This is a genomic window from Arthrobacter sp. 05T444 (assembly GCF_056395905.1).
Map to the genome: position 1 here is coordinate 111,620 of NZ_JBFTKK010000009.1, position 55,805 is coordinate 167,424.

53 protein-coding genes (2 of these 53 running past the window's edge) are annotated in these 55,805 nt (G+C 65.4%); 20 read left to right on the forward strand and 33 right to left on the reverse strand.

The window, feature by feature from the left end:
* Positions 1-473, reverse strand: partial view of an MSCRAMM family adhesin SdrC gene (locus tag AC1DD3_RS10980; protein ID WP_230119560.1) — the 5' portion only. The gene continues 67 nt to the left of window position 1, outside the view; only the first 473 of its 540 coding nucleotides appear in the window; the start codon lies at positions 471-473; the stop codon falls past the left edge of the window.
* Between the two features lie 194 nt (positions 474-667).
* Between AC1DD3_RS10980 and AC1DD3_RS10985 the strand changes: the two genes are divergently transcribed.
* Together AC1DD3_RS10985 and AC1DD3_RS10990 are read left to right on the forward strand one after the other, a co-directional pair.
* The gene (locus AC1DD3_RS10985; protein WP_230119559.1) at positions 668-1,591 is read left to right on the forward strand and encodes a hypothetical protein; all 924 of its coding nucleotides are present in this window, start codon (positions 668-670) and stop codon (positions 1,589-1,591) included.
* Positions 1,592-1,729: 138 nt separating this feature from the next.
* Complete coding sequence (locus AC1DD3_RS10990; protein ID WP_476881643.1) at positions 1,730-2,824, forward strand: YihY/virulence factor BrkB family protein; 1,095 nt, start codon at positions 1,730-1,732, stop codon at positions 2,822-2,824.
* Between the two features lie 70 nt (positions 2,825-2,894).
* Here the strand turns inward: AC1DD3_RS10990 and AC1DD3_RS10995 are convergent, their stop codons facing one another.
* The 4 genes from AC1DD3_RS10995 to AC1DD3_RS11010 are packed head-to-tail and all read right to left on the reverse strand — an operon-like array spanning position 2,895 to position 6,652.
* Positions 2,895-3,659 carry a glycosyltransferase family 2 protein gene (locus AC1DD3_RS10995; protein ID WP_476881644.1) on the reverse strand — a complete coding sequence of 255 codons (765 nt, stop codon included), beginning with the start codon at positions 3,657-3,659 and terminating at the stop codon, positions 2,895-2,897.
* Positions 3,649-5,037, reverse strand: coding sequence for a PIG-L family deacetylase (locus tag AC1DD3_RS11000; RefSeq protein WP_476881645.1), 1,389 nt, complete (start codon positions 5,035-5,037; stop codon positions 3,649-3,651). Before AC1DD3_RS11000 ends, AC1DD3_RS10995 begins: the two co-directional genes overlap by 11 nt.
* Positions 5,031-6,164, reverse strand: coding sequence for an acyl-CoA dehydrogenase family protein (locus AC1DD3_RS11005; RefSeq protein ID WP_230119555.1), 1,134 nt, complete (start codon positions 6,162-6,164; stop codon positions 5,031-5,033). Before AC1DD3_RS11005 ends, AC1DD3_RS11000 begins: the two co-directional genes overlap by 7 nt.
* A gap of 8 nt (positions 6,165-6,172) precedes the next feature.
* Complete coding sequence (locus tag AC1DD3_RS11010; RefSeq protein WP_230119554.1) at positions 6,173-6,652, reverse strand: Dps family protein; 480 nt, start codon at positions 6,650-6,652, stop codon at positions 6,173-6,175.
* 226 nt (positions 6,653-6,878) lie between these two features.
* On the opposite strand from AC1DD3_RS11010, the gene AC1DD3_RS11015 reads away from it, so the two are divergent.
* Positions 6,879-8,921, forward strand: a complete 2,043-nt coding sequence (locus AC1DD3_RS11015; protein ID WP_476881646.1) for a hypothetical protein — start codon at positions 6,879-6,881, stop codon at positions 8,919-8,921.
* A 251-nt stretch (positions 8,922-9,172) separates the two neighbouring features.
* Here the strand turns inward: AC1DD3_RS11015 and lepB are convergent, their stop codons facing one another.
* Positions 9,173-9,718, reverse strand: a complete 546-nt coding sequence (gene lepB, locus AC1DD3_RS11020; RefSeq protein WP_476881647.1) for a signal peptidase I — start codon at positions 9,716-9,718, stop codon at positions 9,173-9,175.
* Positions 9,706-11,310: a multicopper oxidase family protein gene (locus AC1DD3_RS11025; protein WP_476881648.1), complete on the reverse strand. Its 1,605-nt coding sequence runs from the start codon at positions 11,308-11,310 to the stop codon at positions 9,706-9,708. Before AC1DD3_RS11025 ends, lepB begins: the two co-directional genes overlap by 13 nt.
* Before the next feature lie 481 nt (positions 11,311-11,791).
* Between AC1DD3_RS11025 and AC1DD3_RS11030 the strand changes: the two genes are divergently transcribed.
* On the forward strand, positions 11,792-13,996 hold the full coding sequence (locus AC1DD3_RS11030) for an FG-GAP-like repeat-containing protein (protein ID WP_476881649.1): 2,205 nt from the start codon (positions 11,792-11,794) through the stop codon (positions 13,994-13,996).
* Between the two features lie 85 nt (positions 13,997-14,081).
* Here AC1DD3_RS11030 and AC1DD3_RS11035 read toward each other — a convergent pair whose 3' ends face one another.
* Together AC1DD3_RS11035 and AC1DD3_RS11040 are read right to left on the reverse strand one after the other, a co-directional pair.
* Entirely contained in the window at positions 14,082-14,759 is a 678-nt protein-coding gene (locus AC1DD3_RS11035) for an O-methyltransferase (RefSeq protein ID WP_230120046.1), read from the reverse strand.
* A gap of 88 nt (positions 14,760-14,847) precedes the next feature.
* Positions 14,848-15,180, reverse strand: a complete 333-nt coding sequence (locus AC1DD3_RS11040; RefSeq protein WP_230120047.1) for a thiamine-binding protein — start codon at positions 15,178-15,180, stop codon at positions 14,848-14,850.
* A 111-nt stretch (positions 15,181-15,291) separates the two neighbouring features.
* On the opposite strand from AC1DD3_RS11040, the gene AC1DD3_RS11045 reads away from it, so the two are divergent.
* Positions 15,292-15,912 (forward strand): TetR/AcrR family transcriptional regulator, encoded by a 621-nt coding sequence (locus tag AC1DD3_RS11045; protein WP_230120048.1) that lies wholly within the window; start codon positions 15,292-15,294, stop codon positions 15,910-15,912.
* 192 nt (positions 15,913-16,104) lie between these two features.
* Positions 16,105-16,329: a hypothetical protein gene (locus AC1DD3_RS11050; RefSeq protein WP_476876444.1), complete on the forward strand. Its 225-nt coding sequence runs from the start codon at positions 16,105-16,107 to the stop codon at positions 16,327-16,329.
* 93 nt (positions 16,330-16,422) lie between these two features.
* Here the strand turns inward: AC1DD3_RS11050 and AC1DD3_RS11055 are convergent, their stop codons facing one another.
* From AC1DD3_RS11055 to AC1DD3_RS11070, 4 genes are all read right to left on the reverse strand, one after another.
* On the reverse strand, positions 16,423-16,707 hold the full coding sequence (locus AC1DD3_RS11055; protein WP_230120050.1) for a hypothetical protein: 285 nt from the start codon (positions 16,705-16,707) through the stop codon (positions 16,423-16,425).
* Positions 16,708-16,809: 102 nt separating this feature from the next.
* Positions 16,810-17,121: an AzlD domain-containing protein gene (locus AC1DD3_RS11060; RefSeq protein ID WP_230120051.1), complete on the reverse strand. Its 312-nt coding sequence runs from the start codon at positions 17,119-17,121 to the stop codon at positions 16,810-16,812.
* Complete coding sequence (locus AC1DD3_RS11065; protein WP_230120052.1) at positions 17,118-17,894, reverse strand: AzlC family ABC transporter permease; 777 nt, start codon at positions 17,892-17,894, stop codon at positions 17,118-17,120. The genes AC1DD3_RS11060 and AC1DD3_RS11065 overlap by 4 nt, the downstream gene beginning before the upstream one ends.
* Positions 17,895-17,935: 41 nt before the next feature.
* Positions 17,936-18,811, reverse strand: coding sequence for a glycerophosphodiester phosphodiesterase (locus AC1DD3_RS11070; protein WP_230120053.1), 876 nt, complete (start codon positions 18,809-18,811; stop codon positions 17,936-17,938).
* Positions 18,812-18,861: 50 nt separating this feature from the next.
* Here AC1DD3_RS11070 and AC1DD3_RS11075 point away from each other — a divergent pair, with 50 nt between their 5' ends.
* Entirely contained in the window at positions 18,862-20,214 is a 1,353-nt protein-coding gene (locus AC1DD3_RS11075; RefSeq protein WP_230120054.1) for a DUF445 domain-containing protein, read from the forward strand.
* 195 nt (positions 20,215-20,409) lie between these two features.
* Positions 20,410-22,635: a M1 family metallopeptidase gene (locus AC1DD3_RS11080; protein ID WP_476881650.1), complete on the forward strand. Its 2,226-nt coding sequence runs from the start codon at positions 20,410-20,412 to the stop codon at positions 22,633-22,635.
* A gap of 14 nt (positions 22,636-22,649) precedes the next feature.
* On the opposite strand, the gene AC1DD3_RS11085 is transcribed toward AC1DD3_RS11080, so the two are convergent.
* From AC1DD3_RS11085 to AC1DD3_RS11095, 3 genes are all read right to left on the reverse strand, one after another.
* The gene (locus tag AC1DD3_RS11085) at positions 22,650-23,399 is read right to left on the reverse strand and encodes a LamB/YcsF family protein (protein ID WP_230120056.1); all 750 of its coding nucleotides are present in this window, start codon (positions 23,397-23,399) and stop codon (positions 22,650-22,652) included.
* Positions 23,383-24,213 (reverse strand): hypothetical protein, encoded by an 831-nt coding sequence (locus AC1DD3_RS11090; RefSeq protein ID WP_230120057.1) that lies wholly within the window; start codon positions 24,211-24,213, stop codon positions 23,383-23,385. The genes AC1DD3_RS11085 and AC1DD3_RS11090 overlap by 17 nt, the downstream gene beginning before the upstream one ends.
* Positions 24,214-24,362: 149 nt before the next feature.
* Entirely contained in the window at positions 24,363-24,953 is a 591-nt protein-coding gene (locus AC1DD3_RS11095; RefSeq protein WP_230120058.1) for a hypothetical protein, read from the reverse strand.
* Positions 24,954-25,014: 61 nt separating this feature from the next.
* Between AC1DD3_RS11095 and AC1DD3_RS11100 the strand changes: the two genes are divergently transcribed.
* The gene (locus tag AC1DD3_RS11100; protein ID WP_476881651.1) at positions 25,015-26,373 is read left to right on the forward strand and encodes an MFS transporter; all 1,359 of its coding nucleotides are present in this window, start codon (positions 25,015-25,017) and stop codon (positions 26,371-26,373) included.
* 44 nt (positions 26,374-26,417) lie between these two features.
* Here the strand turns inward: AC1DD3_RS11100 and AC1DD3_RS11105 are convergent, their stop codons facing one another.
* The 3 genes from AC1DD3_RS11105 to AC1DD3_RS11115 all read right to left on the reverse strand — a co-directional run bounded on the left by AC1DD3_RS11105 (position 26,418) and on the right by AC1DD3_RS11115 (position 30,701).
* Positions 26,418-28,787, reverse strand: a complete 2,370-nt coding sequence (locus AC1DD3_RS11105) for a glycoside hydrolase family 65 protein (RefSeq protein ID WP_230120060.1) — start codon at positions 28,785-28,787, stop codon at positions 26,418-26,420.
* 112 nt (positions 28,788-28,899) lie between these two features.
* Positions 28,900-29,646 carry an HAD family hydrolase gene (locus AC1DD3_RS11110; RefSeq protein WP_230120061.1) on the reverse strand — a complete coding sequence of 249 codons (747 nt, stop codon included), beginning with the start codon at positions 29,644-29,646 and terminating at the stop codon, positions 28,900-28,902.
* Between the two features lie 437 nt (positions 29,647-30,083).
* Complete coding sequence (locus AC1DD3_RS11115; protein WP_230120062.1) at positions 30,084-30,701, reverse strand: alpha/beta hydrolase; 618 nt, start codon at positions 30,699-30,701, stop codon at positions 30,084-30,086.
* Positions 30,702-30,898: 197 nt separating this feature from the next.
* Here AC1DD3_RS11115 and AC1DD3_RS11120 point away from each other — a divergent pair, with 197 nt between their 5' ends.
* From AC1DD3_RS11120 to AC1DD3_RS11150, 7 genes are all read left to right on the forward strand, one after another.
* On the forward strand, positions 30,899-31,156 hold the full coding sequence (locus AC1DD3_RS11120) for a DUF6458 family protein (RefSeq protein ID WP_230120063.1): 258 nt from the start codon (positions 30,899-30,901) through the stop codon (positions 31,154-31,156).
* Between the two features lie 320 nt (positions 31,157-31,476).
* Positions 31,477-32,286 carry a DeoR/GlpR family DNA-binding transcription regulator gene (locus tag AC1DD3_RS11125; RefSeq protein ID WP_230120064.1) on the forward strand — a complete coding sequence of 270 codons (810 nt, stop codon included), beginning with the start codon at positions 31,477-31,479 and terminating at the stop codon, positions 32,284-32,286.
* On the forward strand, positions 32,283-33,281 hold the full coding sequence (locus AC1DD3_RS11130; protein ID WP_230120065.1) for a 1-phosphofructokinase family hexose kinase: 999 nt from the start codon (positions 32,283-32,285) through the stop codon (positions 33,279-33,281). Before AC1DD3_RS11125 ends, AC1DD3_RS11130 begins: the two co-directional genes overlap by 4 nt.
* A gap of 2 nt (positions 33,282-33,283) precedes the next feature.
* The gene (locus tag AC1DD3_RS11135) at positions 33,284-35,329 is read left to right on the forward strand and encodes a PTS fructose transporter subunit IIABC (RefSeq protein WP_476881652.1); all 2,046 of its coding nucleotides are present in this window, start codon (positions 33,284-33,286) and stop codon (positions 35,327-35,329) included.
* A gap of 46 nt (positions 35,330-35,375) precedes the next feature.
* Positions 35,376-35,654 (forward strand): HPr family phosphocarrier protein, encoded by a 279-nt coding sequence (locus AC1DD3_RS11140; protein WP_230120067.1) that lies wholly within the window; start codon positions 35,376-35,378, stop codon positions 35,652-35,654.
* Positions 35,655-35,884: 230 nt separating this feature from the next.
* Positions 35,885-36,355: an SRPBCC family protein gene (locus AC1DD3_RS11145; protein ID WP_230120068.1), complete on the forward strand. Its 471-nt coding sequence runs from the start codon at positions 35,885-35,887 to the stop codon at positions 36,353-36,355.
* A 40-nt stretch (positions 36,356-36,395) separates the two neighbouring features.
* Entirely contained in the window at positions 36,396-36,662 is a 267-nt protein-coding gene (locus AC1DD3_RS11150) for a DUF7218 family protein (RefSeq protein ID WP_230120069.1), read from the forward strand.
* 41 nt (positions 36,663-36,703) lie between these two features.
* Here the strand turns inward: AC1DD3_RS11150 and ku are convergent, their stop codons facing one another.
* The gene (gene ku / locus AC1DD3_RS11155) at positions 36,704-37,753 is read right to left on the reverse strand and encodes a non-homologous end joining protein Ku (RefSeq protein WP_230120070.1); all 1,050 of its coding nucleotides are present in this window, start codon (positions 37,751-37,753) and stop codon (positions 36,704-36,706) included.
* A gap of 40 nt (positions 37,754-37,793) precedes the next feature.
* Between ku and AC1DD3_RS11160 the strand changes: the two genes are divergently transcribed.
* Positions 37,794-40,487: an ATP-dependent DNA ligase gene (locus AC1DD3_RS11160; RefSeq protein ID WP_230120071.1), complete on the forward strand. Its 2,694-nt coding sequence runs from the start codon at positions 37,794-37,796 to the stop codon at positions 40,485-40,487.
* 113 nt (positions 40,488-40,600) lie between these two features.
* Here the strand turns inward: AC1DD3_RS11160 and AC1DD3_RS11165 are convergent, their stop codons facing one another.
* Complete coding sequence (locus AC1DD3_RS11165) at positions 40,601-40,861, reverse strand: hypothetical protein (protein ID WP_230120072.1); 261 nt, start codon at positions 40,859-40,861, stop codon at positions 40,601-40,603.
* Positions 40,862-41,065: 204 nt separating this feature from the next.
* Entirely contained in the window at positions 41,066-41,572 is a 507-nt protein-coding gene (locus tag AC1DD3_RS11170; RefSeq protein WP_230120073.1) for a DUF2231 domain-containing protein, read from the reverse strand.
* Between the two features lie 497 nt (positions 41,573-42,069).
* Between AC1DD3_RS11170 and AC1DD3_RS11175 the strand changes: the two genes are divergently transcribed.
* Both AC1DD3_RS11175 and AC1DD3_RS11180 read left to right on the forward strand, forming a co-directional pair.
* A complete protein-coding gene (locus AC1DD3_RS11175; RefSeq protein WP_230120074.1) occupies positions 42,070-43,662 on the forward strand; it encodes an MFS transporter in 1,593 nt (530 codons plus the stop codon).
* 200 nt (positions 43,663-43,862) lie between these two features.
* Entirely contained in the window at positions 43,863-44,948 is a 1,086-nt protein-coding gene (locus AC1DD3_RS11180) for an FUSC family protein (RefSeq protein WP_230120075.1), read from the forward strand.
* On the opposite strand, the gene AC1DD3_RS11185 is transcribed toward AC1DD3_RS11180, so the two are convergent.
* Complete coding sequence (locus AC1DD3_RS11185; protein ID WP_230120076.1) at positions 44,887-45,687, reverse strand: SDR family NAD(P)-dependent oxidoreductase; 801 nt, start codon at positions 45,685-45,687, stop codon at positions 44,887-44,889. The genes AC1DD3_RS11180 and AC1DD3_RS11185 overlap by 62 nt on opposite strands.
* 154 nt (positions 45,688-45,841) lie before the next feature.
* Between AC1DD3_RS11185 and AC1DD3_RS11190 the strand changes: the two genes are divergently transcribed.
* Positions 45,842-46,297: a hypothetical protein gene (locus AC1DD3_RS11190; RefSeq protein ID WP_230120077.1), complete on the forward strand. Its 456-nt coding sequence runs from the start codon at positions 45,842-45,844 to the stop codon at positions 46,295-46,297.
* 60 nt (positions 46,298-46,357) lie between these two features.
* Here the strand turns inward: AC1DD3_RS11190 and AC1DD3_RS11195 are convergent, their stop codons facing one another.
* The 10 genes from AC1DD3_RS11195 to AC1DD3_RS11240 all read right to left on the reverse strand — a co-directional run.
* The gene (locus AC1DD3_RS11195) at positions 46,358-46,651 is read right to left on the reverse strand and encodes a hypothetical protein (RefSeq protein ID WP_230120078.1); all 294 of its coding nucleotides are present in this window, start codon (positions 46,649-46,651) and stop codon (positions 46,358-46,360) included.
* A complete protein-coding gene (locus tag AC1DD3_RS11200) occupies positions 46,648-47,127 on the reverse strand; it encodes a hypothetical protein (protein ID WP_230120079.1) in 480 nt (159 codons plus the stop codon). Before AC1DD3_RS11200 ends, AC1DD3_RS11195 begins: the two co-directional genes overlap by 4 nt.
* 196 nt (positions 47,128-47,323) lie before the next feature.
* Entirely contained in the window at positions 47,324-47,677 is a 354-nt protein-coding gene (locus AC1DD3_RS11205; protein ID WP_230120080.1) for a GNAT family N-acetyltransferase, read from the reverse strand.
* Entirely contained in the window at positions 47,674-48,987 is a 1,314-nt protein-coding gene (locus tag AC1DD3_RS11210) for an acyltransferase family protein (protein ID WP_476881653.1), read from the reverse strand. Before AC1DD3_RS11210 ends, AC1DD3_RS11205 begins: the two co-directional genes overlap by 4 nt.
* Positions 48,988-49,068: 81 nt before the next feature.
* A complete protein-coding gene (locus tag AC1DD3_RS11215; protein WP_476881654.1) occupies positions 49,069-50,697 on the reverse strand; it encodes an acyl-CoA synthetase in 1,629 nt (542 codons plus the stop codon).
* 42 nt (positions 50,698-50,739) lie between these two features.
* Positions 50,740-52,089, reverse strand: coding sequence for an MFS transporter (locus AC1DD3_RS11220; protein WP_230120083.1), 1,350 nt, complete (start codon positions 52,087-52,089; stop codon positions 50,740-50,742).
* Between the two features lie 118 nt (positions 52,090-52,207).
* The gene (locus tag AC1DD3_RS11225) at positions 52,208-52,663 is read right to left on the reverse strand and encodes a MaoC family dehydratase (RefSeq protein ID WP_230121291.1); all 456 of its coding nucleotides are present in this window, start codon (positions 52,661-52,663) and stop codon (positions 52,208-52,210) included.
* 108 nt (positions 52,664-52,771) lie between these two features.
* On the reverse strand, positions 52,772-54,007 hold the full coding sequence (locus AC1DD3_RS11230; RefSeq protein ID WP_230121290.1) for an acyl-CoA dehydrogenase family protein: 1,236 nt from the start codon (positions 54,005-54,007) through the stop codon (positions 52,772-52,774).
* A gap of 1 nt (position 54,008) precedes the next feature.
* Complete coding sequence (locus tag AC1DD3_RS11235; RefSeq protein WP_230121292.1) at positions 54,009-54,845, reverse strand: amidohydrolase family protein; 837 nt, start codon at positions 54,843-54,845, stop codon at positions 54,009-54,011.
* Between the two features lie 59 nt (positions 54,846-54,904).
* Positions 54,905-55,805 carry the 3' portion of an SDR family NAD(P)-dependent oxidoreductase gene (locus AC1DD3_RS11240; protein WP_476881655.1) on the reverse strand. 62 nt of this gene lie beyond the right edge of the window, so 901 of the gene's 963 nt are visible here — the last part of the coding sequence; the start codon falls outside the window, past its right edge; the stop codon is at positions 54,905-54,907.

Consider the following 55,805-nt stretch of genomic DNA (forward strand, 5'->3'; position numbering starts at 1 on the left):
CCGGCGTCTGCGTCGGCGCGGGGATCACGGTCACGGTCAGCCCCCATGTCACGGTCAGCCCTCATGTCACGGCCGGCATCAGTCCGCTGATCGGGGTCAACAACGGCCCCGGAACGGCGGCGACCTTCATCGTCCACGTCCGGGTCCAGCGCGTCAGCCTTGGTCAGGTGCTTCTCCGAATCGCTTCGAAGGCCCTGCGCCTCGGACTGCCGCTTCTCGGCCTCCTGGCGGAGCCGGGCAGCCTCGACCTGCGCCTTCTCTGCGTCCGACTTGGCACGGAGCGCGTGGGCCTCATTTTCACGGGCCTCAAGTTCGGCATTCTCCCCCTCCCTGCGGATTTCCGCAGCGTGCTGACGGTTGGTTTCATCGCGCTTTTGCCTAAAGGCCTCCTTGCGCTTGCGGCTCGTCATGAGGAGCAAAACGATCAGGGCAACGACGACGATTCCAACAACGATCCAAATCCAGGCATCCACCGTGGATCCACCTCTTTCCATTTCCAGCACGGGCCAGCCACTGTGTCGAAGGCCGTCTTGCAGGCCTCAACTCGCGGCCGATTGAACTAGCGGCAATCGGGGTACTTACTATCTAATAGTAATCATGCTTACTATTTTACCGCCAACAAAGCCGGTTGTGATCAGCAGCCCACCTTCTTTGAAAGAGAGCGATGATGACAGAAAGCCAATGGCCTCAGGATGGGAGCGATCCTGAAACCGCGGCCGCGCAGCACGCGGCCCCGCAACACCTCGCCGACCAGTCCAGTGGGGGCGAACAGGGCACGGCATCCTCGAAAAAGGAAACAGCCAAGGAGGAGGCGGCGGGCGTCGCCCGCATGGCTGCGGATTCTGCCCGGACCGTATCCGAGTCGGCGACGACCGAGGCTGCCCATGTCGCAGCCGAAGCACAGTCCACCGCCCGGGACTTGCTTCACCAGGCCAAATCCGAGCTGACCGGCCAGGCCGTCAGCCAGCAGCAAAAAGCAGCATCAGGCCTTCGGACCCTTTCGGAGGAGCTGCAGGCGATGGCGATGGCATCCGATCAGCCGGGGGTTGCCTCTGATCTGGTGAGGAAAGCCGCTGAACGCTCCTCGGCAGTAGCATCCTGGCTGGACGGCAGGGACCCGGGGTCAGTTCTCGATGAAGCAAAGTCGTTCGCCCGTAAGCGTCCAGGCACTTTTCTCCTGCTGGCAGCCGGTGCGGGTGTCGTCGCGGGAAGGCTCGCGCGTGGCCTAAGCGCCGGGGCACCCGAGGCTCCCGGAAGCTTCGTTCCCGCGGCCGGCACCGCCATACCGCCACCCGCGGTGGACCTGCCTGGAGCCGAGGCCGCGTCCGGAAGCTTCGTTCCCGCAGCCGGTATCGCTGTACCACCACCCGCTGTGAATCTGCCGGGTCCCGACGCCACCACCGCCGGGTTCTCCGGAGTGGCCCAGTACCCGGCCGTAACCCACATGCCCAGCCCACTGAATTCACCCCAACTGGCCGAGGATGCGCGGTCCAGTACACAGATTGCGGTCGATCCTCTGGCCGGCAAAGACCTTGCCGACGAGCCACTGGGGAGCGACCCGCTAACGCGCGATCGATCCCATCCCACGTAAGCGGCCGATGATGAGTGGTCTACCACGGAACGCAGAAGCCAAGGCCAACGTCCACCAAGCCTGACCCAGTTGACTGCAGGCGGCAAATACTCCAATACGGGATCTTGCCGGCCGCAAAGTGCCCGAAAGGATGGCCCCATGGCCACGAACGAAGCCCCGGAAACCAGTACAGCCAAGGCGTCCACGGCGCCCGCCCCTGATGACGCCCGCAAGCCGGACAGCCCCACCGATGTCACCAAGCCCTCCTGGAGGTACATTGCCAAGAAGACGCTCCGGGAGTTCAGCAAGGACCAGTGCCCGGACCTCGCCGCGGGACTCACGTACTACGCCGTTCTATCGCTCTTCCCGGCGCTGCTGGCGTTGGTTTCGCTGCTCGGCATCTTCGGCCAGGCGGAAAAAACAACAGCGGCCCTCCTGGACATTGTGCAGGGCATCGCGCCCGGCTCCACCGTGGACATGATCCGTGAGCCCATTCAGGAACTGACCAGCTCGCCGGCCGCCGGCTTCACCCTGGTCATCGGCCTCGCAACAGCGCTGTGGTCCGCTTCGGGCTACGTGGGCGCGTTCGGCCGCGCCATGAACCGGATTTACGAAATCGATGAAGGCCGCGGCTTCGTCAAGCTCCGCGGAACCATGCTTGGCGTGACCTTCCTTTCGGTGGTCATTGTTGCGCTGCTCGCGGCGATGCTGGTGATCAGCGGCCCGGTCGCGGAAGCTGTGGGCGGCGTCCTAGGGCTCGGCGGCGTGTTCCTTGCCGTCTGGAACATTGCCAAATGGCCGGTCATCATCCTGCTCGTCATCGTTGTCATCGCCATCCTCTACTACGCCACCCCGAACGTCAGGCAGCCGAAGATCCGCTGGATGAGCATCGGCTCCCTCATCGCCCTGATCGCGTTCGTGCTGGCCTCGGTGGGATTTGCGTTCTACGTGGCCAACTTCTCCAATTACAACAAGACTTACGGCGCAATCGGCGGCGTGATCGTCATGCTCCTGTGGCTCTGGATCCTCAACATGTCGCTGCTGTTCGGCGCCGAGTTCGACGCCGAGATGGAACGCGGCCGGCAGCTACAGGCCGGCATCGAGGCGGAGGAAACCATCCAACTGCCGCCCCGTGACACAAAGAAGAGCGACAAGCTCCAGGAGCAGGAGGAGGAAGACATCCGGCACGGGCGGGAGCTTCGCGAGAAGCACGCCGACCAGCAGAACGGGCAGTACCGCGCCGACACCAAGTGACGCACCCGCCTTCAGCGGAAGAACTTCAGGGGAAGCCGGGGCCGGCGGCAGCCGCTCCCGGGCGTGTTGGCTAGCCGCTGCGGAGGGCGGCGGCGGTCTCCACCCCGAGCGCCCGCAGGTAGGCACCAAATCCGTGCGGCGCCCGGGCGGAGGTCCGCCCCGAGGTGAGCACGCGTGTGCTGTCCGTTGCCACGACGGCACAGCCACGGCGCCGCAGCCGGTCCACGAGTACCTTGTCTTCCGCGGAGCGCAGTTCCGGAAATCCACCGGCCAGCAGGTAGGCCGAAGCCCGGACACCCAGATTTGCACCGTAAACGTGAGGGTGGTCTTCCTCAAACGGGTGCTTGACCCGCCACCGCCGGAGGAGCTCCGGGTCCACGTCCCCGGGGTCAGGTTCCACGGAGCCCAGCACCACGTCCCAGCCGGCGTCGGCGAATTCGAGCTGGCGCCACAGCCAGCTCTCGGGGACGCACGAGTCAGCATCGGTGCTGGCGAGCCAGGTGCCCGCCAGTTCTGACTGGCGGCCGCGCAGCGCCGCCGAAATTCCGGCGGCCCTGCTTGCGCCTGCGTTGTGGAACCGCTGATGCATCATCGTGATCCGGTGGTCCAGGCTGGCAAAACGGGCCACGATCTCGGCCGACCTATCGGTGCAGTGGTCCAGCACAACGGTAATCACGACGACGGTGGCCGGCTTCCGCTGCACTACGGCCTCCACCGCCGCCCGGAGTGCGTCAAGGGCCTGCTTCAAGTGGCGCTCCTCGTCGTGCGCCGGCATGACCACCTCAACCCGGCGGATCAGGGGACGGGCCTGCGAACGGATTGACTCAGGTGCCATGCGCCGGCTCCGGGTCCTGCTGAATCACCGGCGCGAGGAACGTCTCCAGCACGAAATCGCGCTCCCGGTAGAGTCCTGCGGTTGGCCAGCGCAAGCGGTCCCTGGCCAGTGCGTGGACGGCGTCGCCGTCGAGCTCCCAGCCGGAAACCGGGTGCCGCCAGTGGCAAAGCAGCAGCGTTCCGCCGGGCGCCAGCGCCCCAGCGATGCGCCCGAAAAGCTCCCCGAGTTCGGCGGTCGTTAGGTAGTAGCCCACTTCCGAGACCACAATCAGGTCGAAGTTGCCGTCCGGCCATTGCTGCGGAAGCGTCAGGTGCCGCGCCTCCGCGCCGGCGAAGGGTGCCAGCCGCCGTGCCGCCCGCACCAGCGCTGCGCTGCTGGCGTCGACGGCCAGGAACCGCCCGCACCGCTGTGCCAGTTCGGCACTCAGGGTGCCGATCGAGCAGCCGATTTCCAGCCCGGCGTCGTACTTTGGCTCCGGCAGCGCTGCAAGCGTCAAGGCGCGCTTGCGCTGCTCATACCAGCTGTCCTCGTACCCCCACGGGTCCGCCGCCCCGAGGTGCACGGCAACAAAGATGCCCTCAGCGTCCGCGGCGCCCCGCCTTCCGGAGACCGGGGGCTGCCAGGCAAATATCTCGAACGCCCGCTCAAAGTGGCCAAGGAACCGGTCCGTGAGGAGCACTTCGTCGCCGCGGCGCTCCGACAGTGGCTGGACCTGCGAGGAGTGGGACCGCATGGCGTCACGCTTTGCGCGCTGCTCGCCGTCGCTCAGCGGAAGTCGAAGCCAGTTCTGCCAGGCCTGGTGCTCCGGCGCTGCCCAGAGCCAGTACCAGATGGGGTATTCCAGCAGCCCGTGGCCGCCGGCCGCCGCGAGCTCCGCTGCCACAGCCCCCAACGTGTCGTGGTCGATGTGCCCGTCGCCGCGGTAAGGGGCAACCAGCGCCAGCCGCTCCGGAGGTCCGGGATGACGGCCAACGGCCTCCGCCAGGTGCCGCGCGATCACCGCGCGGTCCTGGGCGAGCTTGCCGTCCGCCAGCTCCAGGAACTGCCAGCGCCCGGCCAAGCCGAGCCCGGACATGGCAGCCGCAAACTCGGCCAGCCGGACGGCCGCAAGCTGCTCCGGCGTTGTGGTCGGAGAGCCCGGGTGGGAGGCCTCCCCTGCCGAGCACAGCAGCACCTCCACGTCGGCACCGGCCCCGGCCAGCCGGGAAAGGAGGCCGCCCGCACCGAGCGATTCGTCATCGGGATGGGCAGCGAGCAGGATGAACGTCATATCACCCAGCTCGCCGGAATCCAGCGGAAGTTCGCCCAGGCCCCCGAGCCCGCTTGCCGCCCAGGCAGCCTCATCCGTGCCGCTGTCCGTGTGGGCGAAGGTCACCACGCGTGATCCCCCTTCAGGGTCAGCGCACCGAGCTGGGCGTCATCGCGCATCGCGTGATGCTGGCGGACGTACAGCGACAGGTCCGCCATGCACTTGCCGTACCGTTCGTCGAAGGCCAGCGGCCCCGGCCCCAGGTTTTGGCTCACCAGGAGCTGGACGCGTTCGACGGCGGCAGCAACAGTTCCGCGGACGCGGAGCGCCTCGCCCCACGCACCGGGCTCCTGACCGGCCCCAAGCTCCTCCGGCGACGTTTCAGGAGACTCGCTGGCTCCACGCTTCCCCGCGCTGCCCAGCAGGCCGCGGTCGACCAGCTCAGCGGTTCTGGCGAGATGCCCGATCGCTGACGTGAGGATACGGTCCACCTCGCCAAGGCTGGCGAGGGCCACCTGATCGGGCTGACGTTGGGACTGGGTCCCCCCAATCAGGGCGGCCTTAAAGTACCTGCCCACCGCTACTGCACCCCCCAGCCAGCATGCCGCCACGCCCATGCCGCCCCAGGCGAAGCCCGGCCGCTGGAAGTACCACCCCTCGTCGCCAAGCGGCACTCCGGCCACCCGGTCGAAATGGACAGTGCCGCTGGGAATTTCCCTCAGGCCCAGGCTGGTCCATTCCGGATCGGCGCAGGTCACGCCGGCATCCCTGAGGTCAACGGCAAAGGCACCGCGGCCGCCGGCAGGAGTGTGCGCGGTGACCACGGCGTGGTCCACGAATTGTGCCAGCGAGCACCATGGCTTGGACCCGGTGAGGTGCAGCTCTCCCCGCGCGTCTCCGGACTCCGCGTTCAGCCGCGTGCCGGCGCCTTCGGCAGCAAAGACACCCCAGGTTCCGGTGAAGGAACCGGCCTTTCCTGCCTGCGCAAGGATGGCGCCGGCGTCCAGGTGCGGTTCAAGGATTCGGCCTGCCGCCACGTCGATGGAGGCAACGGAAGCCAACAGTTCCCACAGCCTGGCTGTACCACCGTCGCCCGGCTTCGGCGCGGTCCGGCCGGCCTCGTGGGCTGCAGCCAGGAGCGCGGGAACGTCCCCTACGGCGGCGGCAAATGACTCGAGGGCGGGAGCAAGTTCGCCGAGCTGCTCCGGCGTGGAGCTGATGCGGACGGCCTGCCAGCGGCGGTGCGGCGGGCTCATCAGGCTGCTCAGTCTCCCGCCGGTGAAGTCACCGACGCCGTGGGGGTCATGATTTCCGCGTTCACCATCCATGCCAGCTGCTCCAGCCGCGTGATGGCCGCGTGCAACAGGTCGGCGCTGGTGGGGTCTTCTTCGTCCACCTCGTCATGGACGTCCCGCATGGTCTTGACGGTCTGCTCCAGCCGCGCGGTGATGAGCTTGACCGTGTCCTTCGTGGAAGTCAGGCCGCCGGGGAACTGTTCCAGCCTGGTGTCCGCTGAAACTGTCGAGCTTCTGCCGTCCGGAAGGGCGTGCAGGGCACGCATGCGTTCCGCCGTCTGGTCCGCGAACAACCGTGCACTGGCGATGATTTCGTCCAGCTGCAGATGCAGGTCCCGGAAGTTGGTTCCCACCAGGTTCCAGTGCGCCTGCTTCCCCTGCACATGGAGTTCGATCAGGTCGGTGAGGACCTTCTGAAGGTTGCTGGCCAGGGTCTGGGACGCTTTCATTTTCTTCCTCCGCTGCTGTTGCCCGGCACCGGCCGCGAGCGGCCGGCCAAGATGATTCCAAGCATACTTATCTTCCGGTGGGCGCGGGCACGGCGTCCTGCCTTCCAGAGGGCCGGGGGGTGCCGCCGTTTTCGGACTCCCACCGATCCCAACGTTGCCAAAGGTTTTCACAACTCGGGCAACGTTTATTGGTTGCCATCAGCGCCATACCTGAGGAGATATACCAATGGCAACCAACCCACCCAATGGCTCAGTCCATCAGCTGAATCCGCGGTTCTCTCCACCGTTCGCCAGCCCGATTGCCGGGCGGTTTGGCGGCCGGCGGACCATCGCGGCCGCGGCAACTGTCCTGCTGTCGGTGACAGGCGTCACCTCGGCCGTGGCCGCGACCCAGGTGACCGAACAAAATCTGGCCACCAACAAACTTGTTTCTGTCGGTCCGGTCAATGCCGAGAACGGCTTCCCCTCCTGGTACGAGGACCGGTCGGGAACACGCGTAGAGCTCTGCCTCGACGCGGAAAACCCGCTGTGCGGCTTCCTGCCTGGCGACATCCCCAATGACACAGCGCCCATTTCGTTCCCTGACAACTTCCCCGAAGAAGCGTTCTACATGCTCGCCAGCTCCGGCCTTGACCTTCCCGGCGGTGGAAAGGCCACCTTGGTGCTCGGCCTGGAGGCCGCGTTCGCCAACACGGTCACGGACGGCGACCAGATGGTCTTCGGCCGTCAGAGGATTGTGGTGAAGGGCGGTCCCGCAAATGCCACCCTTACCTTCCAGCATCCCTACGGCACCATCACAGTCGACACGGACGGCACGGGAGCCGGCAGGCTCGTCGAGGACATCTCCCCCGCCGTGGGCAACTTCACCACAGCACTTAAGAGCAACATCGGCCCCTTCCTCAAATGGGATCCGGCCACCGCCCCGGCAGCACCTGCCGGGTACCTTGGAGATCCGAACCAGGACCACACGGTGACAGGCGGCCTTCGTAACACGTTCTCCGTCAGCGGCGGCGGACTCAACCTGTCAACCAATCAGTTCACCCTCCAGGGAAAGATTGCAACCAACAGCGGCGTGAGCGCCGATTCTGCCGTAGTCAACGGGAACATGATCGATATCTTCGCCAGCAGCAAGCCCGCGGCCCAGCTGCAGGTCGAGGCACAGGCAGGGAAATTCGCTCTCACGCCGATGGCCACGGATGCGGACTCCGGCCGCTTCTACGCCCGGATCCCGTTCACCGGAACCGCACCAACATCGGTCAAGATCACCAACATCGCCGACAAGCCCGCCAGCAGCGGCACCATTACCGTGACCAAGCCCAGTAGCATCACGGTCACGAGCGCCACCTTTGACGGGGCGAAGCTCAACGTAGCAGCCCTCTCCAGTTCAGGCGACCCACTGGAAGTCGTCGGAGTCGGACCTTTGGTCAACCCCGCAGCTGGCGGCGCGCCAGCCCAGGGCTCCTGGACCCTCAATGCGCCACCCGCCAAGGTAACGGTGAAGAACGCCGCCGGGGACACGGCATCCCTTGCGGTGAGCGTCTCAGGCGGCACTGCCACCCAGGCAGGACTTCCCCCGCTGAGCCCAACACCCGATCCCGGTCCCGTAGTTGACACAGGGACCGGCACCACGCCACCAGGCGGCGGCACCACCACGCCACCGGGCGGCGGCACCACCCCGCCAACCACGCTGAAAGCAGCGGCGACGCCGGCATCAGCTACGGTAGCCCGCGGCGCAAGCGTCCAGCTTGACGGCAGCACATCAACCGGGGGCGTCAGCTACAAGTGGTCGCAGGTGGACGGCCCGGCCGTAACGCTGGCCGGCGACACCACGGCCAAGCCGACCGTTGCGGTTCCGTTCTACGCCAAGACCACGGACACTGCTCCGCTGCCGGCAGCAGTCGCAGGACCTGCCCATATCAAGCTGGTCGTGACAGCCCTGGACGGCAGCACGAGCGAGACAACTGTTGCGCTGACCATCCAGACCGACGCTGTGGCAATCGATGCGGGCTCCCGCCACCGCATTGGCACCGAGCTCCGGATCACCGGCACATCCGCCCTGGCGGGGAGCACCGGCGTTCTGACCCCGGCCACGTCGGTCGTGATCTACGACATGACCAGCGGTACCGCGGTGAAGATCGGCACCGCACAGGTCGACACCCTCGGCGCCTGGTCCTACAAGGCCAAGCCCGGACCGACCAGGCAGATCACCAGGGTCATGGTCCAGTCCACTCGGGGAGGCACGGCAACGTCAGCCATCGCCACCCGTTGATCCGCACCGGCTGACACGTCAGCGCACAGCAACAGGGCCCCGTCCACACCGCGGACGGGGCCCTGTTGCTGTGCGGGGACGTCCTGGCAGTCGGACAACCCTTGGCAGACCAACGACCCTGACTTACCGACCACATAGGAAAGCGGCCCCGGGCTCTGTGCACTGCTGCGGGACCGCTTCCCCATATCTGGCGACCCTACGTCTGTCGACGCATTGTGCCTGTTGCCGCTTCCGCCGGCCCGGCAGGACGCCTAACGACCCGACGGCGGCCACAGCACGGTCGCCTGCACGTTCTCCAGCGGGACGCTGCCGTAGATGCGTGAGTCGATGGAGCCGGACCTGTTGTCGCCGAGGACGAAGAGGTGGCCCGCAGGTACGGTGACAGGACCGAAATACGTGCCGTCAATCCGGCTTTGGTCGATTCCCGGCTCAGGCTGCGGCACGCCGTCCACGACGAGGACGGAGTCTTCGATGGCAACGGTATGGCCTTGAAACGCGATGGCACGCTTGAGCGCCGGATGTCCGTCCTCGGGGCTGGTGAAGACTACGAGAGACCCGGCTGTAAGACTGCCAAGGGCCGGTCCGGCTTTGTACAGCAGGATCGTGGAGCCCCGGGGCACCGCCGGTTCCATGCTCTCGGAGCTCACCGTCATGGGCTCAAGCACCCACAGCCGGGTGGCGAGCAAACCGGCGGCCAGCACGGCCGCCGTCGTGGTTTTCTTCCCCCAAAAGCCCTGCCGGGAAACTCCGGCAGGGCTTTCGGTTCTTGCTACTGGCAGGGGGGCTAAGCGTCCCATTGGGGAAGTGCCGCCGTCATGGGGTCGCAGGGATCGTAGTCGTCTTCCTTCAGGCCGACGCGGAACTGGACCATCATGTCGTGGTCCTCATGGGGAAGGTTATGGCAGTGCACCATGTACCGGCCCTTGTGCGGACCGAACTTCATGAGGAGCCGGACCGTCTCGCCTTCGCCCACATAGACCACATCCTTGGGACCGAGTTCCTGCGGGAACGGGGCCCTGCCGTTGCGGCTCAGGATTTTGAAGTCAACCAGGTGGATATGAACCGGATGGAACCAGCCTCCTGACTTGTTCTCAAACTCCCAGATCTCGACGGCGTCGAGGTCCACTTCCGCGGAAACCTTCTTGTAGCCGCTCGCGATCACGTCGTGCCAACTGGTGTCATCGATGGTCCACATGTTGGTGGTGTCGTTCCGCTTGACCCTGAAGCGCCGGACCTTTTTGGCCTGCTTCTCGGTCAGGGCCATGACCTCATTGCCCGGAGCCAGCAGCGTGGGCATGGTGTTCCAGGTGGCGTCGGCGGTGTCGACGGGCTCGTCGGTGACGTCAAAGGCCATGGCCTTGTTCGTGAAGTCGTAATCCACGTTGTTCTTGTTGGACAGGTTCCGCAGTTCAATCCGCTGGCCGGTCTTGTATTTGCGGAAATCAATCAGGACCTCATACCGTTCCGCGCCCGCGTGCCGGTAGTTGGCCACGCTCTGCGGCTTGGGCATCAGGCCGCCGTCGGTGGCCACGACCACCAGGGGATCTCCCGTACTGAGCGTGAGCTTGAGCGAACGGGAGATGCTGCAGTTCAGGATGCGGAAACGGTAGATCCGCTTTTGGACCTTCATGACCGGCCACGGCTTGCCGTTGACCAGGATGACGTCCCCCCACAGGCCCGAGTGCGTGTTGTCGTCATAGCCCAGGGCACCGTTGGCCGCGAACATCGCGTCGGAAATTACCAGCGGCACATCGTATTTGCCCTGCGGCAGGAGCTTCCGCTCAACCGGATCGTGCATGTGGTACTGGGCCGCCAGGCCCGAGTAGGCGTTCTGGGCCGTGAAGTGGACACCGTGGTCGTGGTACCAGAGAGTCCGGGCCGGCTGGAAGTTGGGGTAGTTGTAGTCCTTGAAAAATCCGGGGTGGGTAATGTCGCTGGCGTACCCGTCATACTGCGGCAGCGAAGCCGATCCGTGCAGGTGGACCGACGTTGCCAGCACGTGGCCATCGTTGGGGTGCGTTGCCGGCAGCTGGTTACGGACACGCAGCACGGCCTTGGTGCCCTGATCGAGGCTGATGGTGGGTCCGGGAAAGATGCCGTTGTACCCCAGGATCGGAGTCTTAAGCCGCGGCAAAATGGAGGCCATGGCCGCTTTTTGAGTCAGGGTGTAGTAGTTCACAGGCCCGCCGTCGGCGGAGTCCACTCCCACCCGGTCCGGCTGCAGGACCGGGGGCTGGACAAAGGCTGACTGGAACGGCTTGGGCATTTCTGCACTGCTGAGGCGACTGGCCGACTTGGCTTCCACTTCGCGGGACGGAAACGAAAGCGCGCCAGCCCCCAGGGCACCTAATCCACCCAGCAGCAGGACTTGTCGTCTTGACACGGTCATTGCCAGGGCTCCTTTCGAATGATTGCTCCGAGCATGCCGGGCGATTCTTGGGAAAAGGTCCGAACAAGTGACTCCCGGGTAACAAACAAGGTCCAACCACCCCTATTCGGGCCCCCTCAAATCGATGGCCTAACCCCTCACGCCGGGCGCGGGCCCCTTGCGGGGGGCGGCGGGTGGGCCCATACGGGGCGCGGCCCAGCGGGAAATTCCCAAGTCCCGGCAGGCAGGCTGAAGCAGGTCCAAAACCGGAGCTTGGCCTGCGCGGACAGGGACCAGGGCTGCCGGACCGGGCACCGTATCCCCTGCGGCGCCCGAGCCGGCCGCCCGTCCCGCGGTGCCGGAGCCGCCCATTTTCACCATCGGTTTTGTCCGACGTTAATCCAAGGTGGGTGCGCCATTCTGGCGGTGGTTGGGAATGCACCTCCCGATCTGGCCTTGTTGGTACTGGGGGCCATAAATCGAGTGTCCATAAGGAGTCACCATGTTCTCGCACGCCGTAATGAGGCCCAAGATGCCCGACGGAGCACACCGTTCAGGGCCGGCCCACCGCCGGTCCGCCACCACCGCAACTGCCCGCATTGCCCCCGTTGCCGCCGGCGCCTTGCTGGCCACGGCCCTCGCGCCGCTGGGCGCCCTTCCCGCCAGCGCCGAGACCGCCGGCATGGGGCCGGTAGATTCTGCCAACGGGTTCCCCACCTGGTATTCAGACGGATCGGTCAAGCTGCAGCTCTGCTATGAGGCCGGCAAAGGCTGCCTCTCCGAGCCGCCCGACCCGAACTCGCCGGCATCCTATCCGGACAACTTCCCGGAAGAAGCCTTCTGGTTCCAAGCCTCCGCGACGGGCGGCAATCTCAGCACTTATGAGGCGGCACTCGAAGGAGCCCACGTCAACGGCCCCGTTGTTCCGGGAGAGCAGATGGGCTTCGGCCGGCTGCGGTTCATAGTCGATAACCTCACTCCCGGCGCAAGCTACACGATTACACACCCGTACGGCATCAACACATTCGTTGCCGAACCGGACCCAAAGGTAGGTGGCCGGATCAAGCAAACCATCGACGCCGGCGTCTGCGCTCCCTCGGCAACAGTGCCCTGCGACTGGGCCGGAGTAGGCGCGGCCTTCCTGGGTAACTACGCCACCGGCACCACCGCAACGTTCCTCCGCCAAGTCGGAGCAGCTCCGGGAACTCTCGGCGACATCAACACCGCGAGGCCAGTAACCGGCGCCCCGTCAGGGACCAATGCTGTCACCATCACGGGTCCCAACGCCGGCGGCCCCGGGGTGAACACCCTCACGGTGAACACTTTCACCGTCCAGGGGCTTATCGCCGACGGGTCCGACGGCGGGCCCTCCACGCCTGACCTGGCAACGGCCAGCGACAGCGGCCGTTCCGCGACCGACAACATCACGCGGGTCACCACGCCGACCATCATCGGCACCCTTCCGGCAGGCGCTGCGGGACCCGTGCAGCTGATTGTCGACACCGGTGCCCCCCGGGCCACAACGCTCACCGGCTCCAGCTACTCCGCCACGCTGGCCGCACTGGCCCAGGGCGTTCACAGTGTGCAGGCCCGCATCACCAACCCGGCCTTCGCCGCCGATCCCACGCAGCCACAGTTCCTGACCTCGGCGAAGCTCACCTTCACCGTGGACACCGCGGCGCCCGCCGTCTCGGTGACCGCACCGTTCCCGTCCTCGCCCAGCCTGGACAGCACGCCCACGTTGAGCTTCACGGGTGAGGCCGGGGCCCGGTTCGAATGCCAGCTGCTGCCCAGCAACGCAACCTGGGATCCCACCTGCGCCTCACCAAAGACGTGGGATGCACAGGTCAACGGAACGTACGTCTTCAACGTCCGGGCCACCGACGCTGCCGGCAACGTCAGCGCAATGGCTAACCGCACCGTGCAGATCGGCACGACTGTCACCGCACCAACGACTAAGCTGCAGGACTTCAACAGCGACGGCAAGGCGGACGTCGTGTCCCGCGATTCCGCCGGTGTCCTCTGGCTCTACCGCGGCAACGGAACCGGCGGTTTCCTGGCGAAGACCAAGATCGGCGCCGGCTGGAATTCGATGACGGCCATCGTCAGCACCGGCGACTTCAACGGTGACCGTAAAGCCGACATCGTAGCCAGGACCTCCACCGGCCTGCTGTATCTCTACAAGGGCAACGGTGCCGGAGGCTTCTCCACCAAGGTCCAGATCGGGACCGGCTGGAACTCTTTCAACAGCCTCACCGCTCCCGGTGACTTCAACGGAGACCGGAAGCCGGACCTGACCGTCCGCGACGCCACTGGCAACCTGTTCGCCTACCTCGGCAACGGAACCGGCGGCTTCACCGGGCGGATGCAGATCGGCACCGGCTGGAACGGCATGAACGCCATCGTGGCTCCCGGTGACTTCAACAGTGACGCCAAGGCGGACCTGGTAGCCCGCGACGGCGCCGGAAACCTCTGGCTCTACCGTGGCGACGGTTCCGGCGGGTTCCTCGCAAGGGTCCTGATCGGTGCCGGCTGGAACGGCCTCAGCATCGTAGCTCCCGGTGACTTCAACGGAGACCGCAAGGCCGACCTGACGGCCCGCGACTCCCGCGGAAACATGCTCCTCTACCGTGGCAACGGATCAACCGGTTTCCTCGGCAAGTCCCTGATCGGCACTGGCTGGAGCTCCATGAACGCCATCGTGTAGTTCCCTACTTCAACCAAGGCACCGCCCACGTACACCCGGTACGCGGGCGGTGCCTTTTAGTTTTGCTCAATGCTTGCATTCGGTTCTAGCGAACTACCGCAAGCGCGAATCCGTCCCAGCCTTTGGAGCCCACCGTCTGGATAACTGTGGCGTCCAGCCGGCTGTCCTCGCCCATCATTTTCAGCGCACCGAGGATGCCGGGGGCGTTGATCTCGTCCATGGAGGGGTCCAGCACTGCGCCTTCCCAGACCACGTTGTCCATCACGATGGTGGTCCCCGGCCTGCCAAGGCGGATGGCCCAGTCGAGGTAGTGCGGATTGTTCTCCTTGTCCGCATCGATGAAGACGAAGTCGAAAGGGCCTCCTCCTTCTGCCTCCAGGACAGCAAGCGTCTCGAGTGCGGCGCCCGTGCGGATGTCCACCTTGTGGCCGACGCCCGCGGCGTCCACGTTCGCGCGGGCAACCTCAGCATGTCTGGCGAGGTATTCGCACGTCACTAGCCGCCCGTCGTCGGGAAGCCCCCGGGCCATCCAGATGGTGCTGAAACCTGCCAGGGTGCCGATCTCCAGTACGCGGCGGGCGCCGCAACTCATGACCAGCAGCTTCAGCAGCTTGCCGGCGTTCGGGGTCACCTCGATCGGCGGCATCCCGGCCTCGACGGCGGACTGCACCGCGCGCTTCAGCGCTCCGTCGGGATGAACGACGGCGGCGGACAGGAACTCTTCTACGGCCACCCACCCGGGCTGCGGCTTATGCTCAAACATGACCCCAGTCTCGCAGTAACAGGACAAGCCCGGCTAGGGCCGGTCCGGGGCCGCGACCCTGTCAGGGCCGGTCACCGGCCGGTCCGGGTCAGGAGTCCCCGGCGATGACGTTTTCCAGCCGCTCCACCTTGGCTGTCAGTTCGCCGGAGAAGCCTGGCCGGATGTCGGCCTTGATCACCAGCGAGACCCTGCTGCCGTACTTGCCTACTTCCTCGGTGGCGCGCTTTACGACCGCGAACACCTCATCCCATTCACCTTCTATTGTGGTGAACATGGAGTCCGTCTGATTGGGGAGTCCCGATTCCCTAACGATTTTGACTGCGGCGGCTACGGCGTCGTGCACCGAGGCGTCCGCGGCCCCGCGCTGGTGCGTCGGATCGGCAGGAGTTCCGGACGGGGCAACTGAGAATGCAAGCAACATGGGTCCAGTCTGGCACGCCGGGAACCTCGCCGGCGGGGTGTCCTGCGTCATATTCGAGGCTACCAATCGGTAACGAAGTCGGCGGGAGACTGCGTTGCTAACCTTTTAGATATGAACCTCGCAGTAGAGCGCAAGCCCCTCCGTGCCGACGCTGCGCGCAATGTGGACAAGATCATTAACGCAGCCCGTGAGTGCTTCCGCGACTACGGCCCGGATGTTCCGCTGCAGACGATCGCCGCCACTGCCGGTGTGGGTCCCGCGACGCTCTTCCGGAACTTTTCAGACAAGGAACAGCTGGTCCTGGCAGCACTGAACCGCCAGCTCCGTCTCACCGTTGATCCGGTCATTGATGTCGCACTGGCGGGGCAGGATGCTGCCGAGGGCCTTTTCCGCGTGATCGATGCCATCATGGCCGCCGCAAGTGAGAACGCCAATCTGCTTGGTGCGGTGGCCGGGCGTCGTGACCTGCTGACCGGCATCACCGGCAGCCTGATCGAATCGGTGGGCGTGCTCCTGGGCCGGGGACAGGGCCAGGGCACCCTCCGGGTGGACATCTCGTTGACGGACATGGTCCGTCTGCTCGCCATGCTGATCGGCGTGGTGGACACCATGGAACCGGGCTCCGATGCCTGGCGGCGGCCGGCCGCCCTGGTCGAGGACGCCATCCGATCGGAACGGCCGGGCCGGCCACTGCCGCCCCAGGTGCCGCTCCCGGGCACGCAGTTCGAGTAGGCGGAGGCTCGGCTTTTGGCGTTCCCGCGAGGCCACGTCCGATGCTGTAAAGCTGCACCGGATATTCCGCTGAAGTGGCTGGCACAGTAAGCTGATCAGACCAGTGGTTAGGCAGCCAGCCTCGGTACATTCCTTCATGGAGCGAACAATGGCACTCTTCACGTGTGAATATGTCCGGCTGGCAGCGTCATCATGAACCGCTCACAACTTGCCCAATTCATGAAGCACACCGGCGACCCGGAAGTGACCCTGACATCCGCGTCCACCGAGGAGCTCGGCATCATCGTGGACGCGCTGTACCGGAACCTGGACACCCCTAAACCAGTGCTCGGCGCCCAAGACTGGTACGACCTTGCCAGCGAAGAACTGGCCCGGCGCTCGTTGCCCGATTCTCCTGATGCTTACGGTGCCGCCTGATCAATGCCGCCTGATCTCGCTGCCGCCTGATCACCTAGCAGGGCGCACCTCGGCAGGGGCGCACGTCCGTGACGTCTTGCGCCTGGCGTGCGTCTAGGAATCGTCACCGGTATCGTCGGCCCGCCCGTGCGCCTTCTCATGGGCCTGCTCCGCCTCGTGGGCCTGCTCCGCCTCATGGGCATGCTCTGCCTCATGGGCGTGCTCTTTCGCCTCAATCAGATGCTGCTGCAGCTTTTCCTCCGCCTCGCGGCGGCGGCGGGACGTATCGCGGAGCTCCCTGGTGGCCTGGGAGCCGCCCACCTCAATGTAGGGGGCTCCCGATTTCTCCGAGACTTCCCTGGTGGAGGCTGTTTCCTCCTGGGCTGATTCGTCATTCATGGTCGGTCCGTCCTCTCCGAAATTCAACAACATTGAGCGTCACTCTACGGTCTACTCATTCACACCCAGCCTGACACGTCAATGCCGGGGCAGGCCGCCATTTCAGTTCCAGCCCGCCAGCCGCAGCAGGGCTGCTGCCCCTGCCCCGGCCAGGACTACCACCAGGAAGGGGGCACGGAAGAGGAGCGCAACTGCGGCCGCGGCCAGCGCCCCGAGCCGGGCATCGAGGATCAGCGACTGGCCTGACGCCACAGCGTTGACGACCGTCAGCGAGGCCAGCAGCCCGATGGTCATTGTTCCGGCGACCCGCGACATCCGGGGATTCTGCAGGAGCGAAGCCGGCACCAAGTAGCCCAGCAGCTTCCAGGCATATGCGAAAAGGCACGACAGGAGCAGCCATCCCCACAGATTCATGCCGCACCCCCGGGGGCCGTTCCGGATTCCCGGTGCGGGCCATGGCGGCGCCCGGTGTAGGGATCGATGTCGGGTTCCAGCCCTTCATCCTTGGGTCCGTGGCTGAACCATCCGATGAGGGCGGCCACTACCGCAGCTATCAGGATGGGCACGCCGGCAGGAACGAACGGCACCGCCAGCACGGTGGCCAGCGCGCAGACGACGGCGATGGCAACCGGTTCCCTGCCCTTCAGCCGGGGCCAGAGCAGGCCAAGGAAGGCTGCCACCGCAGCACCGTCGAGCCCCCACTGCTTTGGATCGCCCAGCGCGCCTCCGGCGAGGGCACCCACGGCGGTGAAAATATTCCAGAGCACAAAGACGCCGATTCCCGCGGTCCAGAATCCGCGGTGCTGTTCGGCGGGATCGGTCTGGCCGGTGCTCGTAGCCGTGGATTCGTCGATGGTCAGTTGGGCGGCGACAAGCTTTCGCCATCCCTTCGGGTGCAGCAGTACGTTGAGCTGCATGCCGTAGATTCCGTTGCGCATCCCCAGCAGCGTCGCGGCCCCCATGGCTGCCAGCCCGGACCCGCCGCCGGCAACCACTCCGATGAACGCGAATTGCGAGCCGCCGCTGAACAGCAGCAGGCTCAGGGCCATCGTCTGCCAGAAGTCGAGGCCGGAAGTAACGGAAAGGGCGCCGAATGACACACCGTACAGGCCTGTGGCCACACTGATGGACAGGCCTACCCGAACAGCCAGAGATTGCAGGAGCCGGGCCGGCCAGGTGATGGGCATGGCACCACTCAATCACAGCGGTGGCGCCCGGGCGAAGCCGGCTACAGCTGGGCGAGTACGAGGGCAGGTTTATTGGTGGTGATCTCGTGGATCCCCAGCCCCTGGCACAGGGCTACGTCGTTCGTGGCGTCCACAGTCCAGACCCTGAACCTGCGGCCCGAATCCAGCCAGCGCCGGACTGTGCGGGAATGCTCGCGCACGTAGTCGATGCCGGGCCCGGCCATGCCCACTTCGCAGTCGTTGAGGATCCGTTCGCCCTCCAGCTGGGCGGCCTTCATAACGTTCGCCACTGCGCCGCCGGTCAGCGGACCAAGGCCGAGTTCTTCCCGGATTTCCGCGACGTTGATGTCGTCCACCAGCTGGCAGATGAATTCAGCGGGAACCGTCTTGCACAGATGACGCACGGAGTCCGGGCTGAAGCTCATGAATGTGACCCGGATATTGCCCAGCCTGGACGTCCGCGGGTCCCATCCCTCCGCCCTCAGGACTTCCAGCACCCGGTCCTCGAGTTTCAGCTGGTACGGGCTGGGGTGTTTCAGTTCGATCGCGAGGCCGATGTCCCGCCCGGATTCCCGGAGAAGGTCCAGCAAATCGGGAAGGGTCAGGAACTGTTCCGAGCGCGCCCCGTAGGCCTCGGGAATACGGACACCCTTCCATGACGAGAAATCCAAGAGCCGCAGTTCGTCAATCGTCCTTTCCGCCACCGGGCCGGTGCCGTCCGAGGTGCGGTCCAGGTTGGCATCATGCAGCAGAACCACATGTTGGTCCCGGCTCAGCTGCACATCGCATTCCACGCCGTCCGCCCCGTCAGCCAATGCGCGGAGATACGCAGCTCGGGTGTGCTCCGCGAAGTCCGCGCTGGCACCACGGTGGGCGTAGACCAAGGGACGGGCTGGAACTGACTCGTCGGGTGTCATGCTGACACGTTAGCCGACGACAGACCGGGAAGCGGGGCTAGGCTGGGCACATGCAGGTGAACTCTGAGCCAACCACGCAGCCGGCCCCTCCGCCCGCCGGCCCTCCCGTCCAGGGCCGTCCGGCCCAGGCGGGTCCCGCCGTCGCCCCGAACCCGCTCGCTGCAGGTGACGCTGAAAAGGCGGCCGCCCTGCGGAAAATGAAGCTCGTGGCCCTCGCCCTGCTGATCGCCATGGCAGTTGTGTTCGTCTTCGCGTTTGCCCTGCAGAAGCAGTACCCCTGGCTCGAATATGTCCGGGCCGCGGCCGAAGGCGGCATGGTAGGTGCCCTCGCGGACTGGTTCGCAGTAACAGCCCTGTTCAAGTACCCCATGGGCCTGAAGATTCCGCATACCGCCATCATTCCGCGGCGCAAGGACCAGATCGGGGCGTCGCTCGGTGAGTTCGTGGAGACCAATTTTCTCTCCGAACAGGTGGTCCAGGACAAACTTGCCAGCATCAACATTTCGGGCAAGGTGGGCCAGTGGCTGTCCGGACCGGGCGGCGCCGAACGCGTCGCCAAGGAGGGCGCCGCAGTTATCCGCGGCGCCTTCAAGGTGTTGAATGACGACGACGTCCAGGCAGTCATCGAGGGCATGGTGCGCAAGCATCTGCTTGCTCCGCCGTGGGGACCTCCGGTGGGCCGGATGGCCGAGCGTATCTTCGCTGAAGGTCACCACCACAAGCTTGTTGACCTGCTGGTGGACCGGGCGGCGGACTGGGTGGCGGCCAATCACGAGACGGTCAGCCGCCTCGTCACCGAACGATCACCGCAATGGGTGCCCAGCTTCGTGGACGGGATCGTGGGAGACAAGGTCTACGTTGAGATCCTGAAGTTCGCACAGGCTGTTCAGTCCGATCCACAGCACCAGGTGCGTCTGTCCATCGACAAATACCTCACGGACCTTGCGCAGGACCTCCAGTTTGATCCGGCCATGATCGCCCGCGCCGAAGGCATTAAGGCACAGGTCCTCGGAGATCCGGAGGTTCGTGAACTGGCCTCGCGGACCTGGGCGACCATCAAGGGCGCGCTGCTCACCGCCGTCGACGATCCCGACAGTGAACTGACGGTGAAGTTCAAGGCCGCCGTCCGCGACTTCGGGACACGCCTGGTCAACGATGACGAACTCGCCGGCAAGGTCAACGCCTGGATCGGCGACGCCGCGGGCTACCTGGTCCGGACTTACCGGTCCGACATTGCCGGGGTAATCACCGATACCGTGGCGCGCTGGGATGCCGAAGAGACGTCGCAGAAGATCGAACTCCAAGTGGGCAAGGACCTGCAGTTCATCCGGATCAACGGCACTGTGGTGGGCTCCCTGGCCGGCCTGGCCATCTTCGCGGTGGCACACCTGGCGTTCGGCTGACGTTCGGCCATCGTGAACCGCAGCCCGCTACTCAGCGCCGGGAAAAAGCGGGACTCTTGACAGGAGGGGCGGCCGAGGCCACCTTGGTGTCTACAACGCACCCTTGGTCTCCCGCCGGCTCATACGGTTCCGTCGCGGCGCGGGCCCTGATCCGGCACTGCGGCGTTGCCATCGTGGAGTTCCGAACGAGGTGCCATGAGTCCCAACCCAAAAGAACCGACGGCGGTCCGGGCCGCCTTCGCCCGTCCCGCCCACCGCAGGCCACTGCACCGCACGGGCCTTTTCCTCGCGGCACTGCTTCTGGCCGCTGCGCTCCCCGCCCAGTTACTGACTGTCCAGGCCAAATCTGCGTCGGCTGCGAAAAGCCCGCCTGCAGTTGACAGCTTTGCGCCCGGCTCCCCCGGCCTGGGCGATCCCTATTTTCCGCTCGACGGCAACGGCGGCTATGACGTCCGGAACTACCTGCTTAACCTCAGCTACGACCCCGCCACCGGCCTGCTCGCCGGCTCGGCCACCATCAGCGCCCGCGCAACGCAAAACCTCTCCGCATTCAATCTGGACCTCGACGGCCTGACGGTCCGCTCCGTCAGAGTGGACGATGAACCCGCGGCCTTCAGCCGAAGCGGAGCCGAGCTCACCGTAACACCGCAGGACGGCATAGCGGACGAAGATGCTTTCAAAGCCATCGTGACCTATGACGGGATTCCAAAGGCCATCAACGACCAGTTTGGCACCTCAGGATTTTTGCACACCGACGACGGATCGCTCGTGATCGGGCAGCCCCACGTGGCCGCTACCTGGTTCCCGGCGAATGACCACCCGCTGGACAAGGCGTCCTTCACTTTCCGGATCACTGTTCCCGACGGGCTGGAAGTCGTGGCGAACGGAGTGCTCCGGGAAAAGGAATCGGAGCATGGCAAAACAACGTGGACCTGGCGTGCTGAAGCGCCGATGGCCACCTACCTCGCCACGGCCAACGTGGGCCAGTTCAACCTCCGCCAATACCGGGACGGCGGGATCAGCTTTGTGGACGCCATCGATCCTGACCTCTTCACCCCTGTGGTGACTCCGCGGACAGGAACCAACTTCGCGTGGTCGCACAACGGCAACAGGTCCTACACGCGTCTGACAAAGGTCATCAGCGTTCCGCCGGGCGGTGCCCGGCTTTCCTTCTGGCTGTGGCGGAACATTGAGGCAGGGCGGGACTTCACCTTCGTGGAAGCCCACACGGCCGGCGCCCAGGACTGGACCACCCTCCCCGATGCGAACGGACACACCGCGGCGGATACTGGACGCGCCTGCCAGGAACTGCTGTCCCTGCACCCGTTTCTCACCCATTATCAAACCGATAACGGCAAGGGGGCCTGCCGGCCCACGGGCACGTCAGGCAAATGGTGGGCGGCAACCGGGCAAGGTACGGGCTGGGAGCAGTGGGCAGTCGACCTCGCCCTCTTCGCCGGGAAGAAAGTCGAAGTCTCCGTCACGTACGCCAGCGACGCTGCCATTACGTTCGACGGTGTGTCCGTAGACGACGTCGCCGTCTCCACCGGGGACGGCACCACGTCGTTCGAGGACGACGGAAACATCCTGGACGGCTGGGCGGCCTCAGGACCGCCGGCTGACAGTCCCCCGGGCGAAACTCACTGGACGGCAGGCACGGAGGGGCCTCCATCGCTGGGCCAGAAGGTGCAGTCATCCTTCAAGCGGCAGCCCGAAATCATCCGCTTCCTGTCCGGGTTCCTGGGGCCATATCCCTTCACTGCGGCCGGCGGCATCGTGGACGACGTGAAGAACCTCGGTTTCGCGCTGGAGAACCAGACCCGGCCCATCTACTCCAAGTTGTTCTTCAACACTCCAACGGGCGGCGACTCGGTGGTGGTCCATGAACTGGCGCACCAGTGGGTGGGCGATGACGTGGCTGTCAGGGCGTGGCGGGACATCTGGCTGAACGAGGGTTTCGCCACCTACACGGAGTGGCTGTGGAGCGAGAGCGAAGGACGGGAGACACCGCAGCAGATCTTCGACTTCTACGCCACGGCGATCCCCGCGGAAGCGCCGTTCTGGTCCGTGAAAATCGGCGACCCCGGAACGAAGGCACTGTTCGACTTCAGTGTCTATGCGCGCGGCGCCATGACACTGCACGCACTTCGGACGCGGGTGGGCGACGACGTGTTCTTCGACATCCTCCGCGAATGGACGGAGTCCCACGCCGGCGGCAACGTCTCAAGCGAGGACTTCATGAACCTCGCACAGCAACTGTCCGGCCAGGACCTGCGGGCCTTCTTCACCACGTGGCTGTTTTCGCCGACCAAGCCTGCGGAACTCAACACTGTGGTGCGGAAGAGCGGCCCTCCAAGCGGTACCCCCGAGACAGCGAGGCTGCTGGAGCAGCGGCTTGGGGCGGGACTCAAACCCCGATAAAGCACGGAGGCCGCTCAGGCGAAAGGCTCAAGCTCCACACCGGCTTCTTGCAGCCCCGCGCGAACGGCGGCGGCCATGCCCACGGCGCCGGGCGTATCACCGTGGATGCACAGCGAATCCGGATCGACCCGCACCACCGTGCCGTCCACTGCCACTACCTCGCCTTTCAGCGCCAGCCGGACGGCCCGCTCAACGATTGGACCGACGTCGTGCAGCACGGAACCTTCCTGCGAGCGCGGCACCAGGGTGCCGTCCGGGAGGTAGGCGCGGTCAACGAACGCCTCGCGGAACACGGGGTGGCCGGCTTCCTGGGCGTGCTTCAGCAACTCCGAGCCGGGGAGCCCGAGAACCGGAAGTCCCGGGTCGTAGGCCTGGACGGCCGCCACGACGGCTGCCGCCTGCTCGGCATCGCGGAATGTCCGGTTGTACAGGGCTCCATGGGGTTTGACGTAGTCCACGGAGGCGCCCACTGCATGCGCCACTCCGTCCAGCGCGCCCAACTGGTACAGGACATCCCCGAAAAGCTCGTCAAAGGACATGTCAAGGGAGCGCCGGCCAAAGCCCGCGAGGTCCCGGTAGCCAACGTGGGCCCCCACCGTGACGTCCAGTTCGAAGGCCGCGCGGCAGCTGTCCAGCATGGTCACCGGATCACCGGCATGGAACCCGCAGGCCACGTTGGCGCTGGTGACGAGCTGGAACATGGCAAGGTCATCGCCCATGGTCCACGAGCCGAAGGACTCGCCCAAGTCAGCGTTCAGATCCACCGTTGCTCCCTTCCAGCGTACGGTTCAGCCGCGCTGCCGCTTCCGGCGATGCACCCGCTGCGGCCGTCAGTTCCCCGGGAATGGTGTCCGGCATAGGGCCGAATGCCTCCTTGGCATTCGCCACGACCGCCCGGCCCATCATGAGGTTGCCGGCGCCGCCCACCACGGCGCCGATTCCAAACGGCAGTGCCCGGCCGAACAGCGCCGTTCCCTGGCGCTTCAGCAGGCTCCGCAGAAAGACTTTCTGGACGCGCTCCCGAATGGCGCCGAAGCCATTGGAAGGCATCTTGCGCGCCAGAACGCTTCCCCAGGCCTGGGTGGCGCCCTTTCCCTTGCCGAGGGCCTGGCCGCTCAGCGAGCCAAGCAGCGCCGTGCCCTCTTCGCCCAACATCACGGCCATGACCATGGTGCTGGCTTTGTCGGGGTCGGTCATCCTGATGCCGTGGAGTTCCGCCAGGGACGTCGCGTAAAGCGCCGTCGCTTCGAGGAAGGCCACGGTGGCCGCTGCGGAGAGACCCAGCGAGGCGATGGTTCCGACCCCCGGGACCACGGCCGTTGCGCCCACCAGGGCGCCGCCGCCAGTGACTGCAGTGAGGTAGTCGCGTTCCAGCCTCGCCGCAAGCTGGGACGCAGAAGCATGGGGGTGACGGCGTTGGAGCCTGCGGATGTTGGCCACGACGAGTGGTCGCTGGATATTTACCGCGCGCAGCAACAGGTTGTGGACGCCGGGCTTGGGATTGCCGTGGGCATCGAACACCGCATTGTGTGCTGTTTCCTGCGCGATTTTCATCGCCGGGTTGCGTCTGTTGGCCATCTTCACCTCTACCTCGGAACAATTACTTCGGAACAAATCGACAGCCGGTTGCTGTCGCCTAGGCCTTAACACTAGGCCACGGCCCTGACCCTGTGGGCCTGGGCCGGGCCTGGGCCGGGACGCAGGCCGGGACGCAGGCCGGCCCAGCGCTACATCACCCAGGATTCGGCGACGGCCAGGTAGGCGGACGAAGAAGGCCCGCGCGGCCCGGCATAGACGGTGGGGGCGCCCGGCCACTCAACACCGAATTCTGACAGCCGGCCCGCGCTGCACGGCAGGTAGACGTTGCTGAGGGAAGCGCTGGCCCGTCCGAGCTGAAACTCAGGTGCGGAAAACTGTCGGCGGTCCAGCACGCCGGAGATTTCGAGTGCTGCCCGGCGCCCGGTGGCCGTGAACCCGCGCTCAAGGTCGAGGTGCATGTCGAAATCGTCCTGGGTGTGGCTGATGGCGTTAAGTGGAAAGCGGGCGGCTTCCGGTAAATAACGAGTCAGCTCGGATGCGAGGGTTTGGGCGAAGTGCTCGCTGGGGCCGTAGCTGCGCCAGCCTTGGAGCGTGGCCACCAGCAGAGCCGTCCCTGTTCCCCATTTGGACCACTCGGCCTTCCAGAAGGAAGCGAAACAGCTGGCCGGCTCACCGGGAATGTGGACGCCATTCCCGTCCACGGGATGCAGGGCAAGGCCGCAATTGGTCCCGATCAGCGCAACGCTGCGCCGCCATGTTCCGGCGGGTGTGTTCCCCATCCCACGAGCTTATCCCGCGGCGCGCGTTCCCCCACCGGGAGGCTCGGCCTAAAATTGCCGTGTGCCCCTCCCCCGAGCGCTGCGCCCATTTTCCCATCGTGAATACCGCGTGCTGATCACGGCCCTTGCCGTGTCCATCTTCGGTTCGGGGATGTGGGCTGTCGCCATGGTGTACCAAGTCATTCAGCTTCGCGGCGGCCCTCTTGAGCTGTCCCTCGTGGCCACGGCCGGAAGCGTGGGGCTGGTCGCGTTCGTCCTCGCAGGCGGCATCGCCGCCGACCGCGTGCCTCAGCGCCTGCTCATCATTGCCGTGGAAGGCGCAAATCTGGCCGTGATCGCAAGCATCAGCGGCCTGGCAATGGCGGGCTGGCTGGCGCTCTGGCATCTGGTGGTTGGCGCCTTCGTGCTCGGTGTGGGCGCCGCCTTCTTCTTCCCTGCCTACTCCGCGATCCTGCCGAGGCTCCTGCCACCCGAGGATCTGCTGGCGGCCAACGGCATGGAAGGGACCATGCGCCCCATACTGCAGCAGGCGGCCGGTCCGGCAGTTGCAGGCATCGTGGTGGCCGGGCTGTCGCCGTCCCATGCCGTGACGGGCGTGGCGGCGTGCCATCTGGTGGCTTTCATCATTCTGAATTTCCTCGGCCAGCACGCCCTCAGCGCTTCTGCCAACCGCGCGGAGCACGAAGGGAACCCGGTCGGGAGGGACGCCCAGCCCGGCGCGGCCGGACCGCACGTGGTCAGGCCACGGAATTCCTTCTTCCATGACCTGCACGAGGGCGTCACCTACACCTTGCGGACACCGTGGCTGCTCTGGACTCTGCTCTGGGCCTGCATCTCAGTGCTGTTCCTGATCGGGCCAATAGAGGTACTCATGCCCTTCGTGGTCCGCGACCAGCTGGGTGGGGACTCCACCATGTTCGGCTTCCTGCTGGCCGTGATGGGAATCGGCAGCGCCGCCGCCGCGCTGGTCACTGCCTCGTTTAAGCTCCCGCGCCGGTACCTGACGGTGATGATGGTGTCCTGGGGTGCAGGCAGCCTGCCGCTGGCCGCCGTGGGACTCATGGACAATTTCTGGGTGCTCGCCCTGGCGCTGTTCATTTTCGGCGCCACCGGCAGCGTGGGGATGGTGATCTGGGGAACGCTGCTGCAGCGGCGCGTGCCGGCTCATCTTCTGGGACGGATCTCAAGCCTGGATTTCTTTGTGTCCCTGGCGCTCATGCCCGTTTCGATGGCGCTGGCCGGACCGGTCGCGGCCGTGCTGCCCCTCTGGATCATCTTCCTGGTGGCAGGCAGCGTCTGCCCTGTGGTGGCAATCGTGGCGATGCTTGCGGCCCGGATGGCCGGGGACGAGATAACCCACCCGCTGGAACGGCAACACGGCTTCTCCGCGGACGCCGACGTCAAAAGCCGCCGACAATAACTGCGGCCGGCTGCCCGGAACGGGCAGCCGGCCGGTCTTGCGCATCAGGCGCGGGCGCGCACCACGGGAAGGCTTGCCGTGGGCGGACCGCTCGGGAAGACCGACGGTTCCGGCACTTCGACCGGTTCGAGGGCCACGCGGACGGAGTCGGCGCCGACGGAATAGACCCCGCCGCGCACGTCGATGTCCAGCGGTTCACCTTCCAAGACGCTCAGCGTGATGCTGGCGTCGACGAGTTCCACGAGGAGGAGCCTTCCCTGCAGCCTCAGGTGGAAGGAAAGGCTGTCCCATTCCTCGGGCAGCCGGGGATCGAAATACGGCACCGCACCCTGGTCCCGCAGGCCGGCGAAACCACATACCAACGAGCTCCACACGCCGCCGGTCGAAGCGATGTGCACGCCGTCGATCGTGTTGCCATGCGAATCATCCAGGTCGATGAACACTGCGTTGGTGAAGTGCTCAAGAGCCGCCTTCCGGTAGCCCACTTCGGCAGCCATGATGCCCTGGACGCACGCGGACAGCGTCGAATCACCCGTGGTGATGGGGTCGTAGAAATCGAAGGCGCGGCGCTTCTCCTCGGCGGTGAATTCCTGCCACTGCAGGAACATGGCCAGCACCGTGTCCGCCTGCTTGAGCACCTGGTGCCGGTAGATCACCAGCGGATGGAAGTTCAGCAGCAGCGGGTACTTGGAGCGTGGCGTCGTCCAGTCCCATGGCTCCAGGGTCATGAAGTCGTTGTCCTGCGAGTACACCTGGAAATGCTCGTCGAACGGAAGCTGGATACGGGACGCCGCCGCCTCCCAAAGCTGCCGCTCGGCGTCGTCGATTTCCGGATGGTCCAGCGCCGCCGCAGCGCGCAGGTTAAAACGGGCCATGACATTGGTGTAGAGGTTGTCGTTCACCACTGCCGTGTACTCATCCGGACCGGTCACGCCGTGGATGTGGAACTGGCCGTCCTTGCCGAAGAACCCCAGGGACACCCACATGCGGGCGGTCTCCACGAGCAGGTCCGCGCCCATTCCATCGCGGAAGTCGGAGTCTCCGCTCGCCCAGACGTACCGGTTGGCGGCAAAGGCAATCGCGGCAGCAATGTGGAACTGCGCAGTGCCTGCCGCGTAGTAGGCGCTGGCCTCCAAGCCGTTGATGGTGCGCCACGGAAACAGTGCGCCGTCCACGCTGAGCTCCTTGGCCCGGATCTTGGCGTCCGGCAGCATCTCGTGCCGGAACTCCAAAACCTGACGGGCGCCGTCGGGGTTTGAATACGACAGGTACGGGAGGAGGTAGACCTCCTGGTCCCAGAAGTAGTGCCCCTCGTAACCGGAGCCGCTGACGCCCTTTGCCGGAATGCCGGCTACGCCGGCGCGGGCCGTGGCCTGGGCCAACTGGAAGAGGTTCCAGCGGATGGCCTGCTGCACGTCGGGCTGGCCACCCACCTTGATGTCGGTGGTGGACCAGTAGTCGCGGTAGTGTGCCTCGCTCTCGGCGAAGACTTCACCTACCGGCTTCAGGCCCGCCGCTGCCGTGTCCGCCGGGTCCTGGCCTGTTTCGGCGTCTGCCGCTGCCGGCACCCCGATGCGGGCGCCCCGGGCCACCGCGTAGCTGACGCTCTTCTCGAGCCGGAACGGCTCATGGGATCCAACTGCCAGCACGTAACGGACGCTGCTGTCGTCCTGGTCCACGAGCGTATCGAACGGCTGGTGCCCTGCAGAGGTCCAGTGGTCGACGGCGATTCCCACGCGCTGCTTCGACTCCGCCGCTTCCCAGGAAAGGCGGAGCGAACCGTCGCCGCCGTCGAGCCTCAAGGGCAGCAGGACGCGCCCTGCGTGCCGGCCCGCCCTGCGCGGATCGTGCGCGGAGTGGTCGTCCACCGGCTGGTCCTGGCGGTTGATCACGGACGAGGTGACGTCGGCGGAGACGGCGCGGTCCGCGGAGAGCTCCAGCGAAATAGCGAGACAGCCGCGCGATTCGAAGCCCACGGCGCGGCGCTCCACGGTGGTGACGGTGGCGCCCGAACGGCATTGCCACACGATGCGGCACTCGTAGATTCCGGTGGCGAAATCTACGGAACGGCGGTAGTCCAGCACCGTCGATTCAGCGAGGCTGAGCATCTCGCCGTCCACGATCACCGTGAAGTTGTTGGCATCCGGAATGTACAGGATCCGCTGGCCGGTGCGCGCGAAACCGAAGGCATTTTCAGCGTGCTTGATATCCCAGATTTCGTGGAACCCGTTGATGAAGCTGCCCGGGAGCTCCGCATCCGCCGCCGCCCAATGGGCGCCCCTGATACCCAAATGTCCGTTTCCAAGGGCAAACAGCGTTTCCAGGGTGCCGGCATTGCCGGCGGCATGACCGGTCTCCACGAGCTTCCAGGGATCGTTGGGGAAGCGGACGCGGTCAGCAGTGATGAGTGCCATGAGTGGCGTTCCTTAGGCGGTTGGAGGAGCGGCCAGGGTTGGGGGCCTGGCAGGATTGCGCAGTGGAGGCGGAGCTCCGTGAAGGCGGAGCTAGAGCTCTGTGAAGGCGGTGCTAGAGGAGTTCGTCAAGGTCGTTGACCACTAACGTGGCGCCCGCCTCCAGCAGCGTCTGTCGCCCTGCGCCGCGGTCCACTCCGATGACGGAGTGGAAGCTGCCCGCGCTTCCGGCCTGCACGCCGGAAACCGCGTCCTCGACGACGACGCACTCTTCGCTGGGCAGCTCAAGGAGCCGGGCGGCGTAGTCATAGGTTGCCGGGCTGGGCTTGCCGGGAAGGCCTTCAGCGGCTGCCACGACGCCGTCCACCACCACCTGGAAATGGCCGTCGAGCCCCGCCGCGCGCAGCACGGACGGTGCGTTCCGGGACGAGGAGACGACGGCGACCTTGAGTCCCCGGGCCAGCGCGGCTGTGAGGAAACGCACCGACCCCGCGTAAGGGTCAACGCCGGCGCCGACGATGTCGTTGAAGATCTTGTTCTTCCGGTTGCCCAGTCCCTGGACTGTCTCGTTGTCCGGCGAGTCGTCGGTGGGACCTTCGGGGAGCTCGATGCCGCGCGACGTCAGGAAGTCCCGGACGCCGTCGAACCTGGGCTTGCCGTCAATGTGCTCGAAGTAGTCGCTTCCGCGGTAACCGGACTTCCCGGGCTTGGATTCGAGGTAGCCGTCAAAGAGTTCCTGCCACGCGCGCTCGTGGACCACGGCCGTGGGCGTGAGCACGCCGTCGAGGTCGAACAGGATGGCGGCGGCGTCCGTCCAGTTGTTCGGAGTGCTGCCGGGGAGGGTCTTCAGAAGATCAGTCATGCCTGGTGCGGTGTCCTTTCGGATGGCGGACAGCAGTGGTTGGGGACCATGCGGGGAGGAGGTGCGGCGTCGGCGACCGCGGGTGGAGCATCTTACGGCGCAATGCCTCGACTGGGGAGTGCCCGGGGGCGCGTTCAGGTGGCTTAAATGCGCAGTCGCTCTGAGAAACGTCTGCTTCCATCATGAGGCCGTTGTCCGGTCAGGGCAAACGCGCGTGGATTCACGCCCGGAGGCATTTGCACATACATCGCGTGACCCAGCCCTTTCAACACTCAGTCAAGGACCGGTAGTTTCGGCCGAAGACGAGTGTAAGCGCTTACAAATTTGGCGTGCAACTGTTTTTACCAAGCCGCAGGAGTTTGACTCCCCGGGGACCAACTCCTGGCGCTTTGCATCAGCTCAGTTGCAGGACACGGGTCAGTGTTGCAGGACGTGGCTCAGGGCAGGACGTAGTGGCGCAGGAACGCGCTGACGTCCACCATCTCCCTCTTGGACATTGCATGGCCCATGCCCGGGTACGTGCGTGCCGTCAGCTGGGTGTGGGCATTCAGCCACTCCTCGGCATAGGCAACAGCTTCCTCGTTGATGATCAGGTCGGCCCTGTCCCGTCCCCAGAAAAAGGGCGGCGGGGTGTCGAAGGATTCACTGAGCGCCAGCAGATCGTTGTCCAGCACAAAGCCGGAAAGGCCGACGACGGCCGGAAAGTCCCGCGGCCGCAGCCGCAGCAGGGTGCTCGCCATGGCCATCCCCTGCGAATACCCCAGCAGGCTCACGCTGCTGTGGCCGCCCTTGACGGAGTCAATCCAGGAAAAGACCGAGTTGGCGGCGGCAATGACATCGGCGAAGTCGTTCGTGAGGAAGTAGTCCAGCAGGAACCAGCCGTAACCGTCGGCGATCGGCATCGGCGCGCGGAGAGCGGCGCAGGTGAATTCGGACGGGAGGTAGTCGAACAGATTCACCATCCGCGACTCGTCCGTGCCATAGCCATGCATCATCACGAGCAGCGGCGTGCCGGAGCGCTCATTTTCCGGCTTCGACCAAACGACTGTCTCCATCGGAACAGCCTAACGACTCCCCGTACGGGAACTGCAGGCCGGCCAGCGTGCTGACCTGCGCGTTTGATTGAAACAGGGGGTACTGCGCTGTAGCCTGACGATTGACAGCATGCTTAGCGAGTGGCGCATGCTTCGCCGGATTTACCGAGTGCCGCACTTACCAGGTTGCGAGAAGTCGCCAACACAAGGAGCAAGTCATGAGAATCGGTTCCGCCATCTTCCTCATTGCCATCGGTGCCATCCTCGCCTGGGCCATCACCCCCGGCCTGATTCCCAATGTCGACCAGACTTTGGTCGGCTACATCCTGATGGCGGTGGGAGTTATCGGGCTGATCGCTTCGCTTGTCCTGGCGTCCCCCGGCCGAAGCCGCCGCATCAGCGAGACACGTTCCGTTGTGGACCCCAACACCGGCGAGCGCATCACGCGCAACGAAAGCCGCGACGGCGGACTGTAGCCCCGCCGCTGCCCGCCGCATCCAGCCGGTGCCCTTCCGTGAAACTCCAGATAAAGCACCGGACTGCCGGGCCAGACCCTTCGGTCCGGCCCGGCAGTCTGTTTTCATGTTGTTTTTCATTGACAAAGCAACATGATCGAAGATAAAGTCAAGTAATTACAGATCGTGTGATGGCAGTCACTGAGGCTTCAATTGCTGGAGTGTCGGCCGCTGGCAGTAGGCCCCGGGGAGACAGCCAGCCGGAAGCCGTTCGCTGATCAGTAAGAGACAGACGATTTTGCAGTATTCACGCAGAGCAGTACTTACGCAATGGAGGGTATGTGTTTGCCGAGGAGCGTCAGCAGCAGATCGCGGGGCTCGTTGCAGCCAGCGGCCGCGCCAGCGTGACCGACCTCGCAGAGCGCTTCAGGATCACCACCGAAACCGTCCGCCGCGATCTCGCCGCCCTTGAATCCGCCGGCAGCGTCCGCCGCGTTCACGGCGGCGCTGTTTCCGCGGACCGTTTCAGCACCACCGAAGAAAGCATCCTGGAGCGGACCATCCAGCGACAGGGGCAGAAGCACCGCATCGCCGAGGCTGCCCTCGCCTTCCTGCCGCAGGGCCCCTCGAGCAGCATCCTCCTGGACGCCGGCTCAACCACCGAGGTCCTGGCCGACATCCTGGCCCGCCGCAGTGCCGTATCAGCCAAGCACAACGGAGCCGAACAGAATCAGGAACTGGTGGTCATCACGCACGCCATTCCCATCGCCGCCAAACTCGCCAGTACGCCGGGCATCGCCCTGCAGATCCTGGGCGGCCGGGTCCGGGGACTGACTCAGGCCGCCGTTGGCCAGGCAACCGTGGACGCCGCCCAGAAGCTCCGCCCGGACATCGCCTTTGTGGGAACCAACGGCATCCATGCAAGCTTTGGCCTGAGCACCCCCGATCCCGAAGAAGCCGCCGTCAAGGCTGCCTTCGTCCACTCGGCCCGCCGCATTGTGGTGCTGGCCGATTCGTCCAAGCTGGATGCGGAAACGCTGGTCCAGTTCGCCTCATTGAAAGATCTGGACACCGTGATCACTGACCGCAAGCCCAGCCCCGAACTAGCCGCGGCCCTCGCCGACGCCGGCGTTGAGCTGGTGATCGCATGATCGTCACGCTCACGGCAAACCCCAGCCTTGACCGCACGGTGGCGCTCCCTGGCCCGCTCGAACGCGGCGAGGTCCAGCGTGCCGTCTCCGTCAGCCAGGAGTCCGGCGGCAAGGGAGTCAACGTCTCCCGCGCCCTGGTGGCCTCCGGGCTGGAGACCGTCGCGGTGCTCCCCGGCGGGGACTCCGATCCGGTCCTGGCCGGGCTCCGTGACGCCGGGGTGCCGTTCGCCGCGCTGGCCATCCATGAGCCGCTGCGGACCAACGTGGCCCTCACTGAGCCCGGCGGCGTCACCACCAAGATCAACGAGCCCGGCCCGGTGCTCGGCGAAGACGCCCAGGAGGCGCTCATTGGGCTGCTCCTGGAACGCGCCAAGGGCGCCAGCTGGGTTGTCCTCGCGGGGTCCCTCCCGCCAGGAGTTCCTAACGATTTTTACGCCACTGTCACCCGGAGGCTTCGTTCCGCGGACACTGGAAACAGAGTTCCGCAGATCGCCGTCGATTCCTCCGGGGCACCACTCGCCGCGGCCATCGCCGGCGATGCATCAGGGGCAGTCTCCGGGAAACCGGACCTGCTCAAACCCAACGCCGAGGAGCTCGCGGAACTTGCCGCCGCGGCAGGATTCGCCTCGGTGAGCACGGCTGAGGAACTCGAAGCGGATCCGGAGGCTGCCGCGGCAGCCGCCGCCGCCGTCGTGCGTTCCGGCGTAGGGGCCGTGTTGGCAACGCTCGGTTCAAAGGGCGCTGTCCTTGTGACGGCCGACGGCGCGTGGCTGGCCACGCATCCGCCGGTCACCGCGGTCAGTACGGTCGGCGCGGGCGATTCGTCGCTGGCTGGCTATCTGCTCGCCGCCAGCCAGGGCGCCGCCCCGGCTGATTGCCTCCGTCAAGCTGTGGCGCACGGCGCCGCAGCCGCTTCCCTGCCGGGCTCCACAGTTCCGGCAGTCCACCAAACTACCCCCGACGCCGTTACCATCACGGCCCTCCGGAAGGATTGACAGTGACTCAGCTCATCACCACCGACCTGGTCGAGCTCGACCAGAACCTGGGCAATTCGCCCGAGGACGTGATCCGCCACCTGGCTGGCAGGGTTGCTGCCACCGGCCGCGCGAGCGAAGTCGAAGGCCTCTTCACTGACGCCTTCGCCCGCGAGCAGAAGACGGCAACCGGCGTGCCCGGCGGCATCGCGATCCCCCACTGCCGCTCGTCCGCGGTGACCGTTCCCACGCTCGCCATGGCCCGCCTCTCCCAGCCCGTCGACTTCGGCGCCAAGGATGGCCCTGCCGACCTCATCTTCTTTATCGCAGCCCCCGCCGGCGCAGACCAGGAGCACCTCAAGCTCCTGTCCAAGCTGGCCCGGTCGCTGATCAAGAAAGACTTCACCGGTGCCCTGCGCGCCGCGTCCAGCCAGACGGAAATCGTTGAACTCGTCGAGGGCGCCCTGGCTGACAAGCCTGCGGCACCCTCCGCTGCACAAGCCCCCGTACCAGCAGCCGCACCAGCAGCCGCCGGCGCCGCTGCCCCCGCGAAGGGTGGCCCCAAGCGCCTCGTCGCCGTCACCGCCTGCCCCACCGGCATCGCCCACACCTACATGGCAGCCGACTCCCTCGTCGCAGCGGCCCAGGAAATGGGCGTGGACCTCCAGGTGGAGACCCAGGGCTCCTCGGGCGCCAAGCCCCTCGACCCTGCCATCATCGCCGCAGCCGACGCAGTGATCTTCGCCGTGGACGTGGATGTGCGCGGCAAGGAGCGGTTCGCAGGCAAGCCCGTCATCAATGCCCCGGTCAAGCGCGGCATCGACGAACCCGCCAAGATGGTCCAGGAAGCACTGGACGCCGCGGACAACCCGCACGCCCGCCGCGTCCCGCACTTTGGCGCCGAAGAGCAGGCCGAGCAGGAGGCCACCGAAAAGGGCGAACACATCGGCCAGAAGCTGAAGAGGGCCCTGCTCACCGGTGTCAGCTACATGATTCCCTTTGTCGCCGGCGGCGGCCTGCTGATCGCCCTGGGCTTCCTGCTGGCTGGCTTCGACATCGCCCTGGGCACAAAAGCCAACGACATCCTGGCAAACAACACCCTGCTCAACCTTCCCGACGGCAACCTGGCCCTCTACCTGGGCACCGTTTTCTTCAAGGTCGGCGCCCTGTCCATGGGCTTCCTGGTGCCCGCACTGGCCGGCTACATCGCCTACGCCATCGCCGACCGTCCGGGCATTGCGCCAGGTTTCGTGGCCGGTGCCGTATCCGGTTTCATGGGTGCCGGGTTCCTCGGCGGCATCGTCGGCGGCTTGCTCGCAGGCTACATCGCACACGTGATCGGGACGTGGTCGGTGCCGCGCTGGCTCCGCGGCCTGATGCCGGTCGTGATCATTCCGCTGCTCGCCTCCATCGTCGCTTCGGGCGCTATGTTCCTATTCCTCGGCGGACCGATCGCAGCCATCACTGTGGGGTTGAACACCTGGCTCTCCGGCATGTCCGGTGCCTCGGCCATCGTGCTGGGCATCATCCTCGGCCTCATGATGTGCTTCGACCTCGGCGGCCCGGTCAACAAGGTTGCCTACGCCTTCGCCGTCGCCGGGCTCGGTGCAGGAAGCGCCACCAACCAGGCGCCGTGGCAGATCATGGCGACCGTCATGGCTGCCGGCATGGTCCCGCCGCTCGCGATGGCCCTGGCCACCGTTCTGGACAAGAAGCTCTTCAGCCTGGCTGAGCGCGAGAACGGCAAGGCAGCCTGGCTGCTGGGTGCCTCCTTCATCTCGGAGGGCGCTATTCCGTTCGCCGCAGCCGATCCGCTGCGCGTCATCCCCGCGAGCATGGTGGGCGGCGCCGTCACCGGCGCTCTCACCATGGCCACCGGTGTAACGTCACAGGCACCCCACGGTGGAATCTTTGTGTTCTTCGCCATCGGTAACGTCGTGATGTTCATCGTCGCCATCCTTGCCGGCACCGTTGTCAGCGCGCTGATCGTGGTCGCACTCAAGCGCTGGGCTGCCCGCAAGCCCGTTGATACGGTGGAGACCGTCCCTGAAGCCGTCCCCGCCCGCTGATTCTTCAGCAGCCCAATTCCCCCTACCGCAATCGCAAGGAGCAAAAATGTCCGAACGTACCGCAACCGTCGCCAGCCGAGTAGGCCTGCACGCCCGCCCCGCCGCCATCTTCGCTGAGGCAGCCGGCGAGTTTGACCTCGACATCACTATCGCCCGCGAAGGTGAGCCGGCTGACGAAGCCATGGACGCCGCCAGCATCCTGTCCCTCATGAGCCTTGGCGCATCGCACGGCGACGTTGTGGTGCTCCGGGCAGAGGGTGATGGCGCCGACGTCGCCCTCGATCGTCTGGTCCAGATCCTCGAGACCGACCACGACGCCGAATAGGTCTAAGCAGGCTCACGACGGCCGGCTTCCGGCGCAGCATCCCGACAGCCGGGAACTGCGCCGGTGCCGGCCGTCGCTGTTTCTGAGTTCTCGCTGTCCATCAAAAATCCCGACTGGTAAGCAAACTTAGCAGTTTCTTGTTTTTGCTCTTCAGCCCCACTAGCTTGGAATTGTGCCCCGTGCCGTTCAGTACCGCCCGGACATCCCGGGCTGAAGGGAGGCCTGACAAAGTGACAACCTTGCAGGAAAGCATTGACGTCGAAGTTCCGGTCAACACCGCCTACAACCAGTGGACGCAGTTCGAATCTTTCCCCCGGTTCATGAAGGGGGTTGAATCCGTCGAGCAGATCGACGAGACCTCGCTCCACTTCCGAACGAGGGTAGCCGGCATCAGGCGCGAATACGACGCGCAGATCCTTGAGCAAACGCCGGACCGGTGCATCGCCTGGGTCAGCAAGGATAAACCCCGCAATGCCGGCAGAGTCACCTTTGAAAGCCTCGGTCAGGACCTTTGCCGTGTGAACGTGGAACTTGAATGGGAGCCGGAGGGCCTCCTCGAAAAGACCGGCGCCGCCGCGCACGTGGATGAAACGCAGGTTTCGTCCGACCTGCTGCGCTTCAAGGAGTTCATCGAATCACGCGGCATTGAGACCGGCGCCTGGCGCTCGTCCGTGGATCGCGGAGAAGTCGACGCCGAGTAAATGGATGCGCACTAACAAACCACGATCCGCGGAGGTAGCCATGCCTGAGAGAAAGAACCCGAGCCTCAAGGATCCCGAACTCTACGAAGAGCTCCGTGAGGATGGAGCCTCGAAGCAGAAAGCGGCCCGCATCTCCAACGCCGCCGCCAATAAGGGCCGCTCCGAAGTTGGCCGCAAAGGCGGGAAGTCCGGCGACTACGACGACTGGACCGTGGCCCAGCTTAAAGCCAAAGCCAAAGAGATCGGCCTCAAAGGCTATTCCGGCAAGAAGAAGAGCGAACTCATTTCCGCGCTCAGAAATTCCTGAGCGGTGCGCTCATGAGACCGGCGGCCGGGGTATCCGGTTCCTCAAGCGCCCTTCCGCGCAGTCTTGGTGGCGGCCGGCTTGGCAGCAGTCTTCGTGGCCGTCGTCTTGTTGGCAGCAGTCTTGGTGGCGGCCGGCTTGGCAGCAGTCTTGGTGGCCGCAGTCTTGGCCGCAGCCTTGGTGGCCGCACCGGTCTTCGCCGCCGTGCCTGTCCTGGACGCTGCCTTGGCCGCAGTTTTGGTACCGGACCTCGCGGCCGTCTTTGCCGGAGCCTTGGAGGCACCGCCGACCTCTTCACCGCCGCCTGCCCCGCGTTTCCGGTCCAAACTGCGCTTGAGCGCCTCCATCAGGTCGATGACTTCCCCGTTGCCGGACTCCCCGGCCTCGACGCCGAAGGTCTCTTCCGTATCCAGGGAGTCGCCCTTCTCCAGCTTGGCCTCGATGAGCTGGCGCAGCTGGGACTGGTAGTCGTCCGTGAACTGCTCCGGTTCGAAATCGGAGGCCATAGACTCCACCAGCGCGGCGGACATTTCACGTTCCTGGGCGGAGATCCGGATGGTCGTCTCCAGGGCAGGAAAACCTGCCTCACGCACCTCGTCGGCCCACAGCAGGGCCTGCAGCATCAGGACGTCGTCCCGGATCCGCAGAGCACCCAGCCGCGTCTTGTCCCGCAGGGCGAACTGCACGATTGCCACACGGTCGGTGTCCTCGAGCGCCCGGCGCAACAGCATGTAGGCCTTGGGCGACTTCGAATCCGGTTCCAGATAGTAGCTCTTCTCGAACATGATCGGATCAAGCTGCTCGGACGGAACGAACTGGACCACTTCGATCTCGTGGCTGTTTTCCGCGGGAATGGCCTTGAGCTCCTCGCGGGAAAGGACCACGGTCCGGCCGTCGTCCTCGAAGGCTTTGTCGATATCGGCATAGTCCACGACCTTGCTGCAGACCTCACAGCGGCGCTGGTAGCGGATCCGGCCGCCGTCGGCGTTGTGCACCTGATGGAGGCTGATGTCATGGTCCTCGGTGGCGCTGTACACCTTGACCGGGACGTTGACCAGCCCGAACGCAATCGCGCCTTTCCAGATCGCTCTCATGAGACAAGTGAACATCACACTTCGCCGGAGGTGAAGCCCTTTGGCCGGCGGTAAGGAACGGGTGCGGGTCGGCGGCCGCGAATTGACGCTGACCAACCTGGACAAGGTGCTCTACCCTGCGACCGGTACCACCAAGGCAGACGTCCTGGCCTATTACGCCGCTGTGGCCCCCGCGCTGATCCCGGCTGCAGCCAACCGGCCGGCCACGCGGAAGCGGTGGGTCCACGGCGTGGGGACGGCGGAAGAGCCCGGGCAGATGTTTTTCCAGAAGAACCTCGACCATTCCACTCCCGGGTGGGTTCCCCGGGCCGCCATCACCCACAAGACCAGCACCAATTACTATCCGCTGGTGAACGACCCCGCCACGCTGACATGGCTGGCGCAGATCGCCTCGCTGGAGATCCACGTCCCGCAGTGGAGGGTGGACTCGCACGGCAACGCGCTGCCGCCTGACCGGATCGTCCTGGACCTGGATCCCGGCGAAGGGGCAGGCCTCCCTGAATGCGTGCAGGTGGCATTGCTGGCGCGGGACATCCTCAAGGACGTGGGACTGGACCCGGTTCCGGTGACGAGCGGCAGCAAGGGCATCCACCTCTACGCCGGCCTCGACGGCACGCAGACCTCGGACCAGATTTCCGATTTCGCCCATGAACTGGCCCGCGCGCTCGAGGCCGACCACCCGGATCTTGCCGTCAGCGACATGAAAAAGGCACTTCGAACGGGCAAGGTCCTGGTGGACTGGAGCCAGAACAACGCGGCCAAGACCACCATCGTTCCGTACTCGCTGCGCGGACGGCTGACGCCCACCGTGGCTGCTCCGCGGACCTGGCGGGAGCTGAGTTCCGCGTCCCTCCGGCAGTTGGACTACGAGGAGGTCATGCGCCGGGTAGGAGCCGGCAAGGATCCCTTTGCCATCGTTGACGAGAGCAGCGGAGCCACCCACACCGTACCCTCCAGCGCGGACCACAGCCACGGGGACCACTTACCCGGACACGTCGGCACCGGCCACCACAGCGCAACGCCGGCCGCTGGAACGGCCGACGGCGGCGCTCGCCGAAGCGGCGGCCATGAGGATCCGCGTCTGGACAAGTACCGCTCCCTGCGGGACCAGGGTGAGACGCCGGAGCCCTTTACCGCCGAAAAGCACCACTCAGCCAAGGGCAGCGGCGACCGGGTCCTGGAAGACGCCCAGGCCAGCGCAGCAGAGAACGCCGGGAACCAGGATGCGAACGAAATCTTCGTGATACAGGAGCACCATGCCAGCCGCCTGCACTACGACTTCCGGCTTGAGCACGAGGGCGTACTGGTCTCGTGGGCGCTGCCGAAGGGCGTTCCGGACACCGGCGCCAAGAACCATCTGGCCGTCCAGACCGAGGACCACCCGATGGACTACGCGGATTTCGAAGGCACCATTCCCAAGGGTCAATATGGCGCCGGCACGGTCAGTCTCTGGGACAGGGGCGTGTACGAACTGGAAAAGTGGGTTAACGGCAAGGAAGTCATCGCCACGCTCACTGGCCAGGAGGGCGGCGGGCTTGGCGGTACCAGGAGATTCGCCCTGATCCACACCGGGCAGGGCCAGAGCGAGCAAAGCCAGTGGCTCATCCACCTGATGGACAAGGGATCCGGTATCCGGACAAAGCGCGCCGCCTCAACGGCAGCAACGGAGTCTGCGCCCGCCAAGGCGGCGCCCGGTGAGGACACCGCTGCCGAGGCCGCGTCCACCAATGGCCCACCCACGAAGGCCGCATCCCGACGAAACAGCATCATCGAGGACCCTGTCCCGATGCTGGCCACCGCGGGCACCACCGCCGACCTCCACGGCAGCGAGTGGCATTTCGAACTCAAATGGGACGGGATCCGTGCCCTGGTGGTGGCGGACAGCGAAAAGATCCGACTCATCAGCCGCAACGGAAACGACATGTCCGCCAGCTACCCGGAACTGACGGACCGGGACTGCTGGCCGCCGCAGGACTTCATAGCGGATGGTGAGATCATCGCCGTCGGACCCCGCGGCAGGCCGGACTTCGGGCTCCTTCAGGGGCGGATGAAGCTAACCAAACCCGGTGATGTGAAGAAGGCCCGTGCCGCCATCCCGGTGCGGCTCATGCTTTTCGATCTGCTCGCCGACGGCGGCGAGGACCTGCGCAGGCTCCCCCTCGAGGAACGCCGGGACCGGCTCGCTGACTTTTACCGTCCGTCGGAGTTCCCGGTGGAGCTCTCCGAGACGTTGGACGAGCGTGTGGAACACATCCTGGAAAGTGCGCGGGAACTTGGCCTGGAAGGGGTCATGGCCAAACGCGCTGACAGCCGCTATGTCAGCGGCCAGCGGAGCCGGTCGTGGATCAAGCTCAAGATTGAGCAGACGCAGGAAGTGGTGGTGGGCGGCTGGCGGCCGGGCAGGGGTGAACGGTCGGACACCGTGGGGTCATTGCTGCTGGGCATACCCGACGGGAAGAAACTCCGCTACGTGGGCCGCGTTGGCAGCGGCTTCAGCAGCCGCGAATTGAAGGAACTGCGCCAGACCATGGACGGGCTGACCCGGAAGACCTCGCCGTTTGAAGAGGTTCCCGCCCTCGACGCAGCCGACGCCCGCTGGGTTACGCCCGGCCTCGTGGGCGAGGTGACTTTCGGCGAGTGGACCGGCAGCGGAAAACTCCGGCACCCGGTGTGGCGCGGCTGGCGGCTGGATAAGAAGCCGGAGGACGTCGTCGCCGAATCCGCCGGTTCCTGACCCGGACGGGCAACCTCAAAGTCACCGGGAGGCGCACAACGGCCCAAGACGCGCAAATGGCCTGGCGACACCCGAATTCGGGTGTCGCCAGACCATTTCAGTCTCGAACGGTACTAGGACGAGTGCGGCATCTGGGGACGGCCGGTCCGGTGGACGGCGGTCACGGCAGCCTCTTGCCCTGCGCGGCCGTGGCTCGAACCGCGGTCCTTGGGATGGCGGCGCTTACCGTTGCCGTCTGGCCACTGACGCGCTCCGCCCATGGCCGCGGTGACGGCGATGGTTTCCGGAGTGGGCAGCGGCGGCCTGTCCATAGACTCAGTCAGATGTGCAGCCACATCCGGTTTGATGGAGCTTCCTATATTCATGTCACCCATTTGTTCTTCCTTTCTGCAATGAAACGAAGCGTTCACCCGTATGAGGGCCGTGATTCAGGCGTCGCTGCTGTAATCACGAAAGGTTGTGTCATTGGGACTCGGCGCGAACCGAAGGCCACCAGCCGGCCAGCTACTCAAAGATCAGTGTTCCCATGGCTCCACGATAGGCAGAAACCAGCCGCGCGGGAACCCCCGGGAAGCCAATCAGTCCTGGGCTTCTTGGCTAAAGGAGTTCTCCCAGACGGCACGGGATCCGGCTTCCCCGATCTCCGCCACCTTGAAGACCGTTCCGCCGCACAGGATGAGAACCAGTACGACGGCGACCGCCCCCGCTATCCGGGAGCCGGCGGTTCCCAGCTTCTTCCGCATTCCATCCGCCTGCGTGGTCCCGTACCGGAACCACAGCCACTGCGCCATGGCTACGACAAACACGCCGATGACCCAGGGCAGCAATGAGCTGGCAATGCCGGTGTGCGCGGTGATTGCCGGGGTCGTATCCACACGCTTCATCAGCCACTCCCCGGCCTGCTGGGTGATCGGGACCAGCACCAGCGCCCCCAGGGCTATCAGCGGGGTCACGATTCCCAGCCGCCGCCGGGCAATTGGCCAGACGATGCTCAGCACGGTGCACAAGGCGGCCAGCGGAACAAAGACCACGGTGCCATGCACCAGCAACACATGCATTGGCAGACCGTTGATTACGTAGTCCATGCCGAACACCCCTGTCTGGAATTAACGAATCTGCTCCGGGCTTCCCCGGATCATCCATACCGGGTTTACCCACTCAGACGACCACCGGCGAAGAACGGTTCAATCGGGGAACTCCCGCCCTGGCTTCCTGTGGCCGCGCCGGCAGGCCTGTTGTGCCAATCGAGGGGCCTTCTGTCGCGTCTGCAGGGTACCTTCTCGGGTACCTCGATAGGCAGTCCAAAAGCGCTCGCGGGCGGCCCATTACCCGGAAAATACGGCCCCAAACGGACCCCGGAACAAAAAGTTTGATAACGATGCCACCCGGAGCCCGGATTCCCCGGAATGGCGCGGTGAAACCGGGCAAAACAAATCTGATATTTGCTTCCTGAGGGCGGTGAAACTGTTGATCATACGGCACCAAACTCTGATTTGCCATGGAAATCGCGTAAAATTGAAGGCCTGCCCGGAGCGGGGCAGCTACAAGTCGCAAGCAAATGACCTCCACAGGAGTCGCCCAAATGCCCACAGACCGAAGCACGACCGACTCTTCAGCAGGCGTTATTAACGCCAGCGGAACCAACCAAGTGGCACCCCAGGGTGTAAAGAAACCAAAGCTGCTCGCACGTCGGCGGCTCAAGGTGTCCGACGTCAATGTCGTTGACCAGCCCATGCTTAAGAAGGCGCTCGGCGGAACCATCGTGGGTAACACCATGGAGTGGTACGACGTCGGCGTGTTCGGCTACCTGATCACCACCATGGGACCGGTGTTCCTGCCCGAGGCGGATGCCAAAGTCCAGACGCTGTTCCTGCTGGGCACCTTCGCCGCGACCTTCATTGCCCGTCCGCTGGGCGGCGTGATCTTCGGCTGGCTCGGTGACAAGGTCGGCCGCCAGAAGGTTCTGGCCGCAACCCTGATGCTGATGGCCGCCAGCACCTTCGCCGTCGGCCTCCTGCCCGGCTACGCGCAGATCGGCATCTGGGCCGCGGCGCTCCTGGTTGTACTCAAGCTCATCCAGGGCTTCTCCACGGGCGGTGAATACGCCGGCGCCACCACGTTCGTAAGCGAGTACGCCCCGGACAAGCGGCGCGGCTTCTTTGCCAGCTTCCTCGACATGGGCAGCTACCTGGGCTTCGCCCTCGGCGCCGCCCTCGTATCCGTGCTGCAGCTGACCCTTGGCCAGACCGCCATGGAGGAGTGGGGCTGGCGCCTGCCGTTCCTCCTCGCCGGCCCCCTGGGCCTCATCGCCGTCTACTTCCGGAGCAAGATCGAAGAATCCCCGCAGTTCCAGGCCACCCTGGACGCCCAGGAAGACCAGGCCAAGGATGCAGCCGCCGGAGACGAGACTGCCGTCAAGGGGCCTCTGGGCATCGTCAAGGCCTACTGGCGTTCCCTCATCGTGGCCATGATCCTGGTGGCCGCCGCCAACACCGCCGGCTATGCCCTCACCTCCTACATGCCCACGTACCTGACAGAGTCCAAGGGCTACGATCCCGTTCACGGCACGCTGCTGACCATCCCCGTGCTGGTCATCATGAGCCTCTGCATTCCGCTGACCGGCAAGCTGTCTGACCGAATCGGGCGCCGCCCGGTGCTCTGGATCGGCGCGTTGAGCACCGTGGTGCTGGCCGCCCCGGCCTTCATGCTGATCGGCATCGGCAGCATCTGGTCAACGCTGGCCGGCCTGGCCCTGGTCGCCTTCCCCGTGACGTTCTACGTGGCAAACCTGGCCTCGGCCCTGCCGGCCCAGTTCCCCACTGCAAGCCGTTACGGCGCCATGGGCATCGCCTACAACTTCGCCGTAGCGATCTTCGGCGGCACCACCCCGTTCATCGTGGCCGCCCTGATCAGCGCCACGGGCAATGACATGATGCCTGCCTACTACCTCATGGCCACCTCGGCCATCGGTGCAGTCGCGATCTACTTCCTGAAGGAATCCGCGCAGCGGCCGCTGCCGGGCTCCATGCCCAGCGTCGACACGCAGGCCGAGGCCCGTGAACTCGTGGCCACGCAGGACGAGAACCCGCTGATTGACCTCGACGAACTGCCGTTCGAGGCCCAGGACACACAGGACCGGGACGCAGACCAGGCCAAGGTTCCTGCCAACGCCTGATGCGGTAGCAGCTCCGTCTCCGTGATGAAGGCCTGTCCGGCGTGCTGTCCTTGGGGGCGGCACGCCGGGCGGGCCTTCGCTCTGTGTTGCATTAACCACTGTGTCGCCTTAACCACTGCGGAGTCACTCCGTCGGTGTTACTTTTTCTAGGGTGCTGCTCCAGCCGGGGGCAGCCAGCGTAGACGGTTGGAGGAGCTCCCGTGCGGCCTGTCCTTCGCCACGTCCGGCAGCTGCACAGCCTGGGGCCATCCAACAACGACCATCTCTCCGCACTGCGGGTAGCCGTCAGCGTGGCGGTTCCGTCATTCCTGCTTCTCCTCTGCGGCCGGCCGGACCTGATCATCTATGCCGTGTTCGGGGCACTGACCGGGATGTACGGACGGAATGAGCCCCACCAGCTCCGGCTGCGGCACCAACTGCAGGCGGCGCTGGTGCTGCTCTCCGGCGTCGGGGTAGGTGTCTTCCTTTCCGTCAACCACCTTCATTCGTGGTGGCTTGTAGCCATCGAAGCCCTCCTTGCCGGGGTGGGTTCCGTCTACTCGGACAAAGTCCGCCTCAAGCCCAATGGCCCCTTTTTCGGCATTCTCGCCCTCGGCGCCTGCGCCTCAGTCCCCACGGCAGTTCCCTGGTACGGCGCCCTGCTTATCGGCGCCGGATCGGCCGCGTTCTCGCTCTTCGTCGGTTTCGGCGGCTGGGTCCGCGGCCGTGTCTGGAACCCCGGCGCGGCGAGGGACTCCGTCCGGCTGCAGGGACGGCTACGGCGGAAGGCCGTCATCCACGCCGCGCGCTACGTACTGGCGGTGGGAGCAGCCGGTACGGTCGGCGTCCTCACGGGCAGCGGCCATCCGCACTGGGCCATGGCGGCGGCCGCCGTTCCGCTCGCGGGGGCCGACCTGCCCAGCAGCGTCCACCGCGGCATCCACCGCATTATCGGGACGCTGCTCGGGCTGGTGATCGTCGCCGTCGTGCTGCTGCCGGGGCCGTGGGCCCTGCTGCACCTTTTTCCGGGAGCCGAAGCCGCCGTCCTCGCATTCCTGGTGATCACCTTCCAGTTCACCACTGAGCTGTTCATGACGCGGCACTATGGCCTGGCCATGGTCTCGTTCACCCCGGTCATTCTCCTCATGACGCAGCTGGCTGCTCCGGCCGACCCCTACATCCTCATTGCCGAGCGCGGCGTGGAGACCCTCGTAGGTGCCGTGACCGGCATCCTGGTGGTGGTGCTTATCCGTTCCCGGCGGAGGCCCGCCCCGGCTCCTTCGGCTTCTTCGGGGGCCCGGCCGTGATCCGGTCCGGCAGGATCCGCGCGGCAGCAGCGAGGACCTTATAGCGCTTGGTGGGAATGGAAACCGCCTTGCCCCGTGCATTGTCCGCCAGGCCTTCCCGGACCACTCTGCCCGGACGCAGCCAGGTCCAGCCGGGAGCCACGGATTTATCCATCCCCATCCGGTCGTGGAACTCCGTATGGACAAATCCCGGGCAGACCGCCGTGACCTTTACTCCCCTCGGGGAGTACGCGAGGTTGGCCCAGCGGCTGAAGCTCAGCAGCCAGGCCTTCGCCGCCGAATATGAACCGCGGGGAAGGAACGCCGCCACGCTCGCCACGTTGATGATCCTGCCCGATCCGCGTTCCAGCATCCCCTGCAGTGCGGCGTGGCTGAGCTCCATGGCTGTTTCCACGTGCAGTTTCAGGTGCTTCTTCTCGTCCTCGATGCTGTTCTGGTCGAAATCGTGCAGCAGCCCGATCCCGGCATTGTTCACCAGAATTTCGACGGGACGAGAAGCGTCGGAGAGACGCGCGACGACGGCGGCCACGCCGTCGTCGTCCGTCAGGTCCGCGGGCAGCACTTCAGCCGTGGTTCCGAACCGCCGCGTCAGCTCTGCTGCCACCGACTGCAGCCGCGCCTCATCGCGGGCCACCAGCACCACATCGTGGCCCTGCTCCGCGAGCTGGTGCGCGAACTCCGCTCCGAGTCCCGCGGTGGCGCCGGTGACAAGGGCTGTACTGCCGGATCTGGGTGTCATGGCCCCAGCCTAATTGCATCCGGGCGGTTTGCCTCCGGGCCGTTCGCTGCAGAATCCGTGGCTGCCGGAGGGAGCGCGGAGTAGAGTGCCTACAAGGTTTCAACAGGGCCTGTGCCCAGGCGTACAGTCGGGGCGCGGCAGGAAGCAGGGGGACATGCCCGACGCCGGTTCTGACCCGATCGACTTCCGCGAGATTGATGTACACGGAAATCCGACCCATTTCGGTCGTGCGAATCCCGGCCGCGAATCCCCGCCCGGACCTGGGACCCACAGCCCCGGGGCCAACGGCCCTGGCGCCCGCGAATGGAGTTCGGCCGAGGCCTCCGGGGCAGGGTTCACCCCGCGGGGAGGCCGCTTCCCGGTCAACCCGTTCATCGCGGTCCTGTGGGTCCTTGTTGCAGGTCTGATCCTGGCCGCCTTCGGAGCGTTCAACGTCGCTCAGGAATCCCTCAACGCGCCAACGTCAGTCGAGTCCCCGCAGATGGGCTATATGTGGATGAGCTTCGCACCCTTCCTGCTGTTCGCCGGAGTCCTCGGCCTGCTGGGGCTCCTGTTCTGGCACGCCACCCAGTGGGGCAGCAACCGCGAAAAGCAGCCCCCGCCGTCGTAATCCACCCGGATCCACCAGACGGGGTGGTGCGGTGCCCGCGTTCAGCCGCAGCCGCGTAAGCTATCCGGCCGGCACCTCAGTACCGGCGAGCCCTCCGGAATGGCCGGCGAGCCCTCCGGAGCTGTGATCATCGGAGTCCGCCGCCTCACGCGCGGTGGCTGCCGGCCGCCGCATCTGGAGTTCGTCCGCGACCTGGATGTACCACGCGTAGGCACCGAAAGCGGGGCTGGGGGTGTCCAAATGCCGGTACAGGGCATCGGCCAGTTCTGCGAGCGCGGATTCGGGCATCGCCGCCACTGTCGCCGCCGGATCGACGGTTTCGTCGAGGTATCGGGCAAGGTCCTTCTCATTCATCTGGCACTCCCCGCTTCAACCAGCCCGGCAAGTTTTCCGTTCACGGCGGGCAGGTGGCCAACCGCCCCGGTCAGCGGCGGCAGCGCGCCAGGTACCAGCTCGGTGTCGGCGTCCCCGGAATGAATGGGGCAGACCGGGATGTCGTCGGGTTCGAGGATGGTCAGTTGGAACATGTCTGCGTCTTCAAGGGCAGCAGCGGCAGCATTTCCTAGTTCAGGATGCACGTCCGCATGTTCGCTGTTGTCATGCGGTTCCGGCAGTGCGGCGTTCTGCAGGTAGGACAGTACTGACGGCTCAAGGTGCGAAGACCCGCGGAAGTCCAGGGTGATGCATGGGCCGGTACCCAGCCTCTGGGCGCGGAGCAGGAGGTGAAGCAGCACGGGGAAGTTCGTCTGGGTCAGGCAGCCACCAATTTCGAGGGTGACACGTCCGGGATCGAGATCCACGCGGACCAGGACACGCAGTTTGTGATTCAAAGAATTCTCCAAGGGAAAGTCCGTAAGCCAACTGCATAGCCCAGACTTAATCGTACGGAACTGTCGCGGGCGTCACAAGTCGCGGCACCGGGCACGAACGTCGGGCACGAACGCTTGGCGCCAACGCCCGGGGCACGCACGCCAGCTTAAGGCCGGTGGACCGTCCCGAGGTGTTCTGCCGTATCCGGCGGAGTTCTCACGTACCGAGGAGCTTGGGGGCGGCCTCCTCCGGCCAGTCGATGCACTGCGTGTAAATCTCATGCTTGCGGAGGTAGTGCGCCGTGAACGGGCAGTGCGGAATGATGCGTTTTCCCGCGGCTACGACGTCGTCCAGCGCAAAGTGCACCAGCACGTTGGCCAGGCCCTGGCCCATAAACTCTTCGGCCGTCTCCGTGTGAATGAAGTCGACGTGGCCGGGTTTGTCCATGATCCTGATGTTGACCGCCAGTTTCCCGCCGACGTGCAGCTCGTAGCGGTGGAGCGCATCGTTCCGGAAGGTCGTGACATCCGGGGTGAATTGGTCCTCGGTGGATACCGTGTTCTCCGTCATGGTTCGACATTGGCACTTAATGACTGTGCTGGCAATGGCTCCTCCGCGCGGACCGGCACCCGGCCCAGCAGCAGGACAGCGAGCGTGAAGCAGGCGGCGCCCCCGCCCAGCAGGGTGAGCGTCAGCCCGTTGAACGCGGCGTCAGCCACGGGGATAAAGACGACGACGGCGGCGGTCACCACCGCGGCAGAAGGCCGCCCGCGCGAGTGCGCCGCCGTCGGCCGTTCCTCCAGCCGGCCGAACAATGCGACGGCGGGCAATAGCAGGGCAACAACGCCAAGCAGCACCAGCGGCCTCGACCACCACCACTCGGCGGTTCCGGACACGGGCTTGGGGAAGTCGGTGAGCAGGAGCAAGCCGGTCATGGCGGCGAGCAAGGGCAGGTGCCAGAGGTAGACGGTCATCGCACGGCGGCCGACCAATGCCACCACTGTCCGAACCCACCGCATGGAAGCGAGCCGGCCCAGCACGGGCCCGGAAAGCTGCAGCGTGGCGGCCTGCGAAACGCCGAGCAGCAGCAGGCACAAGTTGGGAGGATTCAGGTTCACCAGCATGTTGTTCCGGTACAGACCCAGACCCGTAACGACGAGGAGCAGCAGATTGCTGGCGGCGATCAGCCCGACCAGCCAGGAAATCCTGCGCCTGGCGAGATAACCGTCGGCCACAAAAAAGCCGAGCTGCTGCACGGCGCACCACAGGAAAATCATGTTGACATAGGCGAGCAGCGGCATGGCGCCGCGGAGACAGTCGATCGCCACAATTAGGGACGCCAGGCCGCAAAGTGTCAGCCAAGGTGCGCGCCGATGGAGCCGGGCCAGGAGCGGGATGTTCAGTTGCGCCGCCAGATAGGCTGCGAGGAACCACAGCGGCATGCCGGCCCCGCTGGCCATGAGTTCCACCACCTGGGGCGCAACGCCAAGGAGCAGGGCACCCCACAAACCGAGGAACATCACGGCCAGCAGCGCCGCCGCCGGCCGGATGAGCCGCAGCAGCCGCGTCTGGGCGAACTCATAGCCGTTGCCGCCGCGGGCCTGCGTGCGCCGCCATGACTGCAGCCCGGTGATGCCGCCGGCCACAAAGAAGAGCGGCATCACCATGAAGATCCAGATAACGGGTTCGAACCAGTCCTGTTCCGCGAGGGTGTTGACTGTGGTGACCGTGCCGTCGGGGTGCAGCACCGGGCTGGTCATCATGCAGTGTCCCACCACCACAAGGGTGAGGCATGCGAACCGCGCCAAGTCGATGGCCTGGTCGCGCTCCGGCGCGGCTGTACCGGCAACGGACCCCGGCCGACGCAGTGATTCCTCCATGGCGCCCCTTACAAACGCGGAACTGGCGAATGTCTTGGTACCGTCCATTCTCCGCCCGGTCCAAGGCGGTTGCCAGCAGGGTCAGGCTTGGCTGGACATCTGGCGCAGCTCGGCCTTCCTGATCTTGCCGCTGGCGGTCCTGGGCATTTCGCTGACGAACATCACCGACTTGGGGATCTTGTACCGGGCGAGCCGGCCGTCCAGATACTCGCGGAGCTGCTGTTCGCTCAGGTCCGCGCCCTCGCGAAGCAGGATCACCGCGCGGGGCACCTCTCCCCATTTGTCGTCGGGCACACCGATGACAGCTACGCTTCCGACGGCCTCAAGTTCGATGATGGCCTGCTCCACTTCCGCCGGGTAGATGTTCTCACCGCCAGAGATGATCATGTCCTTGAGCCGGTCAGAGACAAAGACAAAACCGTCCGGATCCCTGTACCCCATGTCGCCGGATTTGAACCACCCGCCGTCGGCGTAGGAGGCTGCCGATTCTTCGGGACGGTTCCAGTATTCATGGATGACGTTCGGTCCCTTGATCTGGATTTCCCCGACTGTTCCGGCCGGAGAGGGATTCCCGAGCGGGTCCGCAATCCGGATGTCGGTGAAGAAATGCGGCAGGCCTGAGGAGCCAGCCTTGTCCCGGGACCGGGACACCGGGAGGGTCGTGGCCCCCGGCGCCGTTTCAGTCATGCCATAGCCGTTGGAGAACCTGAGTCCCCGCGCTTCGTAGGCCTCCAGCACGCGAAGGGGTACCGCGGAACCGCCGCAGGTGAGCTTGTTCAGCGAGCTGATGTCCGCCGTCGCCCAGTCCGGATGCTCGCAGAGCAGCTGGTACGTGGTGGGAACGCCGCTGATGGTGCTGACCCTGTGCTGTCCGATGAGCTGCAGGACCCGTTGGGGATCAAATTTGGCTTCCAGGATTACTGTCCCGCCTTTGAGAAGGGTGGGAAGCACACCCATGTCCAGGGATGCCACGTGGAACATCGGTGAAATCATCAGGGCCACGTCGGCGGATGAGAAGTCAAAGTCCACAATGACGTTGATGCAGTTCCACGTGATGTTGCCGTGGGTGAGCAGGGCACCCTTGGGACGACCCGTAGTGCCGGAGGTGTAGAGGATCATGGCACCGTCATCCAGGCCGACGGCCTCATCAAGGGGCTGCGCCGCACCGGAAGCCACGACGTCGCGGTACTCCTCCCGCGCCGGCTGCCCGGCAGCCCGGCTCTTCCCGCCGGAAGTGGTTTGGTCGGTGGCCGGTGCGGAATCACCGGGACGGTCGGCGGCGGTTGGGCCGCCCCCAGTTGAGCCGTCCCCGGAGTCGTCGACGGCGATGAGCCTGCCCACCGCCGTCCCGGCGGCGCCGCGGGCGGCGAGGTCGCTGAGGCTTTCGGCGTAAATCAGGACCCCGGCTGCGCAGTCCTGAAGCTGATACTGGATTTCCGGAGGCGCCAGCCGGGTGTTGAGCGGAACAAAGATGGCACCCAAAAGGCCACAGGCGAAGAGCGTTTCCAGGAAAGCTGGATGGTTCTCGCCGAGGTAACCAACCCTGTCCCCCTGGGCCACGCCCCGGTCCCGCAGGGCGTTCGCGAGCCGGTCGGCTCGTTCGGCCAACTGCTCGTAGCTGAGTTCATGGTCCCCGGAAATGAGGGCGGTCTTGGTGCCGGACTTCGGGCTGCGCCGTCGCAGCCACGAACCGATGCCTGAATTCTCCATCGTTGGTCCTTTCTTATCTCAAGGTAGTCCTGCGGAGGCGGGTCAGAGCTTCACGGTCTGCAGATCGTTGTTCTTCGGTTCTTTGGTGAGCAGGATGAAGACGATGGAAACAACCGACATGATGGCGAGGTACCAAACCACCGAAGCCGTGTTTTGGCCCGAGTCCTTGAAAATCTGCGCCACGATGCCCGGCGTGAACCCTGCGCCCAGGAGCGTGGCGAGCTGGTAGCCCAGCGACGCACCGGTGTAGCGGGACGTGGTGCCGAACTGTTCGGAGACAAACGCAGCGAGCGGGCCGAACAGCGTGGAGTGGATCATGAGGCCCACGGTGAAGGCAACGAAGATCAGCGCGATGTTGTTGGAGGACAGCAGCTGGAACATCGGCACCAGGTAAAGGATAAAGAGCACCAGCCCGCCGATCATGACAGGCCGCCGCCCCAGTTTGTCCGAGAGCCGTCCGCCCATCACAACGAACGCGATGGAGATGAGTGAGGCCGCCGCGTAGGCATACAGCACGCCCTGCCTGTCGGCGCCCTTGGAAACCGCGAACGTGACGGCGAACGTGGCCAGGACTACCTGCAGCGCGAAACCGGCTGCGCCCGCGAGCATGGTGAAGATCAGGGTCTTGGGCTTGCGGATGACCTGGAGCAGCGGAATCCCCTGCTTGGCCGCGGCCGTTGCGTGTTTCCCCTGTTCAAGCCGTTCCTGTTCAAGGGCCGCCTTGAAGATGGGGCTCTCGGACACCTTGAGCCGGACGAACATGCCCACGCCGAGCAGCACGAAAGACAGCAGGAACGGCACTCGCCAGCCCCAGGCAAGGAACTGGTCGTTGGGCAGCGAGGAGAAAGCACCCATGATGAACGTGCCGAGGACGGCACCGGTCGGAGCGCCGGCATTGACGAAGGAAGCGGCAAAGCCGCGTTTGCCCGATTCGGAATGCTCCAAGGCCATCAGGGCAGCGCCGCCCCATTCGCCGCCTACCGCGATGCCCTGGAAGACGCGCAGGATTACGAGCATTACGGCGCCCCACGGGCCAGCCACGGAGGCGCCTGGAACCAGCCCGATCAGCGTGGAGGCCAGGCCCATGACCAGCATGGAGATGATCAGCATGCCCTTTCGGCCCATTTTGTCCCCGAAGTGGCCGAAAATGATGCCGCCCAGCGGTCGAGCCACGTAGCCGGCAGCGAACGTTCCGTACGCCGCCACCACACCCACCCAGTCGTCCATGCCGGAGAAGAAGACCTTGGGAAAGACCACGGCCGCAGCTGTGGCGTAGAGGAGAAAGTCGTAGTACTCGATGGTGCTGCCCAGGTAGCTGGAGGCAATGACGGTGCGCGCCTCTTTGCGCCGGCTGGCAGTGTCCATGGCCTGAAGCTGCGATATTTGGGACATCGTTGTTCCTTAAAGCAGAGGGGTGGGTGGAAGGGGGTGGAGGCGGCGCTTCGTCCTTGACGCGGGCTGCCTCCAGAAGCGGGACTGCTCGTAGCAGCGGGCTACTTGTGGAAGCGGCCTACTTGTAGAAGCGGGCGAGGAACTCAGCTACGACGGCGGGGCGTTCCTGGCCTTCGATTTCGATGGTGTTGGATACCTTGATCTGGGCGCCGCCCTTGACCTCGCTTACCTCGGCGATGGTGGCCTGCATGCGGATCCGCGAACCGACCTTCACCGGTGAGGTGAAGCGGACCTTGTCCAGGCCATAGTTGACCTTCGTGGTGACGCCGTCGACGTCGAACAGCTCTCCCCAGAACGGGATAATGAGCGAAAGCGTGAGGAAACCGTGCGCGATCGCGGCGCCGAACGGGCCGTCTTTGGCTCGTTCGGCGTCCACGTGGATCCACTGGTCGTCACCGGTGGCATCGGCGAATTTGTTGATCTGTTCCTGGGTGATTTCGCGGTATTCGGTCACGCCGAGGTCGGTTCCGGCGAGGGTGAGCAGTTTGTCGAAGTCGACGACGAGATTGGGCATTTGTGCCTCCTGTGGCGGTTTTTGGGATTGCGGAAGTACGACGGCGGCACGGCGCTGCCGTTGTGGAGTTCAGTTGTCGTCCGGTTCAGTACGTTCAGTTCGTACGGCTTAGCGGGTGAAGGCGCTTTCGCCTGTGAGGGCGCGGCCAACGATCAGGGCGTTGATTTCGTGGGTGCCTTCGTAGGAGTAGACGGCTTCGGCGTCGGCATGGAACCGTGCGACGTCAGAGGCCAGGGTGATGCCGTTGCCACCAACCACTTCGCGGGCTAGGGCCACGGTTTCCCGCATCAGCAGGGACGTCTGCATCTTGGCCAGGGCGGAGTCCTGGTCGCGGTAGATGCCCCGCGCCTGCTGTTCGGTCAGCCGGACCACCAGGGACAGAGAGGACGTGACGTTGCCGAGCATCCGGGCCAGCTTTTCCTGGACCAGCTGGAAGGATCCCAGCGGCCGGCCGAACTGCCGGCGCTCCGTGACATACCGCAAAGCAGCCTCGAAGGCACCGGCCTGGATGCCGGCGGCGATCCAGGCGACGTCCGAACGCATGGCCCGGAGCATCGCGGCCACATCCCTGAAGGAGTTCACGCTGTGCAGCCGCATGGATTCCGGCACGCGGACGCCCTCAAGGGTGGTGTGGGCGTTCTGCATCATCCGCAATGCCGTCTTGCCGTGGATTTTCTCCAGCGTCACGCCATCGGCTTCACGGTCAACCAGGAAGGCCTTGACCTGCCCGTCGGCCACGTCGCGGGCGAACACCGCAAGGACGTCCGCCGTCGCGGCGCCTCCGATCCAGCGCTTGGCGCCGTCCAGGACCCAGGAATCCCCCTCGCGCCGGGCCGTTGTTAAAAGCCCGCCTGCAATGTCGGAGCCGGACTCCGGTTCGGTCAGCGAGAAGACGCCCTTGAGCGAGAAGTCGATGACTTTCGGCATCCATTCAGCCTGCTGCTCCGCCGAGGCCCCCACGCGGACGGCTGTGCGGAACAGTCCGGCTTGCGCGGTGTACCAAGTGGCCAGCGACGCGTCCGTGCGGGCCAGCTCGAAGATCCGGAAGCCGTGGTAGATGCCCCGGGCGGGGCTGCGGTCCGGGCCGGCGCCTGTGAGTTCCGCTGGTTCCATGAGGTCCAGGTCAGCCAGCGGCTGTGCGAGCTGCTGCGGGAATTCCCCGCGCTCCCAGTACTCCGCCAGGAGCGGCCGGGCTTTCTCATCGAGGAAGCTCCGCAGGCGTCCCAGCACGCGGCGCTCGTCGTCGCTGAGGAGGGACTCGGCGTCGTAATAGTCGCAGACACCGTAGAGGCGTTCCTCCACCACGGCCCTATGCCCCGGGGCCAGGCCGGTATCCAGGCTCATCTCAGGCTCCCAATCCGAGCAGGCGCACTGCATTGTGCTTGAGGATTTTGGGCCGGACCTCGTCCTTCAGGGGCAGGTCCGCGAAGGCACCGAGCCATTTTTGCGGCGTGATGAGCGGGAAGTCAGTGCCGAACAGGACCTTGTCCTGCAGCACCGAATTGGACATGCGCACCAGCGACTCCGGGAAGTACTTCGGTGACCATCCGGACAGGTCGATGAACACGTTGGCTTTGTGCGTGGCGATCGAATTGGCCTCGTCCTGCCACGGCACGGACGGGTGAGCCATGATGATCTGCAGTTCCGGGAAGTCCGCTGCCACGGCATCCAGCAGGAGCGGGTTGGAATACGCCAGCTTGATGCCGTAACCGCCGGGCAGCCCGGCGCCCATGCCGTTTTGCCCGGTGTGGAAGATGGCCGGCAGGCCCAGTTCCTGGAGAGCCTCCCACAGGGGGTAAAACTGTTCATTGGAGGGGTCGAAGCCCTGCAGGCTGGGATGGAATTTGAAGCCGCGGGCGCCCAGGTCGATGGCCTGGCGCTTGGCGCCCTGGATGGCCTCGGCGCCTGTGCGGGGATCGACACTGCCGAACGGGATGAGGACGTCGTTGTTCCGGGCGGCCCCGGCGATGAGGTCCTCGATGCTGTTGGGCTCGTGCTTGAGCTGGGTGCTGGCGTCCACGGTGAACACGACGGCGGCCATGTTCAGCTCCCGGTACACCTCGGCGATGCGGTCCAGCGACGGGCTGCGGTCCTCGGACTTGAAGTACTTCGCGGAGGCCTCGGTCAGGGCCGGCGGCAGCGATTCGTGGCCGTGGCCGTCCACTTCGAGGTGGACGTGCATGTCGATCGCGTCCAGCTTGGCCGCGTCAATGCCGAGCTCGTAGCGGTTTGCAGCCACGGCTAGCCGACCTTCGCAGCCGCTGCCTGGTTCTGGGCAGGACGTGTGTCGGGCTTCAGGCCTTCGGGCAGCGGCAGGAATTCCTCGCCCACGCTCTGCAGCTTGTCCCCAAAGAGCGAGCTGAAGTTCTCCACGAGGTCCTGGTATCCCCAGCCGCCCTCACGGTACTCAGTTGCCGCGGCTTCCGGGTGCGTCCACACCTGCAGGCGGTCGCCGCCGGCGCCGATCGCCTGGCCGGTGATGCCCGCCGCCTCATCGGAGGCGAGGAACGCGACCAGTCCGGAGACGTCGTCGGCCGTTCCGAAGCCGAGCTCGCGGCGGAAGAACGCCGGCATGGACTCGCTGCGCTCGTCCGCTTCCACTGCTTTCTGGAAGTACGGGACTGTCTTGGTCATGGCAGTGGCAGCCACCGGGATGACGGCGTTGGCGGTCACGCCCGCCTTCTTCATTTCCAGCGCCCAGGTGCGGACCATGCCCACGATGCCCGCCTTGGCTGCGGCGTAGTTGGTCTGGCCGAAGTTGCCGCGCTGCCCCGTGGGCGAACCGATCGTGATGATCCGGCCCGCGATGCCGTTCTCCTTGAAGTAACCGAACGCTTCCCGGACGCAGGTGAAGGTGCCGCGCAGGTGGACGTTGATGACAAGGTCGAAATCCTCATCTGTCATCTTCAGCAGGGACTTGTCCCGCAGGATTCCGGCGTTGGTGACCAGGATGTCCAGCCGGCCGAAAGCGTCGACGGCTGTCTGCACCAGCAGTTTGGCGGCCTCCGTGCTGCCCACGGGAGCGACGGCGGCCACTGCGCGGCCGCCGTCGGCCTCGATGGTCCTGACGGCTTCGCCGGCGACGTCCCCGTCGACGTCGTTAATGACGACGGCGGCACCCTGGCGGGCGAGTTCCCTCGCA

Coding starts and splice junctions, on each gene's coding strand:
- AC1DD3_RS11040 (WP_230120047.1), bottom strand. CDS start 15,180: ATGTTGCTTGCATTCTCAGTTGCCCCGTCCGGAACTCCTGCCGATCCG.
- AC1DD3_RS11175 (WP_230120074.1), top strand. CDS start 42,070: ATGCCCACAGACCGAAGCACGACCGACTCTTCAGCAGGCGTTATTAAC.
- lepB (WP_476881647.1), bottom strand. CDS start 9,718: ATGGGACGCTTAGCCCCCCTGCCAGTAGCAAGAACCGAAAGCCCTGCC.
- AC1DD3_RS11080 (WP_476881650.1), top strand. CDS start 20,410: ATGAGTCCCAACCCAAAAGAACCGACGGCGGTCCGGGCCGCCTTCGCC.
- AC1DD3_RS11025 (WP_476881648.1), bottom strand. CDS start 11,310: ATGACCGTGTCAAGACGACAAGTCCTGCTGCTGGGTGGATTAGGTGCC.
- AC1DD3_RS10990 (WP_476881643.1), top strand. CDS start 1,730: ATGGCCACGAACGAAGCCCCGGAAACCAGTACAGCCAAGGCGTCCACG.
- AC1DD3_RS11055 (WP_230120050.1), bottom strand. CDS start 16,707: ATGAATGACGAATCAGCCCAGGAGGAAACAGCCTCCACCAGGGAAGTC.
- AC1DD3_RS11230 (WP_230121290.1), bottom strand. CDS start 54,007: ATGAGCCTGGATACCGGCCTGGCCCCGGGGCATAGGGCCGTGGTGGAG.
- AC1DD3_RS11140 (WP_230120067.1), top strand. CDS start 35,376: ATGTCCGAACGTACCGCAACCGTCGCCAGCCGAGTAGGCCTGCACGCC.
- AC1DD3_RS11235 (WP_230121292.1), bottom strand. CDS start 54,845: ATGCACGTCCACCTCGAAGTGGACGGCCACGGCCACGAATCGCTGCCG.
- AC1DD3_RS11060 (WP_230120051.1), bottom strand. CDS start 17,121: ATGAATCTGTGGGGATGGCTGCTCCTGTCGTGCCTTTTCGCATATGCC.
- AC1DD3_RS11170 (WP_230120073.1), bottom strand. CDS start 41,572: ATGGACTACGTAATCAACGGTCTGCCAATGCATGTGTTGCTGGTGCAT.
- AC1DD3_RS11075 (WP_230120054.1), top strand. CDS start 18,862: ATGCAGGTGAACTCTGAGCCAACCACGCAGCCGGCCCCTCCGCCCGCC.
- AC1DD3_RS11185 (WP_230120076.1), bottom strand. CDS start 45,687: ATGACACCCAGATCCGGCAGTACAGCCCTTGTCACCGGCGCCACCGCG.
- AC1DD3_RS11070 (WP_230120053.1), bottom strand. CDS start 18,811: ATGACACCCGACGAGTCAGTTCCAGCCCGTCCCTTGGTCTACGCCCAC.
- AC1DD3_RS11095 (WP_230120058.1), bottom strand. CDS start 24,953: ATGGGGAACACACCCGCCGGAACATGGCGGCGCAGCGTTGCGCTGATC.
- AC1DD3_RS11030 (WP_476881649.1), top strand. CDS start 11,792: ATGTTCTCGCACGCCGTAATGAGGCCCAAGATGCCCGACGGAGCACAC.
- AC1DD3_RS11210 (WP_476881653.1), bottom strand. CDS start 48,987: ATGGAGGAATCACTGCGTCGGCCGGGGTCCGTTGCCGGTACAGCCGCG.
- AC1DD3_RS11035 (WP_230120046.1), bottom strand. CDS start 14,759: ATGTTTGAGCATAAGCCGCAGCCCGGGTGGGTGGCCGTAGAAGAGTTC.
- AC1DD3_RS11045 (WP_230120048.1), top strand. CDS start 15,292: ATGAACCTCGCAGTAGAGCGCAAGCCCCTCCGTGCCGACGCTGCGCGC.
- ku (WP_230120070.1), bottom strand. CDS start 37,753: ATGAGAGCGATCTGGAAAGGCGCGATTGCGTTCGGGCTGGTCAACGTC.
- AC1DD3_RS11150 (WP_230120069.1), top strand. CDS start 36,396: ATGCCTGAGAGAAAGAACCCGAGCCTCAAGGATCCCGAACTCTACGAA.
- AC1DD3_RS11105 (WP_230120060.1), bottom strand. CDS start 28,787: ATGGCACTCATCACTGCTGACCGCGTCCGCTTCCCCAACGATCCCTGG.
- AC1DD3_RS11110 (WP_230120061.1), bottom strand. CDS start 29,646: ATGACTGATCTTCTGAAGACCCTCCCCGGCAGCACTCCGAACAACTGG.
- AC1DD3_RS11195 (WP_230120078.1), bottom strand. CDS start 46,651: ATGAATGAGAAGGACCTTGCCCGATACCTCGACGAAACCGTCGATCCG.
- AC1DD3_RS11165 (WP_230120072.1), bottom strand. CDS start 40,861: ATGGGTGACATGAATATAGGAAGCTCCATCAAACCGGATGTGGCTGCA.
- AC1DD3_RS11225 (WP_230121291.1), bottom strand. CDS start 52,663: ATGCCCAATCTCGTCGTCGACTTCGACAAACTGCTCACCCTCGCCGGA.
- AC1DD3_RS11015 (WP_476881646.1), top strand. CDS start 6,879: ATGGCAACCAACCCACCCAATGGCTCAGTCCATCAGCTGAATCCGCGG.
- AC1DD3_RS11050 (WP_476876444.1), top strand. CDS start 16,105: ATGAACCGCTCACAACTTGCCCAATTCATGAAGCACACCGGCGACCCG.
- AC1DD3_RS11220 (WP_230120083.1), bottom strand. CDS start 52,089: ATGTCCCAAATATCGCAGCTTCAGGCCATGGACACTGCCAGCCGGCGC.
- AC1DD3_RS11005 (WP_230119555.1), bottom strand. CDS start 6,164: ATGAGCCCGCCGCACCGCCGCTGGCAGGCCGTCCGCATCAGCTCCACG.
- AC1DD3_RS11010 (WP_230119554.1), bottom strand. CDS start 6,652: ATGAAAGCGTCCCAGACCCTGGCCAGCAACCTTCAGAAGGTCCTCACC.
- AC1DD3_RS11115 (WP_230120062.1), bottom strand. CDS start 30,701: ATGGAGACAGTCGTTTGGTCGAAGCCGGAAAATGAGCGCTCCGGCACG.
- AC1DD3_RS10985 (WP_230119559.1), top strand. CDS start 668: ATGACAGAAAGCCAATGGCCTCAGGATGGGAGCGATCCTGAAACCGCG.
- AC1DD3_RS11190 (WP_230120077.1), top strand. CDS start 45,842: ATGCCCGACGCCGGTTCTGACCCGATCGACTTCCGCGAGATTGATGTA.
- AC1DD3_RS11090 (WP_230120057.1), bottom strand. CDS start 24,213: ATGGCCAACAGACGCAACCCGGCGATGAAAATCGCGCAGGAAACAGCA.
- AC1DD3_RS10995 (WP_476881644.1), bottom strand. CDS start 3,659: ATGGCACCTGAGTCAATCCGTTCGCAGGCCCGTCCCCTGATCCGCCGG.
- AC1DD3_RS11065 (WP_230120052.1), bottom strand. CDS start 17,894: ATGCCCATCACCTGGCCGGCCCGGCTCCTGCAATCTCTGGCTGTTCGG.
- AC1DD3_RS11215 (WP_476881654.1), bottom strand. CDS start 50,697: ATGGAGAATTCAGGCATCGGTTCGTGGCTGCGACGGCGCAGCCCGAAG.
- AC1DD3_RS11130 (WP_230120065.1), top strand. CDS start 32,283: ATGATCGTCACGCTCACGGCAAACCCCAGCCTTGACCGCACGGTGGCG.
- AC1DD3_RS11120 (WP_230120063.1), top strand. CDS start 30,899: ATGAGAATCGGTTCCGCCATCTTCCTCATTGCCATCGGTGCCATCCTC.
- AC1DD3_RS11205 (WP_230120080.1), bottom strand. CDS start 47,677: ATGACGGAGAACACGGTATCCACCGAGGACCAATTCACCCCGGATGTC.